The organism is Blautia sp. HCP3S3_H10_2 (assembly GCF_052122375.1).
In the GTDB taxonomy this organism is placed as follows: domain Bacteria; phylum Bacillota; class Clostridia; order Lachnospirales; family Lachnospiraceae; genus Blautia_A.
On the sequence record NZ_JBQKCL010000013.1, the window covers coordinates 57,672 to 115,342 of the forward strand.

Here is a 57,671-nt window from a genome sequence, read left to right on the forward strand (position 1 = left end):
AATCCAGATCCAAGAAACAAAAGTCAAGAAAACGTCACTGAAAAGGGTTACTGGGCAGAAGATACAGTAATTTATAATGAGTATAAGGAGCATCAGATATGCGGAAATGGTTGATCGTTTTGATGGCAGCAGTGGCAGTAGGAGCCACAGTCATTCTGGGATGGCTGTATATGGGCGAGGATCGCAAAGGACCGGAAATCACCATTGCTGACAGCAAAAAAGATAGTTATACGGCAGATATGACCACAGCAGAGCTTCTGGAGGGCATAAAAGCTGTTGACGAGAAAGATGGAGATGTGTCTGACAGTCTGACTGTTGAGAATGTGTATCCAAATGAGAAAGGCGATGAGGTTACGGTTGTCTATGTTGCGAAAGACAAGAGCAACAATGTAACAAAGGTAACTTATCACATGACATCAGATGGTATTCTGCCAGGTTCCACTTTGGCAGGCCAAGAGGATTCCATGGAGGAATCCGTGGCGGAAAGCACAGATCGTTCAGAAGAAGATTCCGATTTACAGGAGAACTCAGAAGAGGCTTCCGAAGAGGAAACTGAGGAGACGGAACAAACGGAAGAAGAGAAGGCCCAAGAAAGAGAAGAAGCGAAGATTGACCAGTTGAATCCCCAGGATCCACGGTTCTATCTGACCACGTATTATGTGGAGATTGAAAAAGGAACGCAGATCGACAGACTGAGCTATGTAAAAGACATTGAGGATGACAAGGATGCTACGAATGAGCTTTACCGTAAGATCCAGATCACAGGGACTGTTGATGTGAATACACCAGGCACTTATGAATTGACCTATTATGTTGTAGACTCTAATGGAAATGCTTCAAACGGTGCAGTACTCACAATAGTAGTAAAGTAAAGGATACTGTTCACACAAAACTACGCGAGATATTTTCGTGTATAACTGCGATAGTTGTATATACAGGGAGTGAAATATGACGAAATTCTCTACATGGAAAAAAGGGCTTATTTGTCTTGGCGCGGTAATGTTGCTGGAAAGTCCAGTAGTTCCGTTACAGACCACATATACCGTGAAAGCACAGGAAACAGCTTCAGAAACAGATACCAGTAATATCAAAAGTATTCTGCTTATCGGCCAGGATAAGAGAGAAGGGGAATCCAGACAGCGTTCTGATTCCATGATTCTTGCCACTTTGGATAAAGATAAGGGAACGATCAGTCTGACGTCTTTTATGAGAGACCTTTATGTTTCCATTCCCGGGTATTCCAGTACACGTATTAATGCGGCTTATGCGTATGGCGGCATGGATCTTCTGGATCAGACACTGGAAGAGAATTTTGGGGTAAAGATCGACGGAAATGTAGAAGTGGATTTTGAGGTCTTTCAGGTACTGGTAGATAAAGTGGGAGGAATTGACCTGGAGCTTACCCAGGCAGAAGCGGATTACATATGTGGCCGTGACCAGAGTGTCCTTTATCCCCAGCCGCTTCGGACAGACTGGAATCTTCAGGCAGGTGTGAATCATCTGGATGGGGAGCAGGCTCTGATCCATGCACGTAACCGTTCCATCGGTAATTCAGATTACCGGAGGACCGAAAGACAGCAGGAAGTACTTATGGCTGCTTTTGCTAAGGTAAAGGACTTAAGTGTTTTTAAAATCGCCGGACTTATTAAAGACATTATGCCGTTGGTAACTACAGACCTTTCGCTGTGGGATATGACTGGGTATGCTATGGATGTGATGAGTATAGGTACGGATGAAATTGCATCTTACCGTATTCCAGAGGACGGAGCTTATACACCGCAGACAATTGACGGCATGCAGGTACTGGTACCGGATCTTGAGCAGAACCGGGAGTACCTTCAGCAGATCTTGTATCATGCTGGGGAATAAATAGATGATCTGGCTTTCAGGCGGTTCGATAATACGAACCGCCTGTTATGTTATAGTGGCTTGTTGAATTATAGTGTAATAGAAGGAGTAAGGTACATGGAAATATTGGAATGGATCCACACGATTGATGCGCAGATATTGCTTTTTATACAGCAGTATTTAAGAAGTGATATGGTGACCTGGTTCTGGAAAGGAATCACGTTTCTTGGTGATGGGGGATGGTTCTGGATCGTTCTGGCGCTTGTTCTTCTGATTTCCCCAAAAACCAGAAAAGCAGGAGTTACAGCTGCGTTGGCACTGGCAATTGGTTCCCTGGTAACCAATCTGGTACTGAAAAATGCAGTAGCGAGAATAAGGCCTTATGATGCAGTGGAAGGCCTTATCCCTCTTGTAGCTAAGCTGAAAGACTATTCCTTTCCGTCAGGCCATACTTGTGCCTCATTTGCATGTGCAGTTGTATATTACAAAATGTTTCCTGGAAAGCCGGGGAAAGCTGCAATTATTCTTGCTGTTCTGATTGGTCTGTCCAGACTTTATGTGGGGGTTCATTATCCTACAGATGTTCTGGCAGGAGCGTTGATCGGATGGGCCAGCGCAGCAGTCGCTGTATATCTTACTGCCTATTGGGAAAAAAGAAAAATAAAGGCAGAGTGATTTTACGTTGATTTTACCTTTGCCAGATAATTGGCCGATATTTTACATGGTATCATAATGGAAGCCTGTGCGCTATCTATAATAAGTCATGCAAGCATGACTTATTCATAGCTGCCGCACAGGACTTTCATAGTAAATTAGAAGACCATGTGAAGGAGAAAGCAGATAAAAATATGAGCGAACATAAAAAAACAACAGAAATTCAGGAAAATAAGAAAGAAGATATAAAAGAAGGTATCAGGGAACTGGAGCAGATCGCGGCAATCCGGAAAGATATGGAGAAAGACCAGTACTATCTTCTCTGCCAGTATGCGATCGGGATTTTGGAAGCAAAGGCTAAGATCATAGATGAACAGCTTTCCATGAAATATGGAAGGGAAATCATGAGAGGATTCAGTGGCAGAGTGAAATCTCCAGAGAGTATTTATGCCAAGCTTGTGAGAAAGGAGCTTCCTACTGATCTGGAGACAGCACGAAAGAAACTGAATGATCTGGTCGGTGTAAGAATTACCTGTCTGTTTCTGGATGATGTATATGAAATCGCAGAGATCCTGAAAAAGCAAAGGGATATTACTCTGGTAAAAGAAAAAGATTATATCGCGAAACCAAAGAAAAATGGATATATGAGTCTTCATCTGATTGTTGACATTCCCATTTATTTCGGCGATAATTTTCTTAGTAAACGGGTAGAGATCCAGATTAGGACTTTAGCCATGGATTTCTGGTCTGTATTGGAATATCAGCTGATGTATAAGAGAAATGTTTCAGGTGCAGAGAAGGCAGCGAAGGAATTGAAGAATTATTCAGAAGAAGTGGCAGCTCTGGATGAGAAAATGATGAAGCTGAGGAATAAAATAGATAAAATTTAAGGGAGAATTTATGGAAGAGAAGAAAAATACGCAGAAAGTCTGTCCATATGCGAAAAAGTGTGGAGGCTGCCGATACCAGGGTGTTCCTTATCCGGCACAGCTGAAGAAGAAGCAGAATCAGGTACAGGGGCTTCTTAAGCGCTTTGGAAATGTGAAGCCGGTTATTGGAATGAAAAAACCTTATTTTTACAGAAATAAGGTTCACGCAGTATTTGACCGCGACCGGAAAGGCAATATCATTTCCGGAATTTACGAGGCAGGTTCCCACAGAGTGGTTCCCATCGACCAGTGTCTGATCGAGGATGAGAAAAGTCAGGAGATCATCCGTACGATCCGTGGAATGCTGAAATCATTTAAGATCAAGACCTATGATGAGGATACCGGATATGGGCTTCTGCGCCATGTACTGGTCCGCCGTGGCTTTACCTCCGGGGAAGTGATGGTGGTTCTGGTTGTGGCTTCTCCTGTTTTTCCATCTAAGAATAATTTTGTGAAGGCACTGCGTAAGGCACATCCTGAAATCAGTACCGTTGTACTGAATATTAATGATAAGAATACAAGCATGGTTCTTGGGGAGCGGGAAATCGTGCTATATGGAAAAGGCTTTATCCGTGATACCCTTTGCGGGAAATCCTTCCGGATTTCACCAAAATCCTTTTACCAGGTAAATCCGGTACAGACGGAGATTCTTTATGGAAAGGCTGTGGAATTTGCCGGACTTACAGGGAAAGAAAAGGTGATCGACGCATATTGCGGAATCGGAACCATCGGTCTTGTAGCAGCTGACAAAGCGAAGGAAGTAATCGGGGTAGAACTGAACAAGGATGCAGTCCGTGACGCCCGTATCAATGCGAGAGAGAATAAAGTAATAAATATTTCGTTCAGACAAGGGGATGCGGGAGAATTTATGGAAGCCATGGCAGCTGCCGGGGAACGTGCCGACGTTGTATTTATGGATCCGCCCAGATCTGGTAGCAGCGAGAAATTTCTGAATTCCGTGGTGAGACTGGCACCTGGGAAAATTGTTTATATTTCCTGCAATCCGGAAACTCTTGCAAGAGACTTACTTTTCCTTACGAAGAAAAATTATAAAGTAAAAGAAATCCAGCCTGTGGAAATGTTTTGTTTTACCGATCACACAGAAGTTGTGACATGGCTGGAAAAAGGTGCAAATTAGAGAAGAGGAAAAGCGTGGAAAAAATTTATCTGTTTTATATGATAAGCGGGTTTCTTCTGGGAAGCATTTTGTTTGCCTACGAAATCCCGAGAATCTGGAAACATATTGATATCAGGGAAGTGTCAGAGGATGGAAATCCTGGAACCTTTAATGCTTTTGTATCTTGCGGGGCAGGCTGCGGGATTCTGGTTCTTCTGGCAGAACTTTTAAAGGGATTCCTGCCGGTATATTTCTGTTCTTTACGGACCGGCAGGGATTCCCTGCTTTTTGCAGGCGTGCTCATGGCCCCGGTTCTTGGGCATGCGTTTTCCATTTTCCATAAGGGAAAAGGAGGAAAAGGAATCGCGGTAAGCTTTGGTGTACTTCTGGGACTTTATCCATGGTGGACACCAGCACTTGTACTAGCTGGATTTTATATTTTCTTTTCTCTGGTAGTTCCGGTGAAATCCCATCTGAAAAGAAGCGTAGTCACATTTGGCAGCTTTTGCCTGACTTCTTTTTTTACAGACTGGGAAAGTGCTGTGCGGCTTGGAATCCTTATTATTTCCCTGGTGGTAGTGTATAAGCATGTAGAATCTGCAAAGGAAGCAGAAGGTGCAGATGGAAAGAAGTGGAGAGTCCAATGAAAGCTTTGATTTTATCCTGTAATACAGGGGGAGGGCATAATTCCGCAGGAAGAGCCATTGCAGAAGCCATGACCTGGCAGGGGGATGAGGCTTATGTGATGGATTATCTTACTCTTGCAGGTGAGGGGGTATCCAGACTTGTGGGAGACGGATATGTACAGATCGTTAAGAAAACACCGAAGCTTTTCGGGCTTGTATATAAGCTTGGAATGCTGGTCAGTAAGCTGGTGAAGAAATCCCCGGTATATTATGTGAATGGCCGTATGGCCAAATATCTGAACCAGTATCTGAAAGAAAATCCGGTAGACGTACTGGTCATGCCACATCTCTATCCGGCAGAAACCATTACTTATATGAAACGTAAGGGCATGAAGCTGCCCCTTACACTGGCTGTGATGACAGACTATACCTGCATTCCGTTCTGGGAAGAAACAGATGTGGATTATTATATTGCACCTCATGAAAGCCTGATAAAACCATGTGTGCGAAGAGGACTTCCCAAGGAAAAACTGGTTCCGCTTGGAATTCCAGTATCCAGGATCTGCAGAAGGGAAATTTCCAAAGAAGCAGCAAGAGAGAAGCTTTCACTTTCCCCTGTAAAAAAGTATATCCTGGTAGCTGGCGGAAGTATGGGAGCCGGCGATATGAAGAAAATGGTAGAGTGTCTTCTGAAAGCTACCAAAGAGGAAGAGCTGATCATCATTTGTGGAAGCAATACAAAGGTAGAAAACCAGCTGAAAAAAGCTTTTGGAAGTGAGAAACGTGCCAGAATACTGGGATTTACCACTCAGATGAATCTTTATATGAAAGCCTGTGATGTCTTGTTCACCAAACCAGGAGGCCTGACCTCCACAGAGGGAGCCGTGGCAGGGATTCCCATGGTTCATACGGACCCCATTCCAGGCTGTGAAACTGCCAACCGCAAATTTTTCGGAAAGCTGGGCATGAGTGTTTCCGCAAGAACTGTGAAAGGGCAGGTGCAGGCAGGAATCCGTTTGCTTTATGATGCGCAGGCTTCTGATAAGATGCGGGAGAATCAGCAGAAAAATATAAATAAAATGGCAGCAGATGATATCTGTGAATTTATAAGGAACCATATAAAAGAAGGGGGAGCATAAGAAATGGAAATGAAAGTGATCGCCCATATAAGAAGCGATTTTCCTACCAAATTTGGAATTCCCCACCAGAGCGGCAGAATACAGCAGCTAAAGGCAGATATTATATTTGAACCGGAATACCGTAATCAGGAAGCGTTTCGGGGGCTGGAGGAATATACTCATATCTGGCTGATCTGGGAGTTCTCCCAGGCGGTGCGCAAGGAATGGTCGCCTACGGTACGTCCTCCCAGGCTTGGAGGGAATATAAGAAAGGGAGTTTTTGCCACAAGATCCCCATTTCGCCCCAATCCCATCGGTCTTTCCAGCGTAAAACTGGAAAGCGTGGAATTTACCAAAAGCGATGGCCCGGTTCTTCACATATCCGGGGCTGATCTTATGGATGGAACGCCTATTTATGATATAAAGCCTTATCTTGCCTATGTGGACAGCCATCCACAGGCATCAGGGGGATTTACAGACCGGATCCGGAACCACACGTTGATAGTGGATTTTCCGGAAAACCTGTTAAAAAAGGTTCCCAAGGAGAAAAGAGAGGCACTTCTGGCAGTTCTTGCCAATGATCCAAGACCCGGATACCAGAAAGATCCAGGCAGAAAATACGGAATGTCCTTTGGAAACCAGGATATTCATTTTAAAGTGGATGGGGAGAAGCTGCAGGTGACCGATGTGGAAGAAATCGAAAAAACTCTTGCAAAAAGTCGGTTTTTTTCATAAAATGAAGAAAAAGTTTTTTGAGGAGCACATAGATTATGAAAAAAGTAGTAAAGTTTGGCGGAAGCTCCCTTGCAAATGCGGAGCAGTTTGAGAAAGTCGGAGATATTATCAGAAGCGAAGAAAGCAGACGTTTTGTAGTTCCTTCTGCCCCTGGTAAGAGATTTGATGGAGATACCAAGGTTACAGACCTTTTATATAGCTGTTATGATGCAGCTGGAAATGGCGGAGATTTCGAAGGAATCCTGGAGGAGATCAAATCCAGATATTATGAGATCATCAAGGGTCTTGGCCTTACTTTTTCCCTGGAAGAGGATTTTCAGGTGATCAAAGAGAATTTTAAAGCCCAGATTGGCAGAGACTATGCAGCTTCCCGTGGAGAATATCTGAACGGTAAGGTGATGGCCGCTTATCTTGGCTATGAATTTGTAGATGCAGCAGATGTGATCCGTTTTGACAAAAATGGAAATCTTGATCCGGAGAAGACAGACAAGCTTCTGAATAAGAGACTTTCCAAATGTGAGAACGCAGTTGTCCCGGGCTTCTATGGAGCGAAAGAGGATGGAACCGTTACCACTTTTTCCAGAGGTGGCTCTGATGTGACTGGTTCCCTGGTGGCGAAGGCCATCCGTGCTGATATGTATGAGAACTGGACAGATGTATCCGGTTTCCTGGTAATAGACCCACGAATCGTGAAAGATCCGGCTGTGATCGAGACCATCACATACCGGGAACTCCGCGAGCTTTCTTATATGGGAGCCACTGTGCTTCATGAGGATGCGATTTTCCCTGTAAGAAAAGAGGGAATTCCGATCAATATCCGCAATACCAACCGTCCGGAAGACAAGGGAACCTTCATTGTGGAGAGTACCTGCCGCAAACCGAAATATACCATCACTGGTATTGCAGGTAAGAAGGGCTTCTGTTCTATTAACATTGAGAAATCCATGATGAACAGCGAGATCGGATTTGGCAGGAAGGTGCTTCAGGTATTTGAGGACCAGGGAATCAGCTTTGAGCATGTTCCATCCGGTATCGATACTATGACCGTATATGTCCATCAGGATGAGTTTGAGGAGAAAGAGCAGCAGGTAATTGCAGGAATCCACCGCCTGGTACAGCCGGATTTCGTGGAAATGGAATCCGATCTGGCACTGATCGCAGTTGTTGGCCGTGGAATGAAGTCTACCCGTGGTACAGCAGGAAGAATCTTCTCTGCACTTGCACATGCAAATGTAAATGTTAAGATGATCGACCAGGGCTCCAGCGAGCTGAATATTATCATCGGTGTGGAGAACCGTGATTTTGAAAATGCGGTAAAAGCAATTTATGATATTTTTGTACTGACACAGATATAATATAATAAGCCATAAGTCATTTGCTTTGTATATGGACGCCATATGAAAGCGGCTGATTTATGGCTTTTCTTGTAAAATATATGGATGAGCTGACAGATGATAACAGCTCAGAGTGTATGAAAAAGGCGGTAAAAGTGGAATGGACAACCCTGTAACACGTATTTCAGTTAGAAATCTGGTGGAATTTATTTTACAAAGTGGTGATCTTGACAGCCGTAGAGGTACTATGGACAAAGAGGCCATGTTAAAAGGCAGCAGGCTGCACAGAAAGCTTCAGAAACAGATGGGAAGCGGTTACAGGGCAGAGGTTTCGCTGAAAATGGAAACCTGTTATGAGGATCTTAGCATCACAACTGAAGGACGGGCGGATGGAATCTTCGAAGAAGAAGGCGAGGTCTGGATCGATGAGATCAAGGGAATCTACGGGAATGTAGAGCTGCTTTTAGAGCCGGTAAAGGTGCATAAGGCCCAGGCAATGTGTTACGGGTACATTTATGGCATGCAGGAAGGGCTGTCCCAGATCGGGATCCAGATGACCTATGCAAATCTGGATACAGAGGTGGTGAAACGGTTCCGGGAAATGATCTCCATGAAAGAACTGGAAGAATGGTACCAGAAGCTGCTGGATGAATACCACAAATGGCTCAGTTATCAGAAAAGGTGGAAAGAAGAGCGAAATCAGTCTCTGAAGAATCTGGAATTCCCGTTTTCTTACCGTGAAGGACAGCGCAAGATGGTCAGCAGCGTCTACCATGCGATCAGTGTAGGCCGTCAGATCTTTATTCAGGCGCCCACTGGTGTGGGAAAGACCATGTCCACGATTTTTCCGGCAGTGCGGGCAGTCGGTGAGGGGAAAGGCAGTACGATTTTTTATCTGACTGCAAAGACCATCACCCGGACAGTAGCCCAGGAGGCTTTTGAAGTGCTTCGGGAAAAGGGTATGAAATATAAAGTGGTGACTATAACTGCCAAAGAAAAGCTGTGCTTTATGGATGAAACCAGATGTGACCCGGGATATTGTCCCTATGCCAGGGGCCATTTTGACAGAGTGAACGATGCAGTTTATGAGCTGTGGACAACAAAGAGCAGATATGACAGGGAGACCATCCGGGAGCATGCCATGAAATGGCAGGTATGTCCTTTTGAAATGTGTCTGGATCTGGCTTTGTGGGTAGATGGGGTAATCTGTGACTATAATTATGTGTTTGATCCTACGGTGCATCTGAAACGCTTTTTCGGGGAAGGAACAGGTGAGGACTATATTTTCCTGATCGATGAAGCCCATAATCTGGCAGAGCGGGGAAGAGAGATGTACAGTGCCTCCCTTACCAGGGAAGATGTGGTTCTGGTAAGAAAAGCGATGAAAGAGAAGGCGTCACGTCTGTACCGATCTCTTGGGAAGCTTGGCAATCAGCTGAAGGAATTGCAGGAGGAGTGCCGAAATTACCGTGTTTTACCAGGCACTGGTTCTATTACAATGACTGTTTTGAAGATTCAGGGAGAGTTTGATACCTTTCTGGAGGAACATAAAGATGTGGAGCTGGAGGATGAGGTAAAGCAGTTCTATTTTGATGTGCGTAATTTTTTAAATATTGCAGAGCTGGTGGACGAGAACTATGTGGTCTATGCGGAAAACGGGGAAGATGGGAAATTCCGCCTGAAGCTGTTTTGCGTAAATCCGGCTGTAAATCTTGGGGAATATCTGAAAAAGGGACGCAGTGCCGTATTTTTTTCTGCCACCCTGCTTCCTATGGGGTATTACAGGAAACTGCTCAGTAATCGGAAGGATGATTATGGTATTTATGTGGAATCCCCTTTTTCACAGAAAAACCGTTGTATTTTACACGCTGGTGATGTAAGTTCCCTGTACAGCCGACGTGGATATGAAGAGTACCGGAAAATTGCCGCATATATAGCGAAGACTGTGTGGCAGAGAAAAGGAAACTATATGGTGTTTTTTCCCTCTTACAAAATGCTGGAGGAAGTCTATGCTGTTTATGAAGAGGAGTTTTCTGTAAACTGGGTGCGCTGTATCTGTCAGAGCAGTTCTATGAATGAGAAAGAACGGGAAGAATTTCTTTTGGAATTTGAACAAAAACAGGACTCCTTAGTGGCATTTTGCATTATGGGAGGCATTTTTTCAGAGGGAATCGACCTTCTGGGAGAAAAACTGATCGGTGCGGTTCTAGTTGGAACCGGATTGCCCCAGCTTGGAAATGAGAGAGAAATTCTTCGTTCCTTTTATGATGAAAACGGGGAAAATGGGTTTGACTACGCATACCGTTATCCTGGTATGAACAAAGTGCTGCAGGCAGCAGGAAGAGTGATCCGTACAAAAGAGGACCATGGAGTGATTCTGCTTCTGGATGAGAGGTTTCGGCAAAGGGAATACAGCGGACTTTTTCCTGTGGAATGGAATGACAGGAAGCAATGTACCCTGGCAACAGTGGAAGACGATCTGAAGAAATTCTGGGCAGGGGTGCCGTCTGTCTGAAAAAAGCATTCCTGCAGTCACTTGCACGAAAAAGGAAAACAGGTTATACTTCCTTTAACAAAAAGGAGATTGAGATGATAAAAAGCAAAAAAAACAGATGGCTTTTCCGGATTGCGGTATGGATTGCTTTTGGAGGAATCGCATCTGCCGGTGGTTCAAATGGAATCTGGCCTTTTTTTACAGGGGAGACAACTGTATATGCCAAGGAACAGGAAATGCAGTATTTTGAGAATTCTGTTGTAGATGGAACCACGTTAAATGGTTATTATTATGTGGATGGAAACGGTCATATATGCAAAGAGGGCGGTATTCATTATATTGAGAAGAAACGGGTTGGAAGAAAGTTCTTTTGGGGCTATTATTACTTTGATGAGCAGACGGGTGCATTATCAGGGGAGGGGACTACAGCGGAAGGTCTGACTGTTCAAAATAACGGAAAAATCAAAGAATTAACCAGTCCTGGAATCCAAAACCTGAAAAAGGCGCTGGAATCCCTGACAGAGAGCCTGGAAGGGGATTGGAGCATTTATGTAAAAGATCTGGAAAGCGGGAAGAAATTTTCCATCAATGACCATGCAATGACTTCTGCCAGTCTGATCAAAGCGTTTACAATGGCTGCCAGTTATGAGAATATGGAAGAGTTGAAGGAAAATGAAGGAGTGCTTTTGAAGGCAGATCCTGCAAGCGATACAGTGGGCAATCAATTGTACCGTCTGATGGAAAATATGGTGACCTACAGTGACAATGAATCCTTTAATGAAATGGTGAGGCTGCAGACCGGCTCCAGCCAGTTTAATGCAGGGGCAAGGGCAATTAACCGGTATCTCCGCCAGCAGGGCTACAAAGAAACCGCAGTTCTGCATACTCTTGCGCCGTCGGCAACGGAGCCTGTAGGACTAGGGAGCAGTAACAGCACCTCAGTAGAGGATTGTGGTACGTTACTGGAGCAGATCTACCGTGGGGAATGTGTAAGCCAGGATGCTTCCGGACAGATGCTGTCTTTACTTCTGAACCAGGACACAAGAATCAAGATTCCGGGAGCACTTAAAGAATCTGTCCAGGTCGCCAATAAAACAGGGGAAAATGACAAAAACCAGCATGACATCGCAATCGTGTATGGGGACAGAACCGATTATATTTTATGTGTAATGTCTGAGAATGCTGGAAAAGAAGCGGATGCAGTATCCAATATCCGGAAGATTTCCGCACTGACTTATTATTATTTAAACTGGTAAAGAGAAACGTAAATAGATACAAAAATATTGCTTGACACTGACATTTTTTCGCGATAGAGTGTGTTTGAGAGAAGATGAAAGCAGTCACGAAAGGAGATTTATATCATGAAAGTAGTTCATACAGATAAGGCACCAGCTGCAATCGGACCATATTCACAGGCAATGATCTTAAATGGAGTAGTATTTACATCCGGACAGATTCCGGTAGATCCTGCAACAGGCGAGATCAATGGAGATACCATTGAGACCCAGGCAGAGCAGGTTATGAAGAACCTTGGTGAAGTACTGAAGGAAGCTGGAAGCAGCTATGAGAAGACTGTTAAGACCACCTGTTTCCTTGCTGATATGGGGGATTTCGCCAAGTTTAATGAAGTCTATGCGAAATATTTCGTAAATAAACCAGCACGTTCCTGCGTTGCAGTCAAGACTTTGCCGAAGAACGTTCTTTGCGAAGTTGAGGTAATCGCAGAAGCTGAATAATCTTTCTGTATTTATGGTACAGTCAGGCCTTCCGGAAGAAACGGAGGGCCTTTTTTGTGGGAGATTAAATCCCAAGTGGATTGCTTTTTAGTTTGAAATCATGTATAATAGCCAACGATAGCATGGGGATTTTTCGCTCTATACGAAAATTCCCTTTAGAAAAGAAAGGCAGGGATAAAATGTGGAAAACCTTATGAGAGTTGGAATGGGATATGATGTACACAGACTGACAGAGAACAGAGAGCTGATTCTCGGCGGAGTGAAGATCCCATGGGAAAAAGGCCTGCTGGGACATTCAGATGCAGATGTACTGATCCATGCCATTATGGATGCTCTTCTGGGAGCAGCAGCTCTTGGGGATATCGGACAGCATTTTCCGGATACAGATCCGGCATACGAAGGGATTTCCAGTGTGAAGCTTCTGGAGCATGTAGCAGCTCTTCTGGATGAAAAAGGATACGGTGTGGGCAATATTGATGCAGTGATCATTGCACAGAAGCCGAAGATGGCGCCTCATATTCCCCAGATGAAAGAGAATATAGCCACTGCGCTTCACATGGATCCGGCTCAGCTGAACATCAAGGCAACCACAGAAGAGAAGCTTGGTTTTACCGGAAGGGAAGAAGGAATCGCATCCCAGGCTGTCTGCCTTTTATACAAGAAATGTAACTGACTTAGAACAGTTACCAGGAAATAATAATTACTGACCGGAGGGAGAAATACAATGAAGATTTTTAATACACTGACCCGTCAGAAAGAGGAATTTGTACCGCTGGAAGAGGGAAAGGTAAAAATGTATGTCTGCGGACCTACTGTATATAATCTGATCCATATTGGAAACGCACGTCCGATGATCATTTTTGATACAGTCCGCCGTTATCTGGAATATAAAGGATATGAAGTCAATTATGTATCCAACTTTACAGATGTAGATGACAAGATCATCAAAAAAGCAATTGAAGAAGGCGTTTCCGCTGAGGAAGTTTCCACCAGATATATTGAAGAATGCAAAAAAGACATGGCAGGAATGAATGTAAAACCTGCTACCACACATCCTCAGGCAACACAGGAAATCGATGGCATGATCAGCATGATCCAGACTCTTATGGATAAGGGCTATGCTTATGCAGTTGCAGATGGTACTGTATATTTCCGTGTTAAGAAATTTAAGGAATATGGAAAGCTTTCCCACAAGAACCTGGATGATCTCCAGTCCGGTTTCCGTGCACTTCAGGTTTCCGGTGAGGATCAGAAGGAAGATCCGCTGGATTTCGTATTGTGGAAACCAAAGAAAGAAGGAGAGCCATACTGGACTTCTCCATGGTGCGACGGTCGTCCTGGCTGGCACATTGAGTGCTCCGTTATGTCAAAGAAATATCTCGGGGAAGAAATCGATATTCATGCAGGCGGAGAGGATCTGATTTTCCCACACCATGAGAATGAGATCGCGCAGAGTGAGTGCTGCAATGACAAAACTTTTGCAAGATACTGGATGCACAACGCATTTCTGAACATTGATAACCGTAAAATGTCCAAGTCCCTTGGAAATTTCCGCACTGTGCGTGAAATCAGCCAGCAGTACGATCTGCAGGTGCTTCGTTTCTTCATGCTTAATGCACACTACAGAAGTCCGTTGAATTTCAGTGCAGACCTTATGGAATCCTCCAAGAATGCCCTGGAGAGAATCACAGAGGCAGCAGGACGTCTGAAAGACCGTAAAGAGAAAGCAGCCATTGCCCAGATGACAGAGGCAGAGAAGGCTCTTCTTACAGAAGCAGATGGCTATGTAAAGAAATTTGAAGAGGCAATGGAAGATGATTTTAACACAGCTGATGCACTTGCAGCTGTATTTGAGCTGGTTAAATTTGCCAATACAAATGTGACAGAAGACAGCAGCGCAGAATTTGCAGAAGGACTTCTTGAAATCCTTGTGAAGCTGTGTGACGTACTTGGCCTTGTGGCTGTAAAGAAAGAAGAAATCCTTGACAAAGAGATTGAAGATCTGATCGCAGAGCGCCAGGAAGCAAGAAAGGCGAAGAATTTCGCCAGAGCAGACGAAATCCGTGATGAACTCCTTGCGAAAGGAATTGTTCTTAAGGATACACGTGAAGGAGTAAAATGGAAACGGGCTTAAGTGAATTAAAAGAACTGTTTGGACTAAAAGACAGGGATCTGCGTACCTATTCTCCATTAACACTGGCGTATATCGGAGATGGAGTTTATGAACTGGTGATCCGGACTGTCCTTGTAAAAAAGGGCAACTGCCCGGTGAACCAGCTTCATAAGAAGGCCAGCAGCCTGGTAAAGGCAGGGGCACAGTCGAAAATGATGGAGCTTCTGGAGCCTGTTCTCACAGAGGAAGAGCTTGCCGTTTATAAAAGGGGGAGAAATGCCCATTCCCCCACAATGGCCAAGCATGCCACAATGGCTGACTACCGCAGGGCGACAGGATTTGAGGCATTGATGGGATATCTGTATCTGAAAGAGGATCATTCCCGGATCGTGGAACTGGTAAGAAAAGGAATCCCAGAAGAAAATTTATAAAAGGGTAATATTGTTATAAATTACAATTATGTGGAACAATAAATAACAGGAGGCTGCAGATGAGCGAGCAGATTGAAGGAAGAAATGCGGTTTTAGAGGCATTCCGTTCAGGAAAATGTGTGGATAAGCTTTTTGTCCTGGACAGATGCCAGGATGGTCCCGTGCGGACAATCATCCGGGAAGCGAGAAAAAAAGATACGATCATTAATTTTGTACAGAAAGAACGTCTGGATCAGTTAAGTGAGACTGGTGCCCACCAGGGGGTTATCGCACAGGTAGCTGCTTATGAGTATTCCACTGTGGAGGATATTCTGGATAAAGCAAAGGAAAAGGGGGAGGCTCCTTTTATTTTCCTGCTTGATGATATTGAAGATCCTCATAATCTGGGTGCGATCATCCGTACAGCAAACCTTGCAGGTGCCCACGGGGTGATCATTCCCAAGCGTCATGCGGTAGGACTTACTTCCACAGTTGCCAAAACATCTGCAGGAGCGCTGAATTATACACCTGTTGCGAAAGTATCGAATCTGGGCCAGACCATTGAAGAACTGAAAAAAGAAGGCATGTGGTTTGTATGTGCCGATATGGGCGGAGAGCTGATGTATAACCTGAACCTTACCGGACCGATGGGTGTGGTGATTGGAAATGAGGGAGAGGGCGTCAGCCGTCTTGTAAAGAAAAAATGTGACTTTGTAGCAGCCATTCCAATGAAGGGTGATATTGATTCCCTGAATGCGTCTGTGGCAGCAGGCATTCTTGCCTATGAGGTAGTCCGCCAGAGAATGAAATAAGATCCGGAGGAACTATGGGAAAGTTCGATAATATAAGTGATGAAGAACTGATCGCACGTCTGCGGGATGGAGAGACAGCCATTGAGGATTATCTCATGGAGAAATATAAAGGCCTGGTGCGCCAGAAAGCCCGGGCCATGTTTCTCATCGGGGGAGATACTGATGATCTGATCCAGGAAGGCATGATCGGGCTGTTTAAGGCTGTGCGTGATTTTTTGCCAGATAAAGAGGCGTCCTTTGCTACGTTTGCAAGAATGTGCATAGACCGTCAGATTTATAGCGCGATCCAGAATTCCAACCGGCAGAAACATCTTCCGCTGAATTCCTACGTGTCCCTGAATCAGGAGGATGAAAACAGTCCGATCTGGGAACTCAGTGTGGAAAATCCGGAGGCCATCATCATTGACCAGGAAACAACCCAGGATCTAAGGCAGAAAATTTCGGATTATCTCAGTCCCATGGAAAATCAGGTGCTGGATCTGTATCTGAAGGGAAAGGGATATGTGGAAATCGGCAGGATTTTAAAGAAATCGCCAAAGTCTATTGACAATGCCCTGCAGAGAATCCGGGCTAAGATCCGTGAAGTGCTGGAGCGTGTCTGAGAGAATATTTCTTAAGTGACACGCTTCAGATTGTCATAGGGAGCATGAAAACGGTGGAGTTCAAAATTTATAATTCTTTAAGATTTCCTGTATTGACTTTTCCGGAAAACATGATATCATATCAATTAATCAATACGTCAGAAATGACGCGTCAATTTCATCTATAATTCTTAAATGTTAATTCAGTTATTAAAATCCATATTACTATTTTAAAAATCAAATTGAAATATTAAAATTGTTTAATACAGATAGAAGACATGTGCCATAATGTCTGATATTGCTTTGTGAAATTTCTTAATTCTTATTCTAAGATATTCTGTGACTTTTCAGATTCAATCTCCAAAATGCGACTCATTTCGTCGGTGCAACGTATCCGCCAATTCCCTAATTGATTTCATTATTTATTGAATTTTAAAGGAGGTGATTCCATTGTGCTGATTTTTGGTGCATTGTAAAGCGGTTTATTGCAACATAGTTACAGTATTGCTTTGCATGCAGGAAGAACATATAGAAAGGAGGCGGCAGGACAGAGACCTGCTGTGAATGATCCATGAGAAAAAGATGGATGATATTTGCACTTGTATGCTGTCTCACTGCGGGAATGACAGGTTCTATGGTCTATGCTTACCTGATTGACCGAAAGGAAGCTGTCAACCAGATAAAAGCAGTAGGAAACAATACCCATATCGAAGAAGATTTTGATCCCCCTGAGGATCCGGCTCCTGGTACGGTGATAAAGAAAAAGCCTTGTATCGTAAATGACTCGGCGATTCCGGTATATGTAAGGGTAAAAGTAACATTCAGTGACCGGGCTGCACAGGAGCAATGCGACCCGCTGCTCATTAACAGCAGTTGGAAAACTGGAAAAGATGAATATTATTATTATCAGAAAAAAGTACTTCCAGGAGAAAAAACAGAAACAGTTTTTGATAATATTGTTATAAAAAATACGATAAAAAAAGAAAATATGATACCGTTTGATATTCTTGTGTACGAAGAGTCTGTCCAGGCAGAAGGTTTTCTGTCACCGGAAGAGGCTTTTGCAGAATTGTAAGGAGGTCCTTATGAGAAAAAAGAAAGCGGCAATAGCAATCTTATCAGGCCTTTGCTTTGTTGCAGGTGCTGGCAGTACGCTGGCATATATGAATGATAGCAGCCAAAATATCAATCAGCTTGTATTTGCTGGGGAAAAGGGGTTGGATGCGCAGCTTAAAGAGCCATCCTGGGAAGCTGAAAAGGCGCTTCTCACAGTTCCCGGAGTTGTAATTCCAAAGGATCCTCAGGTAACCAATACTTCAGAACTGGATCTGAATGAACTGGTAGCTTTGAAATGTGAATTTGTTTATTCAGAACAATGTCAGGACAAAAGCAAGAGGGGGAAAATCTTAAGCCGGCAGGACATGGAGAAAGTAGCACAAGTATATACCCTGGATTATAACAGTGATGACAAGGCAAAAGGTGACTGGGTGCGGTTTGAAGGTCAGTCGGGGGCAGATCCTGTGCAGTGCTTTTATTATTCAGAAATACTGAAAAGAAGCCTGGCTGGTAAGCAGGAGACTACAGTGCCATTGTTTACAAACGTGCAGGTGGATGAAACTGTGAATAACAAAAGACAGGCCTGGATACAGGAAATAGGAGGCGTGGACATTAAAATTTCAGGACAGGTTCTCCAACAGATGACAGGAGAAGCATTTTTTGGACTGGATAACCCGAAAAATGCCTATGAAGCAGGACTGTTTAACTTTGAAGGATAGAAAGGAAATGAAAAATGAAAATTAGCAGAAAGAAAAGAAATATTTTATTTGCCGGAGCCATTTCATGTGCCATGTTATTTGGAATTGGAAATACAATGGCATACTTTACAGAGAATTCCGTACAGACGAATGTATTTACAACAGGAGATCTGGATATCGGCTTGAAAGAAACAAGCTGGGATCCAGAAGAAAAGGATGGAAAAAATATGTATCCAGGCTACACTGTTTATAAGAATCCAACAGTGAAAAATATTACTTCCGGTAAGAATGGAGACGAGCCATGTTACGTAAGAATGTCTATTGATATTCTGGATAGTCAGGGAGCTCCGGTTGCAGATAGTCAGGCTCTGAATCTTATTTATAAAACCATTTATTTCGATAAGACGTTTAATGGAAGTTACGACAAGAAAGATGGAACAGGAACAGGACTTATTCAGGATCACATTCCTGGTTATAATCTCGCCCAGCTTGCTGCATATCCTATGGTAAATCCTTTATGGGTAAAGGATACAACCCGTTCAACTGCATCCAGACTTGTTTTTAATTATATGGGAGAAAAAGGAAACGGGATTTTCAATATTGGAGAGGAATCTACTTTGTTTACCAATATTGTAATTCCTACAGACTGGAATCAGACTGAAATGCAAAAAGTTGGCAATTACCAGCTTAAGGTAACAGCCCAGGCAATTCAGAGTAAAGGATTTGCAACCCAGTCAGAAGCATATCGTATGCTGGATGAAGAAATTAAAGGAGGTACTTTGCAGGAAGTAGACCGTAGCAACGAGAACTGATCAGAAAGGAAGAGGTATTATGAAGAATCATAAATTTCCATGGATCTTCATAACGGTGCTCGCAGGGATCTTATTTGCAGCAGGCAGTGCACTGGCAGCCTGGAATGTTTCGGAATATGCCATCAATCTTTTGTCCATGACATCCTACAAAAATTCTATAGATGAGAACTACAACAGACCAGATCATGTAGATCCAGGTCAGAAAGTGGTAAAGGAGGTCTATATAAAAAATGAAGGAGATGTGGATTCCTTTGTCAGGGTAAAAATTAGAAGAACCTTTGGAAATAGTAGCGATGCAGGTGGGTTTGCAGAGGAGCCTGGATTGGATCCTGAGATGATCGAAATCCATTATAATACGGATTTATGGAAATATGAGGATGATGGATACTGGTATTATAAAGATGTGCTTCGTGCCGGGAAAAGTACAGAGAAACCTTTGATGGACAGCTATTATCTGTCTGAAAAAGCGGATAACCGTTATAAAAATAAAGAAGCGAGGATTATTGTAAATCTGGAAAGCATTCAGGCAGAAGGCGGGGAAATGAAAAATATATGGGGAAAAGAGGAAAAGGATCTGGGAATCCGGTATCAGCCCTGCACCTGTGAGACAGTGACAAGTGTTGTGTTTGATCAGAATCACAGGCTTACGATCGGAGGTGAATCGACGGATCTGTTTGCCAATTTTAAAAATTTACAGCCTGGGTGTTCACGAAGTCAGACCATACGGCTTTCGAATACTTCGGATAATACGATTCGTATGTATCTGCGCGCGGAGCCAACAAAGCAGGATCAAAACAATCTGGAACAGATTCAGCAGCTTTTGAGCAGATATGGGATTATAGAGATCCGGGAGAATGGAAAAGTGCTTTATCAGGGTTCTGTGGATGGAAATCTTACAGGAACTGGCTGGAATATGAAAAAAGATATTGATCTTGGAATATTTGGTCCTGGTCAGGGGAGAAATCTTGTGGTGAAATTATCTGTAGATGAAAACATGGATAATGAATATGAGGAACTTCTGGGAAAAGTGAAATGGGTATTTTCTGCTCAAGGTGAAGCTGGTGATTCCCATAAGGAACAAAGCAGTTCTGGTATGGAAACTTCCCGGGAAGATACAGGGGAAAGCCAAAATGGCAGAAATAATACAACTGGAAAAGAACCAGAAATCTATGCAACGGCATCTTCAAGCCCGAAAACAGGGGATGAAACGAGAATTGTGGGAAAATGGTTCGCACTGTTTGCGGCACTGGTCGCTATGATCATGATTGGAAGAAAACAGTGTAGAAAGGAAAGAAACACATGAAATTCATAAGCCTGGTAAGGGTGCTGGGAAAATTCATAACGATGATGATTGTGGTGATACTGATCGTTCTTTCTTTTCCACAGTTGTATGGAATGAAGTGTTATGTGGTTGCTTCCGGAAGCATGATGCCAGCCCTTCCGGTAGGTAGTGCAGTGTATATAAAGAAAAAGGCTCCTGAGGCGATTGAAAAGGGAGAAGTAATAACATTTACTGCAGACAAGGGAGAGACAATGATCACGCATCGTGTTGTGGAAAATAATAAAGAAAAGCAGTTTTTTATTACAAAAGGAGATGCGAATGATAGCCAGGATATACAGCCTGTAAAATGGAAAAATGTATGCGGAACAGTAATTTTTTATGTTCCGTTTGCAGGCTATATATTAAAATTTCTGGGAAGTGGAAGAGGAAAAGCAGCAGTTTTATTTTTCTTGCTGGCATTTTCTTTTTGTACAGAAATGTCTGGAGGTGAAGCTATAAAAAAGGAGAGTGAGTCTGGGTGAAAAGAAAGAAATATCTGCTGGTGGCAGCTGGTGCAATGGGAATTTTAATCTCAGCAGGAGGAACAGCTGCATATTTAAGTAAATCTGTAAATGAGGTTAAAAATGTATTTACAGCAGGCTCTGTGAAAGCACAGCTCATAGAAGCAAACTGGGATGCTGCACTGGCGCTTAGGGCTTATCCGGGACAGAAGCTGAAGAAAGACCCGGTGGTTCAAAATACAGGAGAAAACGATGCAAATGTTTTTCTGGAAGTAAATATTCCGATGCAGAGTATTTTGGTTCTGGATACGGTTACCGGAAAAAAGACACAGAAAGAAAACAGGGAGCTGTTTATATTTCAGGCAGATGAAACGAAATGGACTTTGTTATCGAAAGAGGGGGTTGAGGGAAACAGAAAATACATTTATGGCTATAAAAGCGTACTAAAACCAGGAGAAGCTACTGTTCCATTGTTTCAGGAGATTGTGATGGTGCCATATCTGGAAGGAGAACTGGATACAGAAAAAAGTTATAATGTACCGGTTATAGCAAGCGTGATACAGAAGCAGGACAGCAGTAAAACAATGAAGGAAGTTTACCAGGAGTATCTTAGACAGAGTGATGTGGATCAAAAGGAGGAAGGATAGGATGAAATACCGGAAAATGAGAAATGCCATATTGGCGGTAATGCTGGCTGTGCCAATGGCAATGTCCTATCCAGGTCTTGCAATTGGGGCACAGGAGGAAATTGGACAGGGAGAAAACATTGAAGAGGAAGAAACAATAGACGCCGGGAAAACGATACTGAAAAATACGATGCAAGAAGATATAATACAAGAAGATACAATGCAATCCAAGGAAGGAATGGATGAGTCAGAAGAAAATCTGCATGAGGAAGAAAATTTGACGGAAGATTTTGATGAATGGACAGTACCAGGTGGAAATACTCTGTTTCCAGAGGAAACAGAGGAAAACCCGGAGAAAGAGTTCTTTTCCGCTGAAGACTCCAAGGAAGATGATGGCTTTCGTGCTGATTTTCAGGATTTGGAAGTCGGTTCAGAGGAGATTGAAGCTGAGACAGATAGTCTGATCGATACGTATATTGCGCCTGAAGATTATGTGCAGGAAGGCTCTCCTGTAAAAAATGGAAGTGGAGGTTTTACACCTGTTACAATAGGGCAATCTTATTTTAGCAGCAAATACACGAGACTTGGCTGGAATGCAGATACAAAAGTCAACAGATGGAGCAGTGCAGGAAGTGATGTAATTGCCGGGGTAAGAAAAAATTCAGATGTAAATGGCCCCTATTATGTACCGCTAAATAACAATGCAAAGAGAAAATTTGGTTTCAGGATCAGCAATGTGGGATATGACAAGAAGACGAATACGAAGCTGGATCTGTTTATGACCTGTACCAACTACCAGGATTATACATATGATTATACCGGGGAAAAAATAACCGGAATATATCCGATGCTTGGCGTCAGTGATGCAAATGATCTGTGGATATTGTTTAAGGATGAACTTGCTGCGCAGGAGATTAAAATAGATATTGTAAAAAGCGGAACAAGGACACCTGTAACAGGGAATTACCGTTTTAGATGGCTGGATATTGATCTTTATCAGAGGTTTGGCATCAAACTTCAAAATGGTACGATAGGACATCGTTATGCTACAAAAAATTCTGTGGTAAATGTGGAAAAGAAGACTCTTTTTTCAAAAGAGTATGAAGTGCTGACTGCGCCTGCGCCGGAAGTGCAGGGAGAGGTACCGGAAAATACAGTTGTTTATGAACTGGATAATTCATCAGGATTTTATCTGGCTATTTTAAGGCCTGGCTATGGTTCACATTCTATAGAAACTGCGTCCAGGATTCAAAAAACATTTGAGGACATAAAAACAGGAACCTGCAAAACTTCAGCCGGACTTAATTGGGATGCGAAGGGATATGGACCGGTTGAATATCCTGAATTAGTGAAAAAAACGGGAAATGACCTTTTGGCACAGGGAGATACCAATAGTCTTCCAAGCAGTACTTCTGAATATTTTTATACGATACAGACAGATGTGCCAGAAGAGCATTCTGCATATTATTACAGCATTTGTAAAGTTACAGATACGTTACCGGCAGGTGTGGATTACAGTGGTTATGCAGCGGTGAAGATGCTGCCCTCAGAAACAGATGTGAGTTCGTGGTTTAACATTTCTACAAGTGGAGACGTATTGAATTTTGAGGCAACACCAGCTGCGTTGGCGTCCGCTGATTTTTATGGAAAAACATATGAGTTCCAGATAAAAGTAAAAATGGATCCTACGGAAATAACTCCGGCTTATAACGGAGATACCTATCAGTATACAGTAAAAAATAAAGCATCTATTACCTGCAAACATAAAAGCGGGCAGGAAGGAAAAAGTTGGTCCAATGAGGTGACTACCAGCTGTATAAAGACAAAGAACAGAATAAAAAGTGGAGAGGTGAAAAAATATACAGCAAATCCAAAGGAAGGAATCTGGAAGACGGATTTACTTCTGCCGGGGCCAGACAGCATTTACCAATATAAAATGAGTATAGCAGTACCTGATAACGAATTTGGCGGCTATCTGTCAAAACTGGAAATAGCAGATACATTGCCGGCAGGAGTGGAAAAGACAAGTGATTCCATACTTGTTTATGAAAATGGACAGGCACGTGCTGACGGGCGGTTTGCGGTAACTGTAACTGGAAAGAAAATCGTGTTAAAGGCAACAGATGCAGCGCTTGGGGATAGATCTTTTTATGGAAAGAGTTATGATGTGATCGTAAATGTTAAAATGGTGCCGGAACAGCTGTCCTGTAGTTATAACGGAACGGTGGCATCTTATGCAGTGACCAACAGGTTTACGGTTACTACCAGACACAAAGGAGATACACAGGAAACTACACTTACTTCAAATACAGTTGCTGACAGGGCAAGCATTAACCGAATTGAACCGGATAATCCTGAAAAATGGATTCTTAGTGATGGACAAAGAGTAAGCACCACAGAATTCCAGGGCAGAGAGTTCGAAACGGTATTTGAAATTATACAGAAAATTCCTTCCAATAGAAGAGAGTGGAAAATAGTAAATTTTAAAATACAGGATGATCTGGAGAATTGTTTTGAACTGAAAGAAGCTAAAGTATATGAAGACCAGAATATGCTGGCGTCTTTTGGCCCGGCTGGAGGAAATAGTACAGAATGGGCAGTGACTGTCAATGATTCTACAATTGCTCTTACCTCAACTGGAAATATGCCAGAAAACTGTTACGGTAAAAGCATCCGGTTATTACTAAGAGTAGGACTGAAAAGTAATTGCAGTTTACAGGAATACTATGTTGCAAATCCAGATCCGGACATATTGGAAGCCCACATATATAATATTGCAACCAGCAGTTTTGGATGGATAGGAGGCGTCCCATCATCTACATCAAAAAACACAGAAAAGACCCAGGTGATCATAAAAGAAAAAACACCGATGGGCAGCATTACCATATGTAAAACAGATCGGAACCAGAAAAATCTGAAAAACGGTGTGTTTCAGATTATAGCAGCAGAGAATATCCGGTCATCTGCTGGAAATATTTTACTCAAATCTGGAGAAGTGGCTGATACAGTTACAACTGGTGCAGATGGAAGAGGGGTATCTGGAAGTCTTTATCTTGGAAATTATCTTGTGAAAGAAATAAAACCACCTGCTGGATATACGCTTAATGAGATTCCGTCTACTGTTGGGATAAGAAAAGAAGAGCCAGAGAAAACAGTAATATTCCAAGACGAAGAGACGTACATCCGCATAAAGAAAATCTCACAGCAGGAGAATGGAAAACCACAGGAAGGAATTGGTGGGGTAGGTTTTCTTCTGTGGGAAAAGACAAAAACACAGGATACAGGAAAAAGCTATATTACAGATAAGGACGGTTTTATTGAGATAAGAGGACTTGTGCCTGGAACTTACCTATTTCAGGAAACAAATACACCAGATGGTTATGTAGCAGATGAAACCTTTCATGAATTTACAGTAGATGAAAATGGTCTTGTGGAAAATGAAAATGGGCACACAATTGTGATTGAAAATACTTACACAAAGGTGGAGTTCCTTAAAACAGATAAAGCTACGGGAAAAACGATAGCAGGTGCAGTTTTGCAGCTTACAGATGCAAGTGGCAATGTGATAGATACCTGGGAGTCAGAAGAAACGGCACATAGAATCAATAAGCTGACAGCAGGGGAATATGTACTGACAGAGCTTAGTGCTCCTTCGGGATACAAAAAAGGAGAGGCTGTAAAATGTGTTATAAAAAATATACCGGAAATACAGAAATTCTCATTGTCTGATGTGAAAATGGTAACGATTTCTGTGGATAAGGTATTGCATGGGGACGAGATCGTCTGGGCACAGGGAAATCCAGTGTTTACATTTACTGTGAAAGGAACAGATCTGGATGGAGAAGAACATATTTATACAGATATTATAGAATTTACAAAAGAAAATACAGATACAAGAGCTGATGTAAGCAAGAGAATTGTCTTTACCATTCCGGCAGGACATTACAAGGTCGAGGAAGAAAAAACGGTACGTTATGAACTTGAGAAAATTGATCAGGTGGTAAATGGAACTGTAAAGGAAAATGAAGTGGAATTCGATCTTGCAGCAAACCACAATGGTGCGGCTGTGTTTACGAACAAGAAAAAGAGCGACCGTTTTCTCACAGATACTGATTTTGTGAGAAATGTGGTTGTTTCCAGGAAGTAATAAAATGCTCTGCTGTGCTGAATTAAAAAGTTTGGGACAGCAGAGCTTTAAAATGATTCACCTGATTTGTTTATATTTTTAAAAAAATTAAAAAAGTATTGAAAAATATGGCTTTGAAAATATTTTGAAAAATATTTTTGAAAATATGAAAATAACTGTTGACAATAGAGCTGGCTTCTGGTAATATAATCAACTGTGAGCGGCAGAAACGCCGAAGCACAAGAGTGCTGATGTGGCTCAGTCGGTAGAGCGTCGCCTTGGTAAGGCGGAGGTCACGGGTTCGATTCCCGTCATCAGCTTTTAAGTCCTTGATTATAAATCAGGGACTTTTTTTATAACAAAAATGTATTTTCTCATAATATGGTATAAAAATCAAGTTTTTTATAAGAAAAACTTTTAAAATGTACCTATTTATGATAAGATAAATCAACCGAGATTAAAAATAGTGATATTTTTGTTATAAAAGAGTTGATTTCAGGAGGGAGAACCATGGAGAACGAAAAGGTTTCCAAAAATTTTATTGAGAATATTATTGATAAAGACCTGGCAGAAGGAGTTTATGATACCGTTCATACACGTTTCCCGCCAGAGCCAAATGGCTATCTTCATATAGGACATGCAAAGTCAATCCTTTTAAATGCAGGACTGGCAAAAGAATATAATGGTAAATTTAATATGCGCTTTGATGATACAAACCCGACGAAAGAGAAATCAGAGTTTGTAGAATCTATTAAAGCAGATATTAAATGGCTGGGCGCTGACTGGGAAGACAGATTGTTCTTTGCTTCTGATTATTTCGGACAGATGTATGAAGCTGCAGTGAAGCTTATTAAAAAGGGCAAAGCTTATGTATGTGATCTGACCGCTGACCAGATCAGAGAATACCGTGGAACATTAAAAGAGCCTGGAAAAGAAAGCCCATACAGAAACAGAAGCGTGGAGGAGAATCTTCAGCTTTTCGAGGAAATGAAAGAGGGCAAATATGCGGACGGTGAGAAAGTTCTGAGAGCGAAGATCGATATGGCGTCTCCGAACATGAACATGCGTGATCCGGTTATCTATCGAGTAGCCCATGTAAGTCATCATAGAACTGGTGATACCTGGTGTATTTATCCAATGTATGATTTTGCCCATCCGATCGAGGATGCAATCGAGGGAATTACGCATTCTATCTGTACTCTGGAGTTTGAAGATCACAGACCGCTTTACGACTGGGTGGTAAGGGAACTGGAATATCCACATCCTCCGAAACAGATCGAGTTTGCCAAGCTTTATCTTACAAATGTGGTAACTGGTAAACGTTATATTAAGAAGCTGGTAGAGACTGGAATCGTTGATGGCTGGGATGATCCGAGACTGGTGTCCATCTCTGGTCTGAGACGTCGTGGCTATACGCCGGAATCCATTCAGAAATTTGTAGAGCTTTGTGGAGTATCCAAAGCTGACAGCTCTGTAGATTATGCAATGCTTGAATATTGTATCCGTGAGGATCTTAAATTAAAAGCACCTCGTTATATGGCAGTTCTGGATCCGATCAAGCTGGTCATTGACAATTATCCGGAAGGACAGATTGAATATCTGGATGCACCGAATAATATGGAGAATGAAGCACTTGGAACCAGAAAAGTACCATTTGGAAAGGAACTTTATATCGAAAGAGAAGACTTTATGGTTGAGCCGCCTAAGAAATATAAACGTCTTTTCCTTGGCACAGAGGTACGTCTCATGAATGCATATTTTGTTACCTGTACCGGATATGAGGCTGATGACGATGGAACTGTTAAAGTCGTACATTGTACTTATGATCCAGAGACCAAAGGCGGCAATGCACCAGACGGCCGTAAGGTAAAGGGAACTATTCATTGGGTTGAAGCATCCAATGCAGGTAAGGTTCCGGTACGACTTTATGAGAATATCGTTGATGAAGAAAAAGGTGTTTACGATAAAGAAACAGGTGAGCTGAACCTGAATCCGAACTCCCTTGTAGAAACTTCTGCTTATGTTGAGCCAGAGCTTCTTAAGGCTAAGGGCCTGGACAGCTATCAGTTTGTAAGAAATGGCTTCTATTGTGCGGATATTCACGATTCAAAGGAAGGAGCACCGGTATTTAACCGTATTGTTTCCCTTAAGAGCTCCTTTAAACTTCCAAAAGCATGATTTATATAAAAAGTCCATGGCGAATAGGAAATGAAATCCTATGCCATGGACTTTTTTATGGGATTTTTTGTACTTTTTGAGTAAAATCTAATTAGTCGATATGAATGGAAGCTTCCTCTTCATCCTGCTGTTTCTCGGCTTCTGCGAGGTCTTCTTCAAACGCATCGGCAACTTTTTCTGCTTCTTCAAGGGCAGTATCTACACTGTCTGCATCAGTTGTATCAGCATCTGTTTCTTCGCTATCGCCAGCAGTTTCTTTGGGCGCACTAATTTCTTCCTGGTCATCAGAAGAATCTTCGCAAAAATCACTTTCATCGGAAGTTGCCTCCCAGGATACGAAATCTTCACGACTCTCTTTTTCTTCAGACTGCTGGTTTGTTTCCTGCTCATCTTCAAAATCTTCTTCCAGGTCAGCTGCTTCTTCAAGCGCTCTTCGTTTTGCAAATGCAGCAGCTACGGCGCCGGCTGCCGCAGCAGTTACCGCACCAAGTGCAACCATGCCCCAATATTTGTTTATTTTTGCCATATTGTCTGCTCCTTTCAGTATTTTCCATCTGCCCGGAGAAGGCAGACTGGAGTTGTTCTTATTGTAATACTTTTAAGACAAAAAGAAAAGAAAAAAATCATTGCACCACTACAAATGGAGGGTTATACTGTTAAGACAGAAAAGGAGAGATTATGGAGAAAATTGTTTTGTCTTCAGGTTCCCCACGAAGAAAGGAACTGCTTGCAAAAGCTGGTGTAGTTTTTTCAGTAGTTGTCAGCGATGGGGAAGAGAGAACAAATCTGACCAGGCCGGCAGAAATTGTGGAAAAGCTGTCATTGGATAAAGCAGTAGCAGTTTCTGAAAAAATCCGGGAAGAGGAATTTCCATGCCTGATCATAGGTGCAGATACGGTCGTTTCATATGAAGGGAAAATCCTGGGAAAACCTGTAGATAAAAAGGACGCTCTGGATACATTATTAAGGCTTCAGGGCAAAGTGCACCAGGTTTATACAGGCGTAACGATCCTGCTGAAAGAGAATGGCATCTGGAAACCCTATACTTTTCATGAAAAGACAGATGTACATTTTTATCCTGTTTCGAAAGAGGAACTCCAGGAGTATGTGAATACAGGGGAACCATTGGATAAAGCAGGAAGCTATGGCATTCAGGGAAGATTTGGGATATATGTAAAAGAAATATGTGGAGATTACAATAATGTGGTTGGTCTTCCGGTAGCAAGACTGGTCTATGAACTAAAGAAATTGGGAGTCGACATAAGGAGAATGAAAAAATGATAAAAGCATGTATTTTTGATCTGGATGGGACGTTAGCGTACACATTAGACTCCATGGCTGTAGTTGGAAATGCGGTTGTGGAAAAATATGGACTGAAACCAATGCCGGTGGAGAATTATAAATATTATTGCGGAAATGGAGCTGATATGCTTGTGAAAAGGCTTCTGGCCGATGCCGGGGATCCAGAGCTGATTCATTACGAGGAAGCAAGAGCGTTATACAGGACAGAATTTGATAAAAATCCGTTCTATAAAATCCAGCACTATCCTGGCATGCCAGAAACACTGAACGAGCTGAAAAAAAGAGGAGTAAAGCTAGGTGTCTGCTCCAATAAACCTCATGAAGCTGCCATAAAGGTAGTGGAGAGAATGTTTGGAAATCAGCTTTTTGATGCAGTTATGGGACAAAGTGAACAGGTACGGAAGAAACCTGCGCCCGATGGTCCTTTGAAAATTGCAGAACAGTTTGGTATTTTACCGGCAGAATGCATTTATCTGGGAGATTCCGGTACTGACATGCAGACAGGAAAAGCGGCAGGAATGTACACTGTCGGAGTGCTTTGGGGGTACAGGGATAAAGAGGAATTGCAGGAGAATGGGGCAGATGAGTTCGCTGATTCTCCGGAAGATATCCTGGATATCTATGAAGCAAAATGCGAGAAATAACACAGTGAATCAGAAAGTTTTTTTAACATACTTTAGAGCAGCTTAAAATGTTTATAATAGGAGGAAAAAATTATGTATTCAGAAGAGTGCATCCAGACATTTCTGGAAAAACAGGATCAGCTTTTTGATGAACCGGTAGCGGAGACTTATGAGGAGGCAGAAGAGTTCCTGGAAGATTGTATGGCTGTAGTAGCAGATTCTATCGATGAGGTCCGTAAATATCTGTCTGGAATGGGAGCTGATGTAGATGGCATGAGCAAAGAAGATCTGGAAGAGGCCAGTGAAGTATTTGCTCTTCCTGATGGGAAATATCTGATCGTGGAGGGGTAAGTTTTTTTAATATGTAGAAGGATAAGGACCTTAAATATTTAAGAAAAAACAGAATTATTCAGATCTGGTTTCTGGGAGATTTCAGATTTCAGTGATAAGTGGAAGATTATATAAGATTCGTAGAAAATTCAAATTACATATATAAAAAACTACTTGCTATAATAATGGTAAATAAGGACACAGGTACTACTGTTTTACGGAAAAATAAAAAGTGCTTGTAGAAATATTTAAAATGTGTTACATTAATGTTACAATTGACCCAAGGGAAATGTAAAGGAGGATGGCATATGAGACCTAGGAAAATTATAGCAATGGTCATGACATTTCTTATGATGCTTTCACTGCTTCCTTCTCTGGTATTTGCATCAGCTGCACCAGAGGGAGAGCTTGGAGGAAAGCTGAAGATTAAAGGAATTGCGGCGGTTGGATCTGAATTAAGTGCAGATTATACCAAGGCTACACCAGAAGGGCTTACAGATGATGATGTAAGTTTTTCCTGGTCAAGGAAGGTTGGAGACCAGCTTACGGAAGTTGGTACAGAGAAGACCTATAAACTTACAGACGATGATCTGGGAAATAAGATTGAGCTGAAGATCACTGGAAAATCAGAAATGGGAGTAACCGGTGAACTGAAAGCAAATACAGTTGAAATCGTGGCTACACCAGAAGAAGCACCAGAAGAGACTACAGAAATGCCGGAAAGCGAGCAGGAAGTTATCCAGGCAGAAGAACCGGCAGAGGAAGCTCCGACAGAAGATTTAACAGAAGATCCTTCTGCTGATGAGAGTACACAGCAGGTGGAAGATACATCTGATGCAGAGCAGCAGGAAGAAGTAATTGATATTGGCGCTGAGCCTACAGATTCTTCAGAGGATGTTATGCAGCCTTCTGAAGAACCAGCAGCAGACAGTGCGGCTTCCCAGGATAATAGTACAGATGATAGTGTGATCGATATCGGAACAGAAGATTATCTGGAAATTCCAGAAGCAGATCAGAGCGAAACACCGGAAGAAGCTGCTACTTCTGAAGAGCCGGTATATGCAGCAGAAGCTGTAACTGAAAATGGAGATACTGTTCTTGATTTTGGCACTGCAGAAGCAGGCTTTACACAGGCAGAATCTGAAACCTCTATGATGAAGACGATTACCATTAAGAATACTGGTACAGGTACTCTTAATTTCCAGGAAATCAGTCCGGAACATTTTATGGTTCAGGATCTGACTTCGCTTGCAGCCGGGGAATCAGTTGATGCATGGGTGATGCCAAGAGAAGGCACAGCAGCTGGAACGTATAGTGATACGATCACTTATACAACTGAGGAAGGTGCTGAGGTATCTTTCACAGCGAATCTGACAGTAACAGATAGTAAGAGCGATGCTGGAAATACAGATCCCCAGAATCCTTCTGAAGAAGATCCGGCTACACCAGAAAATCCATCAACACCAGAGAACCCGTCATCTGAAGACCCGGTTGTACCGGAGAATCCTGGAACAGACCCGGAAGAGCCAGTCCAGAACAATCCAATAATCGGTTTTGGAGATGACAGCGCAAATATTGTGGATTTCACAGACACTGCTATTATGCAGAATGCAGGTACAGATGGAATAACAAAGACGGTTGTACTGAAAAACAATGGAACAGGAACTGTAAATCTTGAAGTTTCTACAGAAAGTGGAAAGGTACAGGCTGCACTTGACAGAACAGATCTCCCAGCTGATGGAAGTACAACTGCAGTGTTAACGGTACAGCCTGTAGATACCAGTACAGTAGGTACTATAACAGAAAATATCATCATTGCAGATTCATCTTCAAAGACAACATTACTGACTATTCCAGTAACCTATACAGTACAGGAAAAGCCGGCTCCATCACTTACTACAGACGTTACAGAAGTAAATTTTGACAGTAAAGAAGCTGGATATACAGAAGCTCCAGCATCTAAGACAGTCAGCATTTCAAATAATGGAAATGTAAAACTGACCGGTATCACTGTAGCTGTAAGCGGAAACGGTGAATTCACTGTAAGTGCTCCGTCCCAGACAGAACTGGAAGCAAGTGCAGATCAGAACGTGACATTTACCGTTGCTCCAGCTGTTGGACTGACAGCAGGAACTTATAACCAGACGGTTTCTATTAAAACAGATCAGCTGGATTCCTACAATATTCCGGTAAGCTTTACTGTAACAGAAGCAGCGACTAAGCTTACTGCAGTTGGCAAGGTATCAGATATCAGCGTGGCAAATGGAGTGGAGAAATCTGCTGATGGATTACAGCTTCCATCTACAGTTAAGATCACTACCAATAAAGGTGATATGAATGCATCTGTAAATTGGGATGTAAAGGGCTGCGCATATAATCAGAAGAGTACAGATGCTCAGAAATTCTCAGTAAATGGTACCGTGGTTCTTCCAGACGGAGTTACAAATCCAGATAATCTGAGTCTGGTTGTATCCGTAAATGTATCTGTAAAACGTGGACCAATCGTCTCAGATGCAGCAGCTAATACGATCACTGGAATCAGCTCCGATGGAGATTATACTACAGAAACCAAAATAACCTTTACTGCAGTTGGTGCTGGCTCAGATATTGAGAACCCGATCAAGGGAGATGTAAGATACCTGCCATTGAATTGGGAAGTTCTTGAGACAAGAAGCTGGGATGGCGCACCGTATTCTGCAACCTTCCGTATGGGTAAGACTGGAGATTATACATTGACAGTTACCTATAACCAGCAGAAATTTGATGGAAGTAACTGGGTGAATACAGGTACACAGGATACCAAAAAAGTGAACTTTACAGTAAAGGCATCCCCGAATCAGACATTGACACCTGCTGCAGATAAGTCAGATGCAAATCAGAAGAAAGCAGTAAAGACAGGAGATAATACTCCGATTCTTCCATTTGTGATCATTCTGATTGTAGCGGTTGTTTTGATCGCAGGAATTCTTGTATACCGCAATAAAAAGAAATAATAATGGCTCAGAAAGTATTTACTTTCAGAAATGGGCATGAACAGAAAGGAGCACCGAAAAGGGTGCTCCTTTTTGGCATTCTTTAAGCGGTTGCTTGGTGCAAAGTGAATAACAATAGATTACTAGCACTCATTTAAAATGAGTGCTAAATTTTTCTTGACTTTTAGTCATTTTGGTATTATTATAGTTGATATAATTAAGAAGACAAAGGAGAGTGAGCTGCATGGCTGAGAAGCATGGTAGTTTATCAATTAACAGTGAAAATATTTTTCCAATTATAAAGAAATGGTTATATTCTGATCACGACATTTTTGCAAGAGAGCTGATCTCCAATGGTTGTGATGCGATCACGAAATTAAAGAAACTGGATGTTATGGGTGAATATACACTTCCAGATGATTATAAAGCTGAAGTACACGTTATTGTAAATCCAGAAGAGAAGACCCTGAAGTTTATCGATACTGGTCTTGGTATGACTTCTGATGAAGTTGAAGAGTATATTACACAGATCGCTTTTTCAGGCGCTACAGAGTTTCTTTCCAAATATAAGGATAAGACCACAGATGATCAGATCATTGGTCATTTCGGACTTGGTTTCTATTCCGCATTTATGGTAGCAGATGAAGTCCAGATCGATACCCTTTCTTATAAAGAAGGCGCTACTCCGGTACATTGGACCTGCGATGGTGGTACAGAATATGATATGCAGGACGGTAATAAGACCACAGTTGGTACTGAGATTACTTTGTTCTTAAATGATGAGAGCACAGAATTTTCTAATGAATATCGTATGAGAGAAGTAATTGAGAAATACTGTTCTTTTATGCCGGTAAATATCTATCTTTCCAAAGAAAATGCACCGCAGGAATATGAGACAATCGATGAGTCCGAACTTCGTGACGATGATGTGGTTGTAGAACATATCCATGAGGATGCTAAGACAGAAGAAAAAGAGAATGATAAAGGAGAGAAAGAAGTTGTAGAAGTATCTCCTGCCAAAGATAAAGTTAAAATTAACAAGCGTCCGGTATCCTTAAGTGATCCGCAGCCATTATGGATGAAACATCCGAATAGCTGTACAGATGAAGAATATAAGGAATTTTACCGTAAAGTATTCATGGATTATAAGGAGCCACTGTTCTGGATTCATCTGAACATGGATTATCCATTTAATCTGAAAGGTATTTTGTACTTCCCTAAGATCAATACAGAGTATGATTCCATTGAAGGAACGATTAAACTGTATAATAATCAGGTATTTATCGCAGATAACATCAAGGAAGTAATTCCAGAATTCCTGCTTCTTCTCAAAGGTGTTATCGATTGCCCGGATCTTCCACTGAATGTATCTAGATCTGCACTGCAGAATGATGGATTTGTAAAGAAGATCTCAGAGTATATTACCAAGAAAGTTGCAGATAAGCTTACCGGAATGTGCAAGACAGACCGTGAGTCCTATGAGAAATACTGGGATGATATCAGCCCATTTATTAAGTACGGCTGCATTAAAGATAGCAAATTTGCAGACAAGATGAACGACTATATTCTCTTTAAGAATATTGATGGTAAATATCTTACTCTGAAGGATTGTATAGAAGAGAACAAGAAACCTGAGGAAGCTGCAAAGGCTGAAGAGGCCAAAGCCGAAGATGCAAAAACAGAGGAAACATCTGAGACAAAAGCTGACAATGAAGAGAAGAAAGAGCCAGAGAAGACTACAATCTTTTATGTGACAGATGAAGTCCAGCAGAGCCAGTATATCAATATGTTCCGTGAAGCTGGCAAGGATGCGGTTGTTCTGAAACATAACATCGACAGCGCGTTTATTTCCCATTTAGAGCAGAAAGACCAGACAATCCAGTTTAAGAGAATTGATGCGGATCTTTCAGAAGAACTTCGTGAGGAGAACGCTATTGATGAAGAAACTTCCAAGACACTTACTGAAGTATTCAGAAGTGCATTAAAGAATGAGAAACTGGAAGTAAAAGTTGAGAACCTGAAGAATGAGAAGGTTGCTGCAATGATGACTCTTTCTGAGGAAAGCCGTCGTATGCAGGATATGATGAAGATGTATAATATGTATGGTATGGATCCGTCTATGTTTGGTGGACAGGAAACACTGGTGCTCAATGCGAAACATCCACTTGTACAGTTCGTTGCAGGCAATAAGGATTCTGAGAAAACACCGGTTATCTGTGAAGAATTATATGATCTTGCTATGCTGAGCCATAAACAGCTTTCACCAGAAGAAATGACAAGATTTGTACAGAGAAGCAATGAAATCCTTCTGATGCTGACCAAATAATTCAGACTAGGAAATCCAAACCAATAAATTCAGATTGTAAAAAATTAACAGCATAAATCCGGATTAGAGTTTATTTCAAACAGATATTCAATTTGAGAAAATCATTTTGAGTGTCTGTTTTTGTGTAATGGGAAATTTCTCTGGAAGTCCCTATTACACAAAAGAAACCTTCTTTTTCATGAAAGTAAGCGGAAAAGCTCGAAAATACTAAAAAATATTACAAATTTCTTAATTTTTGTCTCCAAAAGCTAAAAAAGAGAAATTTAATTCGTATTACATATAGAGGCAAATGAATTGCTGGCTGTAATTACCGCGCATATCGTGCAGAAAATATTACAGGCTGCAAAAAAGCAACACGAATTGTAACTTATTGTGGGAGGGACGAAAATGAGAGAGGTATACGGAACGATACGTAAACTAGGAGCAACATCGAAATATAAAGGATATTATTTTGTGGCAGAAGCCATACATATGACAATGGAATTTCAGGAAAGACCAATGAAAATTACCAAGGATATTTATCCGAGACTTGCTAAGAAATTCAAATCCAAGCCATCTAACATTGAACATGATATCCGCACAATTGTAAATGTATGCTGGGAAAATCATCGGGAGAGACTGGAACAGATTGCCGGATATCCTCTTGAATTCAGACCTACTAACAGTGAGTTTGTAGATATGATTGCGTTTTATCTGGGAAATGAAAAGAATTACAATTCCTCCACAGACAGATTATTATGATGGAAGAAATCCAGCATATACTGATCCCAAAGCTGATCAGGCTCCTTGTTTGGAAGAAATGTCTTCAGGGAGGTACCGGTGGTACAGAATAAGGATTTATTCTTATATTGAAGATTCAGGTATAAACCTGTTACCAGTTCAGGAGAGGTGGAACCGTTCTGAAGTAATGCAATCGCCTTATTGGGGGAAAACTGAAGTACGATCTTAAAAGAAAGTGGAGCCCGTTTTCCACGTATAACAGAGTAGCAAAACGGCTTTACCTCTTTCCACAGGGAACAGGTGCGATGACTGGAATTTAAAAATTCCTGTTCATCATTATCAAAAAAATCATTCTGAAGTCTGCCGTCGATGGTAAAGATATTGCTTGTGACGATTTCAGCCTGGCTCAGCCAGAAGTGGTCAAAGGTCTTTCCAAGAAAAAGCTTATTGGTAAAATCTTTCAGATCCGTGATTTTTAAAGCGAGCATAGAAGCCTCCTTTCATATAAAACCATATTTTCCATAAAACCAGATTTACTGGTGACTTTTATTATAAAGCAACTTGAATAAAAATGGAAGAAAAAAACTCTTTTCAAACACATAGTAATGTGTTAATATAGATGTGGTATTTAAAACTACATATTACGGAAAAGAGGACGATATAATTGAGTTATAAAATTGTGATAGATAGCTGTGGAGAACTCTTAGAGCAGTGGAAGCAGGATGAAAGATTTGTATCCGTACCGCTTACACTGACTGTTGGAAGTGAGAATATAATAGATGATGAGACATTTGACCAGGCAGATTTCCTTCAGAAGGTTGCGGCCTGCCCGGAATGTCCGAAATCAGCCTGCCCATCTCCTGAGAGCTACAGAAAGGCATTTGACTGCGAGGCAGATCATGTATACTGTGTTACTCTTTCCGCTGAGCTCAGTGGCTCTTATAATAGTGCAGTTCTTGGTGCAAGCCTTTTGCATGAGGAGAAAAAGTCAGTACAGGTTCATGTATTTAATTCCTGTTCTGCTTCCGTTGGCCAGACTCTGATCGCTATGAAAATTGCAGAATGCGAAGATGCCGGACTTCCTTTTGAGGATGTTGTCAGTGTTGTGAATAAATATATTGAAGAGCAGCATACGTTTTTTGTCCTGGAGAATCTGGAAACGTTGCGTAAAAATGGCCGTCTCAGCCGTGTGAAGGCTCTTGTGGCCTCTGCTCTTAAAATTAAACCGATTATGGGTTCTACCCCGGAAGGCACGATCTGTCAGTTGGATCAGGCCAGAGGCATGAATAAGGCACTTGTAAAAATGGTAGATAAGATCATGGAAGTGACAGAGAACAGTGAGAATAAGGTTCTTGCAATTTCCCATTGTAATAATCCGAAGAAAGCAGATATGGTAAAAGAAGCTATATTGGAGAAGATGAAACTGGCGGATATCGTGGTTCTTGATACTGCAGGGGTCAGCAGCATGTATGCAAATGATGGTGGAATTATTGTGGCAGTGTGAGTAAACCTACTTCCATTTTAAAGGAAAGTGTGCTATACTCACCTAAGACGATATTTCATCGCAAAGGAGACGTGCTACTATGAGTCAGAAGAAAGTAGATGCTTATAAAGCAGAAAAAGCAAACCGTGAGAAAATTATGAAAAAGGAGAAACTGATCCTTACTCTTGAGAAGCTGGCGGCACTTGTTGTATGTATTGTTGCTGTATGCTGGATTGGTTACTCTGTTTATGGGAAAGTTACCGAAGGGCAGGAAAGTGTAACGACAGAGACTGTTATGGATACTTCTGCACTTGATTCTTATCTGAATGGACTTAGTTCAGACGCAGAATAATAGAAGCAAAATAAAGGGAAATATAAAAGTACGATTGCTGACTGCAATGTAAAGTGATGGGGGACAGAATAAAAGCTGTCTCCCTTTTTTATACAATAGGGGATTTATATAAAAAAATCCCCCCGGAAACATCCGAGGGGAAATTTTTGCTTCAATTATAACTTTGTAACGTTAGCTGCCTGCATTCCGCGAGCGCCCTCTGTTAAGTCATATGTTACAGCCTGGCCTTCTTCAAGAGATTTGAAGCCTTCACCATTGATTGCAGAAAAATGTACGAATACATCAGCTCCGTCTTCTCCTGTGATGAAACCATAACCTTTTTCAGCGTTGAACCATTTTACAGTGCCCTTGTTCATTTTGAGTTACCTCCATAAAAAATAAAAATTAAAAAGCTGTTCTGGCGAAAAAAATCACCAGATTTTACAGACTATATCATGTAAATATATAATCTCTAAAAACTAGTGATTTTACATTAAATAATCTTTGACATGGATTGATTATATAACTTGCACCCTAAAAAGTCAAGGATAATTAGAATTGTGCGACAAAAAAATAATTCCACTGAAAATAGAATGGAAAAAATATAGGAAAGGAAAAAAACTCTTTATTAAATGAAAAAATTCGTGTATGATAGGTTGTGATAAAGTTTACGTTATACCAGAAGGGAGAGAACCAAATGGGTATTCTGATTCGCGGTGGACGTGTTGTGGATGCGGCTACTAAGATGGATAAAATTGCGGATGTTTATCTGGACGATGGTGTAATCCAGGATGTTGGAGAGAAGCTGAAGGTAAAGGATAAAGATGACACTATTATAGACGCCAAGGGAATGGTGGTAATGCCAGGTCTTGTGGATCTTCATGTACATTTCCGCGATCCGGGACAGACAGAGAAGGAAGATCTTGAAAGTGGATCCAGGGCAGCTGCAAGAGGCGGTGTAACCACCGCGGTTGCAATGCCAAATACCACTCCTGTGATCGATAGTCCGGACAGGGCAAACTATGTGAAGAATAAAGCAGCGCAGGTTTCACCGATTCACGTTATCCAGGCAGGTGCCATGACCAAAGGAGAGCTGGGAGAAGAACTTTCGGATATTGCAGGCATGGCCGCAGCTGGAGTAACGGTCCTTTCTGAGGATGGTAAATCTGTTATGAAGGCAAGCCTTTGTAAACAGGCAATGGAAGAGGCGGTAAAGGCCGGCCTGCCTATTTTTGACCACTGTGAGGACATGACGCTCAGGGGAAATGGTTGTATGAATGATGATGAGAATGCCAGACGTCTGGGACTTCCGGGAATCTGTAATTCCACAGAAGATACCATTGCAGCCAGGGACTCCCTGCTTGCTATTGAAACCGGCGCAAAGCTGCACCTTTGCCACTGTTCTACCAGAGGCGTGGCAATTATGATGAAAATGTTAAAAGCAGAAGGTATCCAGAACGTAACAGCTGAAGTATGCCCTCATCATTTTATTCTGACATCCGATGACATAGAAAGAGATGACCCTAATTATAAAATGAATCCCCCTCTTCGTACAAGGGAGGATGTAGATGCACTGATCGAAGGCCTGAAAGAAGGATATATCCAGGTGATCAGCACAGATCATGCTCCTCATACACAGAAGGATAAAACTGGTTCCATGAAGACCGCAGCTTTTGGAATCGTAGGAATTGAAACCAGCTTTGCACTTAGCTATACGGCTCTGGTGGAGACCGGGATCCTTACTCTTTCCCAGCTTGTGGAAAAGATGAGTTACAATCCGGCACAGATTCTGAATCTGCCATGTGGAACCATTCAGAAAGGACATCCGGCAGATGTAGTGATCGCAGACATTAAGAATCCATACACCATTCATAAGGCTGATTTTGTTTCCAAAGGTAAAAATACACCTTTCGAGGGAAAAGAAGTAAAGGGAAAGATTCTCTATACCATCTGTGATGGTAAAATCGTATACAAAGATGCAGCAGTCAGAGCATAAGTGACTATATGTCAGAAAACATATTCAGGAGGAATTATTATGATTAATAAACTTATTTCTAATATTAAAAAGACAGAAGCACCCATCGTAGTTGGCCTTGATCCAATGCTGAACTACATTCCGAAACAGATCCAGGAGGCTGCCTTCAAAGAGTTCGGAGAGACTCTGGAAGGTGCTGCTGAGGCTATCTGGCAATTTAATAAAGGAATCGTAGATGCTACATACGATCTGATTCCGGCAGTAAAGCCGCAGATCGCAATGTATGAGCAGTTCGGAATTCCGGGACTTATGGCTTACAAGCGTACAGTTGACTATTGCAAGGAGAAAAATCTTGTAGTGATCGGAGATATCAAACGTGGTGATATCGGTTCTACATCAGCTGCATATGCTACCGGTCATCTGGGTAAAGTCCAGGTAGGAAGCAAGACATATGTGCCATTTGATGAGGATTTTGCTACCGTAAACCCATATCTTGGAACAGACGGTGTGAAGCCATTTATGGATGTATGCAGGGAAGAGAAAAAGGGAATTTTTGTACTGGTTAAAACATCCAATCCATCAAGCGGAGAGTTTCAGGACAGAATCATCGAAGGCCGTCCTCTTTATGAGTGGGTAGGTGAGAAGGTTGCACAGTGGGGCGATGAGCTTATGGGAGATGGCTACAGCTATGTAGGCGCAGTTGTAGGCGCTACTTATCCAGAGATGGGTAAAGTATTAAGAAAGCTTATGCCGAAAACCTTTATCCTGGTACCTGGATACGGAGCTCAGGGCGGAAAAGGAGCTGATCTTGTACACTTCTTTAACGAAGATGGCCTTGGTGCGATCGTAAATTCTTCAAGAGGAATCATTGCCGCTTACAAGCAGGAGAAGTATGCCAAATTTGGTGAGGCGAATTATGCAGACGCTTCCCGCCAGGCAGTAAAAGACATGATCCTGGATATCAGCACAGCATTAAAGAGCCGTTAGGAGGAAGAAAATGGGTACAAAGGTAAAAGAAACCTGTACAGTTATCAGTCAGGAATGTATCGGAAAAGACATTTACAGTATGTGGCTCCAGACAAAGACCATCGCAAAAAATGCAAAGCCGGGACAGTTTGTCTCTGTTTATACACAGGATGGGGGCAAATTGCTTCCACGTCCCATCAGCCTTTGCGAAATCGATAAAGAGAATGGTGCACTTCGCCTTGTTTATCGTGTAACTGGCAAAAATACCGGTACAGAAAGCTTTTCCAAATTGACGAAGGGTGCTGTTCTTGACATCCTTGGACCTCTTGGCAATGGCTTTCCTCTGGAGGAGGCTGCAGGTAAAAGCGTATTTCTGATGGGCGGTGGAATCGGTGTTCCGCCAATGCTGGAGACGATGAAACAGCTGGATGCCAGGAAAACAGCTGTTCTTGGATACCGCGACGAATTGTTCCTCAATGAGGAATTTGAGAAAAACGGGCAGGTATATATTGCAACAGAAGACGGATCTGCAGGAACCAAAGGAAATGTAATGGATGCGATCCGGGAAAATGCCTTGGAGGCAGATGTGATCTTTGCGTGTGGCCCCAAACCAATGCTTCGCGCAATCAAAGCTTATGCCCTGGAAAAAGGAATTCCCTGCTGGATTTCCATGGAGGAGCGGATGGCTTGCGGAATCGGCGCCTGCTTAGGATGTGTATGCCAGTCTACAGAAGTGGACGGACATTCCCATGTACATAATAAGAGAGTATGTAAAGACGGACCTGTGTTTCTTAGTACGGAGGTGGAGTTATGAGCAAAATGAGCGTAAATCTTGCAGGAGTGACTCTTAAAAATCCCGTAATGACGGCTTCCGGAACTTTTGGCTCCGGTGCGGAATATAGTGAATTTGTTGACCTGAATAATCTTGGGGCTGTTGTGACGAAGGGTGTAGCAAATGTACCGTGGCCGGGCAACCCTACACCACGTGTGGCTGAGACCACAGGAGGTATGCTGAACGCCATTGGACTTCAGAATCCGGGAATTGATGTTTTTTGTGAAAGGGATATTCCATTCCTGAAAAAATACGATACGAAGATCATCGTAAATGTCTGCGGAAAAACTACAGAGGATTACTGTGAAGTGGTAGAACGCCTGGCAGATGAGCCGGTAGATATGCTGGAGATCAATGTATCCTGTCCGAATGTAAAAGAAGGCGGCATTGCTTTTGGCCAGAATCCGAAAGCACTGGAGGCAATCACAAAAGAAGTAAAAAAATATGCCGGACAGCCGGTAATTATGAAGCTGAGTCCAAATGTAACGGATATTACCGAGATGGCCCGTGCAGCTGAAAGCGGTGGAGCGGATGTGGTTTCTCTTATTAATACCATTACCGGAATGAAGATTGATATCAACCGCAGGACATTTGCACTGGCAAATAAAACTGGTGGAATGTCAGGACCAGCTGTTAAGCCGGTTGCAGTGCGCATGGTATATCAGGTGGCAAATGCAGTAAAGATCCCGATCATTGGAATGGGCGGAATCGCAAGTGCGGAGGATGCACTTGAGTTTATCATGGCAGGTGCTACTGCAGTATCTGTAGGAACTGCGAATTTTATCAATCCTTATACAACCCAGGAGGTTGTGGATGGTATGGCAGCTTTCCTGAAGAAACAGAAAGTGGAAGATATCAATGAACTGATCGGCTGTGTAAAATAGAAAAGAACTTTTGACCTTGGCGTCATTATGTGCTACTATAAAGTTTAGCTTGCTGTGAAAAACGGCAGACAGATATGGCTGGTATACGAGGAGGATAAACATGGAACAGTATAAACAGGAATTTATAGAGTTTATGATCGACTGCAACGTACTCAAATTTGGAGATTTTGTGACGAAATCCGGAAGAAAAACCCCGTTTTTTGTTAATACAGGTTTTTACCGCACAGGAGCACAGTTGAGAAAATTAGGCCAGTACTATGCAAAAGCAATCGAAAGCAAGTTTGGATTGGATTTTGATGTACTTTTCGGACCTGCATACAAAGGAATTCCGCTGACAGTTGCAGCGACTATGGCAATCAGCGAAGAGTATGGCAAAGATATCCGTTACTGCTCTAACCGTAAAGAGGTAAAAGATCATGGAGATAAAGGAATCCTTCTTGGAAGTCCTATCGAAGATGGGGATAAGGTTGTGATCATCGAGGATGTTACCACAGCTGGAACCTCTATCCAGGAGACGCTGCCGATCATTAAAGCACAGGGGGATGTTTCCCCAATCGGTCTTGTTGTATCTGTAGACCGCATGGAGCGCGGACAGGGTACCAAGAGCGCCCTGAAAGAAATCGAAGAGAAATATGGCCTTAAGACAACGGCAATCGTCACCATGGCAGAGGTTGTAGAGCACCTCTATAATAAAGAATATAAAGGAAAGGTCATCATCGACGACACTTTAAAAGCAGCCATTGATGCATACTACAGCCAGTACGGCGCAGAATAATGGTAAAAGGAGGAAATGCTGATGAGCGAAAAACTTTATAAGATCGTATCAGGGGTGGGCGCTGGAAGCATTGCACTTGGGATCATTACACTGGTAACAGGTGTGACGACTGGTATTCTCATGATCGTGAATGGTGCCAGACTTCTGAAAGGCAAATCCGATATGATGATTTAAGGAGACATTTTTTGAAAAAGGAAACGAAAACTTTGATTCGCCGTATGGGAATCCTATTGTTTATCGTGTATGTGCTTCTGCTTATTTATTTTCTGTTTTTTTCAGAAGAATATGGCAGGGCAGCACAGGCAGAACAGGCTTACCGGTATAATCTGGTTCCTTTTGTTGAGATCAGAAGGTTCTGGATGTACAGGAGACAGCTTGGCGCAGCTGCGGTATTTTCCAATATTTTCGGAAATGTGATAGGGTTCCTGCCTTTCGGGTTTATCCTTCCGGTTATTTTCAGAAGAATGAACAGTGGTTTTCTCATCTGCATATCAGGATTTATATTAAGTCTGACTGTGGAAGTGATCCAGCTTATCACAAAGGTCGGATGCTTTGATGTGGATGATATGATTTTGAACACCCTGGGGGCAGCCTTGGGGTATGTTCTTTTTCTCATCTGTAATCATATTAGGAGAAAATTCCATTATGGCAAGAAGATATAGATATTCATTTACAAAGAAAAAAGAAGCAAAAAAAGGGAAGCTGTCCGTCGTTCTGGCGGCAGCGTCCTTTTTGTTGTTTATAGCGGCAGTTGCCCTGGCATATTTCCTGGATGAGAGTTTAGGATTTCTGGTGGGAGGAGTTGGCTTGTTTGCAGCTCTTCTTTCGGTGTATGGATTTGCTATGGGATTGCTTAGCTTCTCAGAAGAGGGCAGAAGCCACAGGACAAGTATAATTGGTTCGATCAGTAACGGATTGATCCTGATCGTCTGGATCGGGGTATATCTTACGGGCTTATAATCTGCCTGGAACAAAAGCTGCAAAAGGAGCAAAAATGGACGACCGTTTAAAAAAACAATTAGATTTTATTCTCGAAGTGGATAAAGTGAAAAATATTATGCGCCAGACCTATCTTTCCGATGGAAAACGTAAGGAAAATGATGCAGAGCATTCCTGGCATCTGGCATTGATGGCTGTGCTTCTGAAGGAATATGCACCAGAAGAGGTGGATTTGTCCAAGGTGATTCCTATGGTGCTGATCCATGATCTGGTAGAAATTGATGCCGGGGACACATATGCCTATGATGCAGCAGGCAGTGCGACACAGCATGACCGGGAAGAAGTGGCGGCACAGCGGATATACGGACTTCTCCCGGAAGACCAGGGGAAATGGCTTTATGATCTGTGGGAAGAATTCGAAGCGTATGAGACACCGGAAGCGAAATATGCCCATATGCTGGATAACAGCCAGCCGCTTTTCTTAAATGACGCAACAGACGGAATCAGCTGGGTAGAACATGGCGTGAAAAAAAGTCAGATCTATAAACGAAACCGGCACACTGGTGAGGGAGCGCCTGCAATATGGGAATACATGCAGGAATTAATTGATAAGCATGTAGAAGAAGGCCATGTGACCGATGATATGTCTGGGAAAGAATAAATCTGGAAAATGAATCAGGAAAAGAACAGATTCCAATTGGAATCTGTCAGAAGATTGGGATAATGAGTGTAAGAATAAAAGAATCAGAAGAAAGAAGGGATTGTGTGGACGAGCTTTTGATGGAACGTTATGCTCTTGCAAAGGAGAGAGTGTGCGAGATCAAAGAGGAACAGGTGGTACAGCAGCCATACCTGGATTTTTTTCAGAAAACAGCTGTTTTTCTTGAAAAAAATATAGAAATCATGGACGAGGTGGTATTTCTTGGAACACAGAAGGCGCCGAGGAAGGTTTCTGAACCAACAGATTTGTCATTGGAAGAGTGGAAAGCGCTGAACAGGGAGCTGTATCAGGATATTCTTCCGGAAAATTATGAAAACAGCTACGGAAATCCGGTTTATGCGTGTGAAAAGCTTGGAGAATTTGGACGTGACCTTACGTCCCTATATGCAGAGCTTCGCGGAGCAGTTGCATATTCACATGAGAAAAAATTGTGGGATATGACGGTGCTTCTGGAACTGTTTCTGGAAGTGTATGGAGCCTTTGCCCAGGAGGAGCTTCCTACAGAGCCGGAAATAAAGGGAATCCTCTGCTCTTATGTGAACGATTACTGTCAGGATATGGTGGAAGAGCGTATCAGGGAAAACGTGGATCCGGAAGTGGATTTTGCAACAAAGATTGTTATGGATGCTGATCTTACAGATCTGCGCTATCTCTATCAGTTCGGCGAGTACATTACAGAAAATGAATTTGGAGTTGCCAGATTTTTAAACGGGCTTTCCCAGAAAGAAATCGATGACTGTGCAAGAACCTATACAGAAGGCTACCGCATCGGTTTTGTGAATGCGCATATAGATCTGAGTAAGAAAAAGACGGTGAACATCCGTTTTAACCTTGGATTTGAGAGAATGGTAAGGGCAGCGGTGCGCCAGTTTGAGGAAATGGGATTGAAACCAGTTATTTTCCGCTATGGTGTTCATGCGGTTAATAAGAGAGGGGTACACAGAATCGGTTATACAGGAGCTGTTGCTAATCCGCAGTATGATTATGACCATCGCCAGGATGGCGCGCTCTATATGGATGGGGATTTTGTACAGAGACGCCTTCGGGCCCTGCAGACCTCTTATGAGAAATACAAGGAGCTTGCAGCTGTGCATGCTGGTCCTGCATGTATCGAGGTTTTCGGTGAAGCTCCATTTTCACCGGTAAGTACAAAAGAAGCGTGGCAGTTCAGTGATGCCCAGCAGAAGCTGGAAATTGAAATGCAAAATGAGGCTGGACAGATCACCAACCGCTACATTAAGGGCGACGAGAGAAGTTTTACCATTATCGCTTATCCGGTTCCGGAAATCGGCGGCGATTATGAGGACATTTTCCGCCAGATCGTAAAGATCAATACCCTGGATTACCAGCTTTACCAGAAAATCCAGCAGACCATCATTGATACGCTGGATCAGGGGGAATGGGTATCTGTAAAAGGAAAAGGGGAGAATAGGACAGACCTGAAGATCCATCTCCATACACTTGCTGACCCTGTGAAACAGTCAAATTTCGAGAACTGTGTAGCAGATGTGAATATTCCGGTAGGAGAGGTATTTACTTCCCCAGTGCTTTTGGGAACCAACGGACTTTTGCATGTGACCAAGGTCTATCTGGAAGGACTTCAGTTCCGTGATCTGAAACTGGAATTTAAAGATGGAAAAATTGCCTCCTATTCCTGCAAAAACTTTGAATCAGAGGAAGAAAACAGGAAATATATTGAGGATAATATTTTGTTCCACCATCCCACACTTCCTATGGGCGAATTTGCTATCGGAACCAATACAACCGCTTATGTGGCAGCAGAGAAGTATAACATTGCAGATAAGCTGCCGATCCTTATAGCAGAGAAAATGGGACCACATTTCGCTGTGGGAGATACCTGCTACAGCTGGGCTGAGGACACCGCTGTATATAATCCGGATGGAAAGGAAATCATTGCCAGGGATAACGAGGTTTCCATTTTAAGAAAGGAAGATGTTGGAAAGGCATATTTTGGCTGTCATACAGATATTACGATTCCTTATGACGAGCTGGGAAGCATCCGGGTTCTTAAAGAAGATGGGGAAGAGGTTTCCATTATTGAGGATGGCAGATTTGTACTGCCTGGAACGGAAGAATTGAATGAACCATTTAAGAAATAAAAGGCCGGGAGCAGGAAAATGCTCCTCCTTTTTCTAAAAGATTGGCAAAAATTAATTTGCACTTCAAAATTTTTCTTTGGCTCATTTATATTGACAGAAAATGGGATTCTTAGTAGAATTTACGCGAATGGTAGTTCTAAATCATAGTAAAAGAGGAGAATATTATGCCAAAAGTAGGAATTGTAATGGGTAGTGATTCAGATATGCCGGTTATGAGCAAGGCGGCAGACATTCTGGAGAAGCTTGGAATTGATTACGAAATGCGTATTATCTCCGCACACAGAGAGCCGGATGTGTTCTTTGAGTATGCGAAGACAGCTGAGGAAAAAGGATTTAAGGTTATCATTGCTGGTGCCGGTATGGCTGCACATTTACCAGGAATGTGCGCGGCGATTTTTCCGATGCCGGTTATTGGAATTCCTATGCATACCACATCTCTTGGTGGAAGAGATTCCCTGTACTCCATCGTACAGATGCCGTCAGGCATTCCGGTAGCCACTGTTGCCATTAACGGAGGTGCGAATGCAGGACTTCTTGCAGCTAAGATTCTTGCAACATCGGATCCGGAGCTCCTTGACCGTCTGAAAGCATACAGCCAGGAATTAAAAGAGCAGGTAGAAGCTAAGGATGCGAAATTACAGGAAGTAGGTCATAAAGCTTACATGAAATAAAATATATACCAGGGGCAAAAGTTTTGCCCCTGAAGCTGTTGTAAAGTAATGAAAAACCATAAAATTCTGGGAGGAAAAAGGCATGGATTACAAGAACGCGGGCGTTGATATTGAGGCAGGATACAAATCAGTAGAGTTAATGAAACAGCATATCGCAAAGACTATGAGACCAGAGGTGCTTGGCGGAATCGGCGGATTCTCAGGCGCTTTTTCCATGAACAGCTTTAAAGATATGGAAGAGCCCACACTGGTTTCCGGTACTGACGGAGTTGGAACCAAGCTGAAACTGGCATTTATTATGGACAAGCATGACACAGTTGGAATCGACTGTGTGGCAATGTGTGTAAATGATATTGCATGTGCAGGTGGAGAGCCTCTTTTCTTCCTGGACTACATTGCATGCGGCAAGAATTATCCGGAAAAGATCGCACAGATCGTAAAGGGCGTTGCAGAAGGCTGTACCCAGTCAAGCGCTGCCCTGATCGGTGGAGAGACTGCAGAAATGCCAGGCTTCTATCCTGTGGACGAGTATGATCTGGCTGGATTTGCAGTTGGCGTTGTGGACAAAAAGGATCTGATCACAGGTGAAAACTTAAATGCAGGTGACGTTCTGATCGGAATGGCATCCTCCGGTGTGCACAGTAACGGATTCTCTCTTGTCCGCAAGGTATTTGAGATGACAAAAGAATCCCTTGACACTTATTATGATGAACTTGGAACTACCCTTGGTGAAGCGCTGATCGCTCCAACCAAGATTTACGTGAAAGCCCTTAAGAGCATTAAAGATGCCGGAGTTAAGATCCATGCCTGCAGCCATATCACAGGCGGCGGCTTCTATGAGAATGTGCCGCGTATGCTGAAAGAAGGTACAAGAGCTGTGATTGAAAAAGACAGTTATCCGGTACTTCCGATCTTTAAGCTCCTTGCCAAAACAGGCGATATTGAAGAAAAGATGATGTATAACACTTATAACATGGGACTTGGAATGGTTCTGGCTGTTGATCCGGCAGATGTGGACAAGACCATGGAGGCAATCAAGGCAGCAGGCGAGACTCCTTATGTAGTAGGACGTATTGAAGCAGGAGAAAAGGGAGTGACATTATGCTAAAGGTTGCTGTCCTGGTATCTGGCGGTGGTACCAATCTCCAGGCAATCCTGGATGCCATTGATTCCGGCAGGATCACAAACGCTGAAGTTTCACTGGTGATCAGCAATAATCCCAATGCCTATGCATTAAAAAGGGCACAGAACCATGGAATTGAGGCAGTCTGTATCGCACCAAAGGAGTACGAGAGCCGAGAGGGATTCCACGAGGCACTTTTAAGAAAATTGCAGGAAAGTGGAGCTGGACTGATCGTTCTTGCAGGCTATCTGGTCGCAATCCCGCCGATGATCGTGGAAGCGTTTCCCAATAAGATCATCAACATCCATCCATCTTTGATCCCATCTTTTTGCGGAGTGGGATATTACGGACTTCATGTCCATGAAGCAGCTCTGAAAAGAGGCGTGAAGGTGACTGGTGCTACCGTTCATTTTGTAGACACTGGCACAGATACCGGACCGATCATCCTGCAAAAAGCAGTGAAAATAGAACCGGACGATACACCACAGTCTCTTCAGAGAAGTGTGATGGAGAAGGCAGAATGGAAGATCCTTCCCAAAGCGATCAATCTGATCGCCAACGGAAAGGTTTCTGTAGAAGACCATATTGTGACCATCAGCGATTAAGGAGGGTATTATGAAAGTACTGATCGTAGGAAGCGGCGGAAGAGAGCACGCAATCGCATGGAGCGTGTCCAGAAGCCCTAAGGTAGATAAAATTTACTGTGCACCAGGAAATGCAGGAATTGCAGAATATGCCCAGTGTGTGAATATTGGTGCCATGGAATTTGAAAAGCTTGCTGATTTTGCCCAGGAAAATCAGGTGGACCTTACCATTATTGGTATGGATGACCCGCTTGTAGGCGGCGTTGTAGATGAATTTGAATCCCGTGGACTGCGGGTATTCGGACCTCGTAAAAATGCAGCAATCCTGGAAGGCTCTAAGGCATTTTCCAAGGATCTGATGAAAAAATATCATATTCCTACAGCTGCATATGAAAACTTTGATGACCCGGAAAAAGCCCTGGCTTATCTTCGCACAGAAGCGAAGTTTCCTATTGTTCTGAAAGCAGATGGACTGGCTCTTGGAAAAGGCGTCCTGATCTGCCAGAATCTTCAGGAGGCTGAAGATGGTGTGAAAGAGATCATGGAAGATAAGAAGTTTGGAAATGCAGGAAATACCATGGTTATTGAGGAGTTTATGACTGGACGTGAGGTCTCGGTGCTTTCTTTTGTGGATGGAAAAACAATCAAGACCATGACATCCGCCCAGGACCATAAGCGTGCCAAAGATGGAGACCAGGGATTGAATACCGGTGGAATGGGAACCTTTTCCCCAAGCCCGTTCTATACCAAAGAAGTGGACGAATTTTGCCAGAAATATGTATATCAGCCTACTGTTGATGCGATGGCAGCAGAAGGCAGGGAATTTAAAGGAATCATTTTCTTTGGCCTTATGCTGACAAAGGATGGCCCGAAGGTACTGGAATACAATGCCCGTTTCGGAGATCCGGAAGCCCAGGTTGTACTTCCGCGTATGAAAAATGACATTGTGGAAGTTATGGAAGCCTGCATTGATGGAACCCTGGACCAGATCGACCTGCAGTTCGAAGACAATGCAGCAGTCTGTGTGGTTCTTGCAAGTGACGGATATCCGGTGAAATATGAGAAGGAAATTCCGATGTATGGATTTGAGAACTTTAAGGGCAAAGATGGCTATTACTGTTTCCATGCCGGTACGAAGTTTAAAGACGGACAGATCGTGACCAACGGTGGACGTGTGGTAGGAATCACCGCCACAGGAAGCAATCTGAAGGAAGCCAGAAAAAATGCATACGCTGCAACAGAATGGATCACATTTGCAAATAAATATATGCGCCATGATATTGGAAAAGCGATTGACGAAGCATAAATAAGTGGTATAAAATAGGCAGGAGACCGAAGCGGGTTTTCTGCCTGTTTTTGTCTATAAACTACAATATTTATTGAGATTACAGCAGTAGAATGAAAAAATTGTAAAATGTAGCGATGAAATATTAGTTTTGCTATCTTTGACATGAGATAAAAGGAGGAAACATCATGTACAATGTAAAAAAAGTAAACGAAGATTTATATTGGATTGGTGCAAGTGACAGAAGACTTGCCCTGTTTGAAAATATTTATCCGATTCCAAGAGGCGTATCTTATAACTCATATGTGATACTGGATGAGCAGACGGTGCTTCTGGACACAGTTGATAAAGCTGTAAGCGGCCAATTCTTTGAAAACCTGGAGCATGTCCTGGATGGCAGAAAGCTGGACTATATGATCGTGAATCATATGGAACCAGATCATTGCGCAATCATCGAAGAAGTGGTAAGAAGATTTCCAGAGGTAAAGGTTGTGGGAAATGCGAAGACGTTTACCATGATGAAACAGTTTTTTACCTTTGATGTGGATGCCCATGCTGTTGTGATCAAAGAGGGAGATACTTTAAATACTGGTAAGCGTACGCTTGCTTTTGCCATGATTCCAATGGTTCACTGGCCTGAGGCAATGGTTACCTACGATGCGTATAACAAAGTGCTGTTCAGCGCAGATGCATTTGGAACCTTTGGTGCACTGAATGGAAACATTTTCGCAGATGAGGTGAACTTCAAGGAAGAATGGCTGGATGATGCCAGAAGATACCTGGTAAATATCGTGGGTAAATACGGCGGACCGGTACAGGCTGCCCTGAAAAAAGCCCTGACTCTTGATATTGCCATGATCTGTCCACTTCACGGTCCAATCTGGAGAGAAGACCTTGGCTGGTTTATTGACAAATATCAGAAATGGAGTACATATACACCTGAGGACCACAATGTTCTGATTCTTTACGCTTCTATCTATGGGAATACTGAAAATGCAGCAGATGTTCTGGCTGGCAAACTTGCAGATGCCGGAGAGAAAAATATTGCAGTTTATGATGTGTCTGTGACAGATCCTTCTTATCTGGTGGCAGAAGCATTCCGCTGCGACAGAATTGTATTTGCATGCCCGACTTATAATGCAGGGCTTTTCCCGAAAATGGAAACTCTGCTTCATGAACTGGCGGCACACAATCTTCAGAAGAGAAAGGTGGCAGTCCTGGAAAATGGAACCTGGGCATCTACTGCTGGAAGACAGATGAAGGAAATCCTTTCCGGAATGAAGGAAATGGATATCTACGAGGAAACAGTAACTGTAAAATCTGCATTAAAAGAAGATCAGCTGGCACAGCTGGATCAGATTGTAGAATTTATGACAAAATGATCTGAACGAAAGCCTTTTTATTAAGGCTTCCGGCAAATTATTTCATTATTTCAGGATAGTATGTATGAAAGGAAAATATATGAAAAAAAGAAAAGCATTTTTTACAGCTATGATGGCTGCTATTATGCTTACATCATCTGAAACTGTCTTTGTTCAGGCTCTTCCGGTACAGGAAGCGGAACTGCTTTATGATCAGAAAACAGTTGTGGATCCGGCAAAAAAAGAAGGCTTGCAGATTACGGATAGCGGGATCACTTTTGGGGCTAATGGAAAAAAAGTGAAGAAAAGCTGGATAAATTATAAAGGCAGCAGATATTATTTCGGTGCAGATGGATATGCATATGTGGGAAGTCATAAAATCGCAAAAAAACTATATGTTTTTGATGAAAATGGATGTCTTCTGAGTAAAAAGAAAAACAAGTTGGTGAACGTTTGTGGAAAAACTTATTATATAACAACCCAGAATGGAAATCCGGCAACCGGTTATTTTGTATATCGCCAGAATCTATATTATGCGGATTCTATGGGGGTCTGTTATCAGAACCAGGAATCTGAGGATGGAAAATATTATTTTACAGAAAAAGGAACTGCCAAGAGAACAACAGACGCTTTGCTTAAGATCCAGACGATGCAGATTCTTTCCAAAATTACAACTCCCAAAATGACACGTGCCCAGAAATTAAAAGCATGCTGGAATTATGTGGTAGACAGAAAAAGGTTCCGGTATGGAGGCTTTGACCCTGATCTGGAAGAGGAGGGCTGGTATAAGGAGACTGCATTGAACATGTTCCGGCAGAAAAGGGGAAATTGTTATTCTTTTGCATGCGCATTTGCAGCCCTTGCACAGGAAATCGGTTATAAAAATATAAAGCTGAAAGTAAGCAAAAGTACTCACTGCTGGGTAACGATCAATGATAAACATTATGATCCGCAGAAACAACGGTCTGGAACCATGAAAGGTGTATATGGGTTAAAGAGGCATCCAAAAAAATATGGAAAATTAAAGACTTACGATTTTAAGTAATAGGGAAACCCTGCAAAATTGTAAAAGTTGTGGAAATTTGCATGAAATGTTCCGGCTTTGCTTTACTTTTTTATGATTTTGTTATAAAATAGTCATATATTAGGTTTTCTTTTTTAACATGCTTTAGGAAACCGGGACTGAGAGGATAATGACATGGGAATCACAGAACAGGATGCAATTAAAGAATTACAGACAAGAGACGCAATCTTTGTAGCATATTCACAGGCTACGAAGCTTCCATATGTAATTTGTGATGAAGAGAGTTTTAATGACCAGGTATGGGTATTTGCCACAGAAGAAGAGATTAAAGAATTTGGTAAGAAGAAATTAGAGGATAAGATCCTTCTTATGGGAATGAAATATGAGAAGAAAGATTATCCGAGATTTTACGGTACCCTTTATGCAATCGGTGTAAACAGTGTTGTATGGGTAGACGGGGAGAATCAGATTGAAGTGGAGCTTACCCAAATTGCAAGACAGGCAGATTTCAGTAAGCTTGAGCCTAAGAAACAGCCTCTTTTTAACTCCACACTTCAGCTTTCCGGCATTTATTTCATGCAGGAGCTGCGTCGCCCGATCAAGAAGGAAGAGCGTACAGTGAACCTTCGTGAGATGGAGGAAGAGCTGATCGTAAATCTTAAGAAATCCGAATTCTTAGTAGCAATGGCTACAGATCCGGAGGACGCTACTAAGGTTAACATTCCATATCTGAAGAATAAGCAGGGAGATATTCTCCAGCCTGCCTTCACAGATGTTATGGAGTTTGATAAATTTGCAAGAGGCAAGAAGCTTCGTGCAGCCAAAGTTCCATTTGCGAAACTGCCAGGACTGATTATCCAGCAGGCGAAGGGATTTGTGATCAATCCGGCAGGATTTAACCTGATTCTTGACAGAGTACAGCTTGGAAAAATTCTTGGCGTTCAGATTCCGCCAGCTGTAGTACCAGCTGCTGAAGGCGCAACTGGGGAAGCTGCACCTGCAGAAAAAGCAGAACAGGCAGCAGCGTCTCCAGCTACAGAAACTCCTGTAGCAGAGGCAGATGATAAGAAGGATGAATAAAGAATAGAGATTACTACCAGCGTCAATATGGTTTACAGTGAATACTGGTGTAGGAACTTTTAATTACGAAAGATGCAAAGAGGCCGGGGACGATATGACTCCGGTCGCTTTGTTTTTCAAAAAACATGGTACTGCCCTAAATGGTTTAAGAGTATTATAGGGCAGAACTTTTTTGGGGAGGGATAAAATGGTAATCGAAATAGATTTCCAAAGTGATGAAGCACTATATACCCAGCTGATGAATCAGATCATCATGGGAATTGCAACGTCCCGGCTGCAGGAAGGAGATTCCCTTCCGTCTGTCAGGCAGCTGGCGGATACCATTGGCATAAATATGCACACGGTGAACAAGGCTTATTCCTTATTGCGCCAGGAAGGCTTTGTGTCCATAGACAGAAGAAAAGGCGCAGTGATCTGCCTGGATGTGGATAAAATAAGAGCTATGGAAGAAATGAAACAGAATCTGCGGGTAGCCCTTGCAAAAGGGTGCTGCAACAATGTAACGAGAGAGGAAGTCCATAGTCTGATAGATGAAATTCTGGATGAATACGGGCAGTAAAGCAGTTAACTGAACCAGTAACGTAAGGAGGAACAACGGATTAATGCGAAATAAATTTACGAAACAGGCTCAGACAGCCCTGACTCTGGCAAAGGCAGCAGCCATTGATTTTGAGTTGGGCTATATTGGCACGGAACATCTTCTGCTGGGGCTTCTCAGCGAGACAGAAGGTACTGCAGGAAGAGTTCTGGAAGAATTTCAGGTAGATGGTAAAAAACTGGTAGAACTGATCGATAAGCTGATTACTCCTGCTGATATAAAAGATGGAAACATAATGGAAATCCAGACGCAGCCTGCCTACAGTCCCCGTACTGAGAAAGTATTGGAGGGGGCAGTACTGGAAGCACAGAATACAGGAAGCCAGAAGGCGGGAACAGAGCATCTGCTTCTTTCCATGCTTCGGGAAACAGATTGTGTGGGAACCAGACTTCTTTATACCATGGGAGTAAATATCCAGAAGCTTTATGCTGCAGTGCTTGGAGCTATGGGATATGATAATGATTCTATCCAGGAAGAATTTCAGGCTGCAAAGGCTATGCAGAATCCAAATGGCAGCCCGACGCCGGCTCTCGACCAGTATAGCCGTGATCTGACACAGATGGCAGCGGAAGGCAGACTGGATCCGGTGGTAGGTCGTGAAAAAGAAATCAGCAGACTGATTCAGATCTTGAGCAGACGGACAAAGAATAATCCTTGTCTGGTAGGAGAACCTGGTGTTGGAAAGACTGCCATCGCAGAAGGTCTGGCTCAGCGGATCATTGCAGGAACCGTGCCGGATACGATTAAGGATAAAAGACTGGTGGTACTTGACTTGTCCGGAATGGTGGCTGGCAGCAAGTATCGGGGAGAGTTTGAGGAACGTATCCGCAAAGTGATAGATGAAGTGCGGGAAAATCAGGGGATTCTTCTTTTTATTGATGAACTTCATACGATCATCGGAGCCGGAGGGGCGGAAGGGGCACTGGATGCTTCTAATATCCTGAAACCATCTCTTTCCCGTGGAGAGCTGCAGATCATAGGAGCCACTACCCTGGAAGAGTACCGTAAATATATTGAGAAAGATGCCGCTCTGGAGCGCCGTTTCCAGCCGGTTACAGTGGAGGAGCCTTCAGAGGAGGAAGCATACGAAATCCTAAAGGGACTTCGCCCGTATTATGAAAAGCATCATAAAGTGGAAATATCAGACGAAGCGTTGGAGGCTGCAGTCAAAATGTCTGTCCGTTACATCAACGACCGGTTCCTTCCAGACAAGGCAATCGATCTGATCGATGAAGCTTCGTCAAAGGTTCAGTTGGCAGGCTATCAGGCATCTTCTGAGACTGAAGAATTAAGCCGTGAGATTCAGGAAATCCTTCAGGAAAAAGAAAGGGCGATCAAGACTGGTTATTTAAGTCTGGCAAAAGAGTGTCAGGAGAAGCAGAAAGCATTAGAAGCTAAATTAGAACAGCTTCGTGTAAAGGAAGAAAAAAAGAATCGTAAAAAGGCTGGAAAGGTAGATGAAAAGGCAGTAGCATCTATTGTGTCAGACTGGACAAAAATTCCGGTACAGAGATTAACAGAAGGTGAGACCAGACGTCTGGCCCAGCTGGAAAAAGAGCTGCATAAACGTGTGATCGGACAGGAAGAGGCAGTACATGCTGTTTCACAGGCTGTAAAGCGTGGCCGGGTGGGATTAAAAGATCCCAATCGTCCAATTGGTTCTTTCTTATTCCTTGGTCCTACTGGTGTTGGTAAGACTGAATTGTCCAAAGCATTGGCCCAGGCTGTATTTGGCAGTGAACAGGCTACGATCCGTGTGGATATGTCTGAATATATGGAGAAACACAGTGTCTCCAAGCTGATTGGTTCGCCCCCTGGATATGTAGGCTATGATGAGGGCGGCCAGCTTAGTGAAAAAGTACGCAGAAATCCGTACAGCGTTATTCTTTTCGATGAAATTGAAAAAGCACATCCAGATGTATTTAACATTCTTCTCCAGGTGCTGGATGATGGTCACATCACAGATGCCCATGGAAGAAAAGTGGATTTCAAACAGACAATTATCATCATGACGTCGAATGCAGGCGCTCAGGCAATCGTGGAGCCTAAACAGCTTGGTTTTATTTCCCAGAAAGATGAAAAGAAAGATTATGAGAAAATGAAATCTGGTGTTATGGAGGAAGTGCGCCGTCTGTTTAAGCCAGAGTTTCTAAACCGGATTGATGAGATCATGGTTTTCCATACTCTGAACAAAGAGGAAATCCGTAAGATCGTAATTCTGCTTCTGAAATCACTGGAGAAGCGGTGCGAGGAACAGATGGATATTCACCTGAATGTGACAAATTCCGCAGTAGACTATCTGGCAGAAGCTGGATTTGATGCCAAATACGGGGCAAGACCGCTTCGCAGGGCAATCCAGTCCAAGATAGAGGATCGTCTGGCAAATGAACTTCTGGAAGGAAAAATCAAACGAGGGGATTTTGTGCAGGTACAGTATAGAAATAAAGAAGTACGGTTTATTGTGAAAGAAAATCGTGATCTTTGAATACAAAGACACCTCACGGAATACAGTATGTGAACAGTAACCAGAGTATATAAAATTACTATAAATTTTATGTTAGGTACTGGCAAAGAAAAAGGTTTTATTATATAATATGAACAATATCGGGGAACCGATGAAAAGGATCTGGTGGATATCGCTCCGCCGGAGAACATAACGAAAGAGTCTTAGGGAGGACAAGCATCATGGCAGTAGTAAAGGAACTGATCCGTACAGAGGAAAATGGTACCATCAGCTTTGGAGATTATGAGAAAAATCAGAAATCAAAGGTTTCAGATTATCCGCATCAGGGAGATATGTATAAAGTAAAGACATTCAAGGAGATCACCAAGCTGGAGCGCAATGGCATGTTCGTATATGA

General features: G+C 42.6%; 57 protein-coding genes and 1 tRNA gene (2 of these 58 cut by a window edge). 55 read left to right on the top strand and 3 right to left on the bottom strand.

Translation table 11 applies throughout. From position 1 onward, the window contains the following. The 27 genes from ACTQWB_RS13995 to ACTQWB_RS14125 form a co-directional block, all read left to right on the top strand. Nucleotides 1–41, top strand: the 3' end of a protein-coding gene (locus tag ACTQWB_RS13995) for a YveK family protein (protein ID WP_441502661.1). Its footprint begins 691 nt before the window's first position; 41 of the gene's 732 nt are visible here — the last part of the coding sequence; the start codon falls outside the window, past its left edge; its stop codon occupies nucleotides 39–41. Nucleotides 42–98: 57 nt separating this feature from the next. Continuing rightward, on the top strand, nucleotides 99–872 hold the full coding sequence (locus ACTQWB_RS14000) for an immunoglobulin-like domain-containing protein (RefSeq protein WP_441502662.1): 774 nt from the start codon (nucleotides 99–101) through the stop codon (nucleotides 870–872). A 76-nt stretch (nucleotides 873–948) separates the two neighbouring features. Continuing rightward, nucleotides 949–1,869, top strand: coding sequence for an LCP family protein (locus ACTQWB_RS14005; protein ID WP_441502663.1), 921 nt, complete (start codon nucleotides 949–951; stop codon nucleotides 1,867–1,869). A gap of 96 nt (nucleotides 1,870–1,965) precedes the next feature. After that, on the top strand, nucleotides 1,966–2,523 hold the full coding sequence (locus ACTQWB_RS14010; protein WP_441502664.1) for a phosphatase PAP2 family protein: 558 nt from the start codon (nucleotides 1,966–1,968) through the stop codon (nucleotides 2,521–2,523). 173 nt (nucleotides 2,524–2,696) lie between these two features. Then, nucleotides 2,697–3,392: a GTP pyrophosphokinase gene (locus ACTQWB_RS14015; protein ID WP_441502665.1), complete on the top strand. Its 696-nt coding sequence runs from the start codon at nucleotides 2,697–2,699 to the stop codon at nucleotides 3,390–3,392. Nucleotides 3,393–3,402: 10 nt separating this feature from the next. After that, nucleotides 3,403–4,569: a 23S rRNA (uracil(1939)-C(5))-methyltransferase RlmD gene (gene rlmD / locus ACTQWB_RS14020; protein ID WP_441502666.1), complete on the top strand. Its 1,167-nt coding sequence runs from the start codon at nucleotides 3,403–3,405 to the stop codon at nucleotides 4,567–4,569. Between the two features lie 14 nt (nucleotides 4,570–4,583). Further along, nucleotides 4,584–5,195, top strand: a complete 612-nt coding sequence (locus tag ACTQWB_RS14025) for a glycerol-3-phosphate acyltransferase (protein ID WP_441502667.1) — start codon at nucleotides 4,584–4,586, stop codon at nucleotides 5,193–5,195. Beyond that, on the top strand, nucleotides 5,192–6,313 hold the full coding sequence (locus ACTQWB_RS14030) for an MGDG synthase family glycosyltransferase (RefSeq protein WP_441502668.1): 1,122 nt from the start codon (nucleotides 5,192–5,194) through the stop codon (nucleotides 6,311–6,313). The genes ACTQWB_RS14025 and ACTQWB_RS14030 overlap by 4 nt, the downstream gene beginning before the upstream one ends. 3 nt (nucleotides 6,314–6,316) lie before the next feature. Continuing rightward, complete coding sequence (tsaA, locus tag ACTQWB_RS14035; RefSeq protein WP_441502669.1) at nucleotides 6,317–7,027, top strand: tRNA (N6-threonylcarbamoyladenosine(37)-N6)-methyltransferase TrmO; 711 nt, start codon at nucleotides 6,317–6,319, stop codon at nucleotides 7,025–7,027. Nucleotides 7,028–7,062: 35 nt separating this feature from the next. Then, the gene (locus ACTQWB_RS14040) at nucleotides 7,063–8,382 is read left to right on the top strand and encodes an aspartate kinase (protein WP_441502670.1); all 1,320 of its coding nucleotides are present in this window, start codon (nucleotides 7,063–7,065) and stop codon (nucleotides 8,380–8,382) included. 139 nt (nucleotides 8,383–8,521) lie between these two features. Then, nucleotides 8,522–10,876 (top strand): ATP-dependent DNA helicase, encoded by a 2,355-nt coding sequence (locus ACTQWB_RS14045; protein WP_441502671.1) that lies wholly within the window; start codon nucleotides 8,522–8,524, stop codon nucleotides 10,874–10,876. A gap of 74 nt (nucleotides 10,877–10,950) precedes the next feature. Then, nucleotides 10,951–12,111, top strand: coding sequence for a serine hydrolase (locus ACTQWB_RS14050; protein WP_441502672.1), 1,161 nt, complete (start codon nucleotides 10,951–10,953; stop codon nucleotides 12,109–12,111). 105 nt (nucleotides 12,112–12,216) lie between these two features. Further along, nucleotides 12,217–12,591, top strand: coding sequence for a RidA family protein (locus ACTQWB_RS14055; RefSeq protein ID WP_441502673.1), 375 nt, complete (start codon nucleotides 12,217–12,219; stop codon nucleotides 12,589–12,591). 193 nt (nucleotides 12,592–12,784) lie between these two features. After that, nucleotides 12,785–13,264: a 2-C-methyl-D-erythritol 2,4-cyclodiphosphate synthase gene (ispF, locus tag ACTQWB_RS14060; protein ID WP_441502715.1), complete on the top strand. Its 480-nt coding sequence runs from the start codon at nucleotides 12,785–12,787 to the stop codon at nucleotides 13,262–13,264. A gap of 51 nt (nucleotides 13,265–13,315) precedes the next feature. Continuing rightward, a complete protein-coding gene (gene cysS, locus ACTQWB_RS14065) occupies nucleotides 13,316–14,725 on the top strand; it encodes a cysteine--tRNA ligase (RefSeq protein ID WP_441502674.1) in 1,410 nt (469 codons plus the stop codon). Continuing rightward, entirely contained in the window at nucleotides 14,710–15,135 is a 426-nt protein-coding gene (locus ACTQWB_RS14070) for a Mini-ribonuclease 3 (RefSeq protein WP_441502675.1), read from the top strand. Before cysS ends, ACTQWB_RS14070 begins: the two co-directional genes overlap by 16 nt. Before the next feature lie 59 nt (nucleotides 15,136–15,194). Next, nucleotides 15,195–15,926 (top strand): 23S rRNA (guanosine(2251)-2'-O)-methyltransferase RlmB, encoded by a 732-nt coding sequence (rlmB, locus tag ACTQWB_RS14075; RefSeq protein ID WP_441502676.1) that lies wholly within the window; start codon nucleotides 15,195–15,197, stop codon nucleotides 15,924–15,926. Between the two features lie 14 nt (nucleotides 15,927–15,940). Beyond that, nucleotides 15,941–16,528, top strand: coding sequence for an RNA polymerase sporulation sigma factor SigH (sigH, locus tag ACTQWB_RS14080; RefSeq protein WP_441502677.1), 588 nt, complete (start codon nucleotides 15,941–15,943; stop codon nucleotides 16,526–16,528). A 565-nt stretch (nucleotides 16,529–17,093) separates the two neighbouring features. Beyond that, on the top strand, nucleotides 17,094–17,582 hold the full coding sequence (locus tag ACTQWB_RS14085) for a hypothetical protein (RefSeq protein ID WP_441502678.1): 489 nt from the start codon (nucleotides 17,094–17,096) through the stop codon (nucleotides 17,580–17,582). Between the two features lie 10 nt (nucleotides 17,583–17,592). Then, the gene (locus ACTQWB_RS14090) at nucleotides 17,593–18,282 is read left to right on the top strand and encodes a hypothetical protein (RefSeq protein WP_441502679.1); all 690 of its coding nucleotides are present in this window, start codon (nucleotides 17,593–17,595) and stop codon (nucleotides 18,280–18,282) included. A gap of 14 nt (nucleotides 18,283–18,296) precedes the next feature. Beyond that, nucleotides 18,297–19,073: a TasA family protein gene (locus ACTQWB_RS14095; protein ID WP_441502680.1), complete on the top strand. Its 777-nt coding sequence runs from the start codon at nucleotides 18,297–18,299 to the stop codon at nucleotides 19,071–19,073. A gap of 19 nt (nucleotides 19,074–19,092) precedes the next feature. Beyond that, nucleotides 19,093–20,376 (top strand): hypothetical protein, encoded by a 1,284-nt coding sequence (locus tag ACTQWB_RS14100; RefSeq protein WP_441502681.1) that lies wholly within the window; start codon nucleotides 19,093–19,095, stop codon nucleotides 20,374–20,376. Next, complete coding sequence (locus ACTQWB_RS14105) at nucleotides 20,373–20,876, top strand: signal peptidase I (protein ID WP_441502682.1); 504 nt, start codon at nucleotides 20,373–20,375, stop codon at nucleotides 20,874–20,876. Before ACTQWB_RS14100 ends, ACTQWB_RS14105 begins: the two co-directional genes overlap by 4 nt. Next, on the top strand, nucleotides 20,873–21,502 hold the full coding sequence (locus ACTQWB_RS14110; RefSeq protein ID WP_441502683.1) for a SipW-dependent-type signal peptide-containing protein: 630 nt from the start codon (nucleotides 20,873–20,875) through the stop codon (nucleotides 21,500–21,502). The genes ACTQWB_RS14105 and ACTQWB_RS14110 overlap by 4 nt, the downstream gene beginning before the upstream one ends. Before the next feature lies 1 nt (nucleotide 21,503). Further along, a complete protein-coding gene (locus ACTQWB_RS14115; RefSeq protein ID WP_441502684.1) occupies nucleotides 21,504–25,628 on the top strand; it encodes a SpaA isopeptide-forming pilin-related protein in 4,125 nt (1,374 codons plus the stop codon). Between the two features lie 226 nt (nucleotides 25,629–25,854). After that, a tRNA-Thr gene (locus tag ACTQWB_RS14120) sits at nucleotides 25,855–25,927 on the top strand. A gap of 190 nt (nucleotides 25,928–26,117) precedes the next feature. Further along, nucleotides 26,118–27,785 carry a glutamine--tRNA ligase/YqeY domain fusion protein gene (locus tag ACTQWB_RS14125; protein WP_441502685.1) on the top strand — a complete coding sequence of 556 codons (1,668 nt, stop codon included), beginning with the start codon at nucleotides 26,118–26,120 and terminating at the stop codon, nucleotides 27,783–27,785. A gap of 91 nt (nucleotides 27,786–27,876) precedes the next feature. Here the strand turns inward: ACTQWB_RS14125 and ACTQWB_RS14130 are convergent, their stop codons facing one another. Beyond that, entirely contained in the window at nucleotides 27,877–28,311 is a 435-nt protein-coding gene (locus ACTQWB_RS14130; protein WP_441502686.1) for a hypothetical protein, read from the bottom strand. Nucleotides 28,312–28,463: 152 nt separating this feature from the next. Here ACTQWB_RS14130 and ACTQWB_RS14135 point away from each other — a divergent pair, with 152 nt between their 5' ends. The 6 genes from ACTQWB_RS14135 (at nucleotide 28,464) to ACTQWB_RS14160 (ending at nucleotide 36,079) form a co-directional block, all read left to right on the top strand. Then, the gene (locus tag ACTQWB_RS14135) at nucleotides 28,464–29,066 is read left to right on the top strand and encodes a Maf family protein (RefSeq protein WP_441502687.1); all 603 of its coding nucleotides are present in this window, start codon (nucleotides 28,464–28,466) and stop codon (nucleotides 29,064–29,066) included. Then, on the top strand, nucleotides 29,063–29,731 hold the full coding sequence (locus ACTQWB_RS14140) for an HAD family hydrolase (RefSeq protein ID WP_441502688.1): 669 nt from the start codon (nucleotides 29,063–29,065) through the stop codon (nucleotides 29,729–29,731). The genes ACTQWB_RS14135 and ACTQWB_RS14140 overlap by 4 nt, the downstream gene beginning before the upstream one ends. 72 nt (nucleotides 29,732–29,803) lie before the next feature. Then, nucleotides 29,804–30,061 (top strand): glyoxalase, encoded by a 258-nt coding sequence (locus tag ACTQWB_RS14145; protein ID WP_441502689.1) that lies wholly within the window; start codon nucleotides 29,804–29,806, stop codon nucleotides 30,059–30,061. 287 nt (nucleotides 30,062–30,348) lie between these two features. Continuing rightward, a complete protein-coding gene (locus tag ACTQWB_RS14150) occupies nucleotides 30,349–33,033 on the top strand; it encodes a hypothetical protein (protein WP_441502690.1) in 2,685 nt (894 codons plus the stop codon). A 223-nt stretch (nucleotides 33,034–33,256) separates the two neighbouring features. Then, nucleotides 33,257–35,338: a molecular chaperone HtpG gene (gene htpG / locus ACTQWB_RS14155; RefSeq protein WP_441502691.1), complete on the top strand. Its 2,082-nt coding sequence runs from the start codon at nucleotides 33,257–33,259 to the stop codon at nucleotides 35,336–35,338. A gap of 387 nt (nucleotides 35,339–35,725) precedes the next feature. Beyond that, complete coding sequence (locus ACTQWB_RS14160; protein WP_441502692.1) at nucleotides 35,726–36,079, top strand: sporulation initiation factor Spo0A C-terminal domain-containing protein; 354 nt, start codon at nucleotides 35,726–35,728, stop codon at nucleotides 36,077–36,079. On the opposite strand, the gene ACTQWB_RS14165 is transcribed toward ACTQWB_RS14160, so the two are convergent. Further along, entirely contained in the window at nucleotides 36,049–36,546 is a 498-nt protein-coding gene (locus ACTQWB_RS14165) for a DUF5721 family protein (RefSeq protein ID WP_441502693.1), read from the bottom strand. The two genes, ACTQWB_RS14160 and ACTQWB_RS14165, sit on opposite strands and share 31 nt — an antisense overlap. A 176-nt stretch (nucleotides 36,547–36,722) precedes the next feature. Here ACTQWB_RS14165 and ACTQWB_RS14170 point away from each other — a divergent pair, with 176 nt between their 5' ends. After that, nucleotides 36,723–37,562 carry a DegV family protein gene (locus ACTQWB_RS14170; protein ID WP_441502694.1) on the top strand — a complete coding sequence of 280 codons (840 nt, stop codon included), beginning with the start codon at nucleotides 36,723–36,725 and terminating at the stop codon, nucleotides 37,560–37,562. 79 nt (nucleotides 37,563–37,641) lie between these two features. Continuing rightward, nucleotides 37,642–37,893, top strand: coding sequence for a hypothetical protein (locus tag ACTQWB_RS14175; protein WP_441502695.1), 252 nt, complete (start codon nucleotides 37,642–37,644; stop codon nucleotides 37,891–37,893). A gap of 155 nt (nucleotides 37,894–38,048) precedes the next feature. On the opposite strand, the gene ACTQWB_RS14180 is transcribed toward ACTQWB_RS14175, so the two are convergent. Next, nucleotides 38,049–38,249: a cold-shock protein gene (locus ACTQWB_RS14180; RefSeq protein WP_008705499.1), complete on the bottom strand. Its 201-nt coding sequence runs from the start codon at nucleotides 38,247–38,249 to the stop codon at nucleotides 38,049–38,051. Between the two features lie 320 nt (nucleotides 38,250–38,569). Between ACTQWB_RS14180 and ACTQWB_RS14185 the strand changes: the two genes are divergently transcribed. The 20 genes from ACTQWB_RS14185 to ACTQWB_RS14280 form a co-directional block, all read left to right on the top strand. Then, nucleotides 38,570–39,868: a dihydroorotase gene (locus ACTQWB_RS14185; RefSeq protein WP_441502696.1), complete on the top strand. Its 1,299-nt coding sequence runs from the start codon at nucleotides 38,570–38,572 to the stop codon at nucleotides 39,866–39,868. 39 nt (nucleotides 39,869–39,907) lie between these two features. Continuing rightward, complete coding sequence (pyrF, locus tag ACTQWB_RS14190; protein WP_441502697.1) at nucleotides 39,908–40,834, top strand: orotidine-5'-phosphate decarboxylase; 927 nt, start codon at nucleotides 39,908–39,910, stop codon at nucleotides 40,832–40,834. 10 nt (nucleotides 40,835–40,844) lie between these two features. Beyond that, nucleotides 40,845–41,627, top strand: a complete 783-nt coding sequence (locus tag ACTQWB_RS14195; RefSeq protein WP_441502698.1) for a dihydroorotate dehydrogenase electron transfer subunit — start codon at nucleotides 40,845–40,847, stop codon at nucleotides 41,625–41,627. Further along, complete coding sequence (locus ACTQWB_RS14200) at nucleotides 41,624–42,529, top strand: dihydroorotate dehydrogenase (RefSeq protein WP_441502699.1); 906 nt, start codon at nucleotides 41,624–41,626, stop codon at nucleotides 42,527–42,529. Before ACTQWB_RS14195 ends, ACTQWB_RS14200 begins: the two co-directional genes overlap by 4 nt. Before the next feature lie 100 nt (nucleotides 42,530–42,629). After that, on the top strand, nucleotides 42,630–43,304 hold the full coding sequence (gene pyrE, locus ACTQWB_RS14205; RefSeq protein WP_021925391.1) for an orotate phosphoribosyltransferase: 675 nt from the start codon (nucleotides 42,630–42,632) through the stop codon (nucleotides 43,302–43,304). 21 nt (nucleotides 43,305–43,325) lie between these two features. Next, nucleotides 43,326–43,478 carry a hypothetical protein gene (locus tag ACTQWB_RS14210; protein ID WP_187566586.1) on the top strand — a complete coding sequence of 51 codons (153 nt, stop codon included), beginning with the start codon at nucleotides 43,326–43,328 and terminating at the stop codon, nucleotides 43,476–43,478. 11 nt (nucleotides 43,479–43,489) lie between these two features. Continuing rightward, nucleotides 43,490–43,966 (top strand): VanZ family protein, encoded by a 477-nt coding sequence (locus ACTQWB_RS14215; RefSeq protein WP_441502700.1) that lies wholly within the window; start codon nucleotides 43,490–43,492, stop codon nucleotides 43,964–43,966. After that, the gene (locus ACTQWB_RS14220) at nucleotides 43,950–44,264 is read left to right on the top strand and encodes a DUF6142 family protein (protein ID WP_441502701.1); all 315 of its coding nucleotides are present in this window, start codon (nucleotides 43,950–43,952) and stop codon (nucleotides 44,262–44,264) included. Before ACTQWB_RS14215 ends, ACTQWB_RS14220 begins: the two co-directional genes overlap by 17 nt. A gap of 34 nt (nucleotides 44,265–44,298) precedes the next feature. Beyond that, nucleotides 44,299–44,904 carry an HD domain-containing protein gene (locus ACTQWB_RS14225; RefSeq protein WP_441502702.1) on the top strand — a complete coding sequence of 202 codons (606 nt, stop codon included), beginning with the start codon at nucleotides 44,299–44,301 and terminating at the stop codon, nucleotides 44,902–44,904. A 62-nt stretch (nucleotides 44,905–44,966) separates the two neighbouring features. Then, a complete protein-coding gene (locus ACTQWB_RS14230; protein WP_441502703.1) occupies nucleotides 44,967–47,084 on the top strand; it encodes an aminopeptidase in 2,118 nt (705 codons plus the stop codon). Between the two features lie 164 nt (nucleotides 47,085–47,248). Beyond that, a complete protein-coding gene (gene purE, locus ACTQWB_RS14235; RefSeq protein WP_441502704.1) occupies nucleotides 47,249–47,755 on the top strand; it encodes a 5-(carboxyamino)imidazole ribonucleotide mutase in 507 nt (168 codons plus the stop codon). A gap of 82 nt (nucleotides 47,756–47,837) precedes the next feature. Then, a complete protein-coding gene (purM, locus tag ACTQWB_RS14240) occupies nucleotides 47,838–48,863 on the top strand; it encodes a phosphoribosylformylglycinamidine cyclo-ligase (protein ID WP_441502705.1) in 1,026 nt (341 codons plus the stop codon). Next, nucleotides 48,857–49,483, top strand: coding sequence for a phosphoribosylglycinamide formyltransferase (gene purN / locus ACTQWB_RS14245; protein WP_441502706.1), 627 nt, complete (start codon nucleotides 48,857–48,859; stop codon nucleotides 49,481–49,483). The genes purM and purN overlap by 7 nt, the downstream gene beginning before the upstream one ends. 10 nt (nucleotides 49,484–49,493) lie before the next feature. Next, on the top strand, nucleotides 49,494–50,768 hold the full coding sequence (gene purD, locus ACTQWB_RS14250; protein WP_441502707.1) for a phosphoribosylamine--glycine ligase: 1,275 nt from the start codon (nucleotides 49,494–49,496) through the stop codon (nucleotides 50,766–50,768). A 167-nt stretch (nucleotides 50,769–50,935) separates the two neighbouring features. Then, on the top strand, nucleotides 50,936–52,129 hold the full coding sequence (locus tag ACTQWB_RS14255; protein ID WP_441502708.1) for an FprA family A-type flavoprotein: 1,194 nt from the start codon (nucleotides 50,936–50,938) through the stop codon (nucleotides 52,127–52,129). A gap of 79 nt (nucleotides 52,130–52,208) precedes the next feature. Beyond that, entirely contained in the window at nucleotides 52,209–53,153 is a 945-nt protein-coding gene (locus ACTQWB_RS14260; RefSeq protein ID WP_441502709.1) for a transglutaminase domain-containing protein, read from the top strand. A gap of 153 nt (nucleotides 53,154–53,306) precedes the next feature. Further along, nucleotides 53,307–54,212: an SseB family protein gene (locus ACTQWB_RS14265; protein WP_441502710.1), complete on the top strand. Its 906-nt coding sequence runs from the start codon at nucleotides 53,307–53,309 to the stop codon at nucleotides 54,210–54,212. 187 nt (nucleotides 54,213–54,399) lie between these two features. Beyond that, nucleotides 54,400–54,771, top strand: a complete 372-nt coding sequence (locus ACTQWB_RS14270; RefSeq protein WP_441502711.1) for a GntR family transcriptional regulator — start codon at nucleotides 54,400–54,402, stop codon at nucleotides 54,769–54,771. 43 nt (nucleotides 54,772–54,814) lie between these two features. Continuing rightward, nucleotides 54,815–57,295, top strand: a complete 2,481-nt coding sequence (locus ACTQWB_RS14275) for an ATP-dependent Clp protease ATP-binding subunit (RefSeq protein WP_441502712.1) — start codon at nucleotides 54,815–54,817, stop codon at nucleotides 57,293–57,295. 200 nt (nucleotides 57,296–57,495) lie between these two features. Next, nucleotides 57,496–57,671: the 5' end (the start) of an endosialidase gene (locus ACTQWB_RS14280; RefSeq protein WP_441502713.1), read on the top strand. Its footprint extends 238 nt past the window's final position; 176 of the gene's 414 nt are visible here — the first part of the coding sequence; it begins with the start codon at nucleotides 57,496–57,498; the stop codon falls past the right edge of the window.

What these genes read in the sequence shown, in the direction of transcription:
- ACTQWB_RS14115 (WP_441502684.1), top strand. Translation starts at nt 21,504, where the DNA reads ATGAAATACCGGAAAATGAGAAATGCCATATTGGCGGTAATGCTGGCT.
- tsaA (WP_441502669.1), top strand. Translation starts at nt 6,317, where the DNA reads ATGGAAATGAAAGTGATCGCCCATATAAGAAGCGATTTTCCTACCAAA.
- ACTQWB_RS14220 (WP_441502701.1), top strand. Translation starts at nt 43,950, where the DNA reads ATGGCAAGAAGATATAGATATTCATTTACAAAGAAAAAAGAAGCAAAA.
- rlmB (WP_441502676.1), top strand. Translation starts at nt 15,195, where the DNA reads ATGAGCGAGCAGATTGAAGGAAGAAATGCGGTTTTAGAGGCATTCCGT.
- ACTQWB_RS14050 (WP_441502672.1), top strand. Translation starts at nt 10,951, where the DNA reads ATGATAAAAAGCAAAAAAAACAGATGGCTTTTCCGGATTGCGGTATGG.
- ACTQWB_RS14055 (WP_441502673.1), top strand. Translation starts at nt 12,217, where the DNA reads ATGAAAGTAGTTCATACAGATAAGGCACCAGCTGCAATCGGACCATAT.
- ACTQWB_RS14275 (WP_441502712.1), top strand. Translation starts at nt 54,815, where the DNA reads ATGCGAAATAAATTTACGAAACAGGCTCAGACAGCCCTGACTCTGGCA.
- ACTQWB_RS14070 (WP_441502675.1), top strand. Translation starts at nt 14,710, where the DNA reads ATGGAAACGGGCTTAAGTGAATTAAAAGAACTGTTTGGACTAAAAGAC.
- ispF (WP_441502715.1), top strand. Translation starts at nt 12,785, where the DNA reads ATGAGAGTTGGAATGGGATATGATGTACACAGACTGACAGAGAACAGA.
- cysS (WP_441502674.1), top strand. Translation starts at nt 13,316, where the DNA reads ATGAAGATTTTTAATACACTGACCCGTCAGAAAGAGGAATTTGTACCG.
- purD (WP_441502707.1), top strand. Translation starts at nt 49,494, where the DNA reads ATGAAAGTACTGATCGTAGGAAGCGGCGGAAGAGAGCACGCAATCGCA.
- ACTQWB_RS14005 (WP_441502663.1), top strand. Translation starts at nt 949, where the DNA reads ATGACGAAATTCTCTACATGGAAAAAAGGGCTTATTTGTCTTGGCGCG.
- ACTQWB_RS14255 (WP_441502708.1), top strand. Translation starts at nt 50,936, where the DNA reads ATGTACAATGTAAAAAAAGTAAACGAAGATTTATATTGGATTGGTGCA.
- ACTQWB_RS14180 (WP_008705499.1), bottom strand. Translation starts at nt 38,249, where the DNA reads ATGAACAAGGGCACTGTAAAATGGTTCAACGCTGAAAAAGGTTATGGT.
- purE (WP_441502704.1), top strand. Translation starts at nt 47,249, where the DNA reads ATGCCAAAAGTAGGAATTGTAATGGGTAGTGATTCAGATATGCCGGTT.
- ACTQWB_RS14210 (WP_187566586.1), top strand. Translation starts at nt 43,326, where the DNA reads ATGAGCGAAAAACTTTATAAGATCGTATCAGGGGTGGGCGCTGGAAGC.
- ACTQWB_RS14165 (WP_441502693.1), bottom strand. Translation starts at nt 36,546, where the DNA reads ATGCTCGCTTTAAAAATCACGGATCTGAAAGATTTTACCAATAAGCTT.
- purM (WP_441502705.1), top strand. Translation starts at nt 47,838, where the DNA reads ATGGATTACAAGAACGCGGGCGTTGATATTGAGGCAGGATACAAATCA.
- ACTQWB_RS14085 (WP_441502678.1), top strand. Translation starts at nt 17,094, where the DNA reads ATGATATTTGCACTTGTATGCTGTCTCACTGCGGGAATGACAGGTTCT.
- ACTQWB_RS14185 (WP_441502696.1), top strand. Translation starts at nt 38,570, where the DNA reads ATGGGTATTCTGATTCGCGGTGGACGTGTTGTGGATGCGGCTACTAAG.
- htpG (WP_441502691.1), top strand. Translation starts at nt 33,257, where the DNA reads ATGGCTGAGAAGCATGGTAGTTTATCAATTAACAGTGAAAATATTTTT.
- ACTQWB_RS14160 (WP_441502692.1), top strand. Translation starts at nt 35,726, where the DNA reads ATGAGAGAGGTATACGGAACGATACGTAAACTAGGAGCAACATCGAAA.
- ACTQWB_RS14260 (WP_441502709.1), top strand. Translation starts at nt 52,209, where the DNA reads ATGAAAAAAAGAAAAGCATTTTTTACAGCTATGATGGCTGCTATTATG.
- ACTQWB_RS14095 (WP_441502680.1), top strand. Translation starts at nt 18,297, where the DNA reads ATGAAAATTAGCAGAAAGAAAAGAAATATTTTATTTGCCGGAGCCATT.
- ACTQWB_RS14045 (WP_441502671.1), top strand. Translation starts at nt 8,522, where the DNA reads ATGGACAACCCTGTAACACGTATTTCAGTTAGAAATCTGGTGGAATTT.
- purN (WP_441502706.1), top strand. Translation starts at nt 48,857, where the DNA reads ATGCTAAAGGTTGCTGTCCTGGTATCTGGCGGTGGTACCAATCTCCAG.
- ACTQWB_RS14195 (WP_441502698.1), top strand. Translation starts at nt 40,845, where the DNA reads ATGGGTACAAAGGTAAAAGAAACCTGTACAGTTATCAGTCAGGAATGT.
- ACTQWB_RS14225 (WP_441502702.1), top strand. Translation starts at nt 44,299, where the DNA reads ATGGACGACCGTTTAAAAAAACAATTAGATTTTATTCTCGAAGTGGAT.
- pyrF (WP_441502697.1), top strand. Translation starts at nt 39,908, where the DNA reads ATGATTAATAAACTTATTTCTAATATTAAAAAGACAGAAGCACCCATC.
- ACTQWB_RS14265 (WP_441502710.1), top strand. Translation starts at nt 53,307, where the DNA reads ATGGGAATCACAGAACAGGATGCAATTAAAGAATTACAGACAAGAGAC.
- ACTQWB_RS14270 (WP_441502711.1), top strand. Translation starts at nt 54,400, where the DNA reads ATGGTAATCGAAATAGATTTCCAAAGTGATGAAGCACTATATACCCAG.
- ACTQWB_RS14140 (WP_441502688.1), top strand. Translation starts at nt 29,063, where the DNA reads ATGATAAAAGCATGTATTTTTGATCTGGATGGGACGTTAGCGTACACA.
- ACTQWB_RS14040 (WP_441502670.1), top strand. Translation starts at nt 7,063, where the DNA reads ATGAAAAAAGTAGTAAAGTTTGGCGGAAGCTCCCTTGCAAATGCGGAG.
- ACTQWB_RS14105 (WP_441502682.1), top strand. Translation starts at nt 20,373, where the DNA reads ATGAAATTCATAAGCCTGGTAAGGGTGCTGGGAAAATTCATAACGATG.
- ACTQWB_RS14015 (WP_441502665.1), top strand. Translation starts at nt 2,697, where the DNA reads ATGAGCGAACATAAAAAAACAACAGAAATTCAGGAAAATAAGAAAGAA.
- ACTQWB_RS14175 (WP_441502695.1), top strand. Translation starts at nt 37,642, where the DNA reads ATGAGTCAGAAGAAAGTAGATGCTTATAAAGCAGAAAAAGCAAACCGT.
- rlmD (WP_441502666.1), top strand. Translation starts at nt 3,403, where the DNA reads ATGGAAGAGAAGAAAAATACGCAGAAAGTCTGTCCATATGCGAAAAAG.
- ACTQWB_RS14030 (WP_441502668.1), top strand. Translation starts at nt 5,192, where the DNA reads ATGAAAGCTTTGATTTTATCCTGTAATACAGGGGGAGGGCATAATTCC.
- ACTQWB_RS14200 (WP_441502699.1), top strand. Translation starts at nt 41,624, where the DNA reads ATGAGCAAAATGAGCGTAAATCTTGCAGGAGTGACTCTTAAAAATCCC.
- ACTQWB_RS14150 (WP_441502690.1), top strand. Translation starts at nt 30,349, where the DNA reads ATGAGACCTAGGAAAATTATAGCAATGGTCATGACATTTCTTATGATG.
- ACTQWB_RS14130 (WP_441502686.1), bottom strand. Translation starts at nt 28,311, where the DNA reads ATGGCAAAAATAAACAAATATTGGGGCATGGTTGCACTTGGTGCGGTA.
- ACTQWB_RS14145 (WP_441502689.1), top strand. Translation starts at nt 29,804, where the DNA reads ATGTATTCAGAAGAGTGCATCCAGACATTTCTGGAAAAACAGGATCAG.
- ACTQWB_RS14010 (WP_441502664.1), top strand. Translation starts at nt 1,966, where the DNA reads ATGGAAATATTGGAATGGATCCACACGATTGATGCGCAGATATTGCTT.
- ACTQWB_RS14000 (WP_441502662.1), top strand. Translation starts at nt 99, where the DNA reads ATGCGGAAATGGTTGATCGTTTTGATGGCAGCAGTGGCAGTAGGAGCC.
- ACTQWB_RS14100 (WP_441502681.1), top strand. Translation starts at nt 19,093, where the DNA reads ATGAAGAATCATAAATTTCCATGGATCTTCATAACGGTGCTCGCAGGG.
- ACTQWB_RS14230 (WP_441502703.1), top strand. Translation starts at nt 44,967, where the DNA reads ATGAGTGTAAGAATAAAAGAATCAGAAGAAAGAAGGGATTGTGTGGAC.
- ACTQWB_RS14090 (WP_441502679.1), top strand. Translation starts at nt 17,593, where the DNA reads ATGAGAAAAAAGAAAGCGGCAATAGCAATCTTATCAGGCCTTTGCTTT.
- ACTQWB_RS14135 (WP_441502687.1), top strand. Translation starts at nt 28,464, where the DNA reads ATGGAGAAAATTGTTTTGTCTTCAGGTTCCCCACGAAGAAAGGAACTG.
- ACTQWB_RS14125 (WP_441502685.1), top strand. Translation starts at nt 26,118, where the DNA reads ATGGAGAACGAAAAGGTTTCCAAAAATTTTATTGAGAATATTATTGAT.
- pyrE (WP_021925391.1), top strand. Translation starts at nt 42,630, where the DNA reads ATGGAACAGTATAAACAGGAATTTATAGAGTTTATGATCGACTGCAAC.
- sigH (WP_441502677.1), top strand. Translation starts at nt 15,941, where the DNA reads ATGGGAAAGTTCGATAATATAAGTGATGAAGAACTGATCGCACGTCTG.